General features: G+C 70.1%; 57 protein-coding genes (2 of these 57 running past the window's edge). 23 read left to right on the forward strand and 34 right to left on the reverse strand.

Features of this window, described 5'->3' with window-relative positions; genetic code table 11:
• Positions 1-842, reverse strand: the 5' portion of a protein-coding gene (locus BCF44_RS26670) for an ArsR/SmtB family transcription factor (RefSeq protein WP_170217764.1). Its footprint begins 133 nt before the window's first position; only the first 842 of its 975 coding nucleotides appear in the window; its start codon is at positions 840-842; its stop codon lies off the left edge, out of view.
• 179 nt (positions 843-1021) lie between these two features.
• Here BCF44_RS26670 and BCF44_RS26675 point away from each other — a divergent pair, with 179 nt between their 5' ends.
• The 11 genes from BCF44_RS26675 (at position 1022) to BCF44_RS26725 (ending at position 12311) form a co-directional block, all read left to right on the forward strand.
• Positions 1022-1522 (forward strand): hypothetical protein, encoded by a 501-nt coding sequence (locus BCF44_RS26675; protein WP_147328644.1) that lies wholly within the window; start codon positions 1022-1024, stop codon positions 1520-1522.
• Between the two features lies 1 nt (position 1523).
• Positions 1524-1916, forward strand: coding sequence for a hypothetical protein (locus BCF44_RS26680; protein WP_116177127.1), 393 nt, complete (start codon positions 1524-1526; stop codon positions 1914-1916).
• Positions 1917-2067: 151 nt separating this feature from the next.
• Entirely contained in the window at positions 2068-3999 is a 1932-nt protein-coding gene (locus tag BCF44_RS26685) for a hypothetical protein (protein WP_116177128.1), read from the forward strand.
• Positions 4000-4313: 314 nt separating this feature from the next.
• The gene (locus BCF44_RS26690; RefSeq protein WP_147328645.1) at positions 4314-5021 is read left to right on the forward strand and encodes a tRNA-dependent cyclodipeptide synthase; all 708 of its coding nucleotides are present in this window, start codon (positions 4314-4316) and stop codon (positions 5019-5021) included.
• Positions 4975-6171 carry a cytochrome P450 gene (locus BCF44_RS26695; protein WP_116177130.1) on the forward strand — a complete coding sequence of 399 codons (1197 nt, stop codon included), beginning with the start codon at positions 4975-4977 and terminating at the stop codon, positions 6169-6171. Before BCF44_RS26690 ends, BCF44_RS26695 begins: the two co-directional genes overlap by 47 nt.
• Positions 6172-6179: 8 nt before the next feature.
• A complete protein-coding gene (locus BCF44_RS26700) occupies positions 6180-6911 on the forward strand; it encodes a class I SAM-dependent methyltransferase (protein ID WP_116177131.1) in 732 nt (243 codons plus the stop codon).
• Between the two features lie 66 nt (positions 6912-6977).
• Positions 6978-7790, forward strand: coding sequence for an SAM-dependent methyltransferase (locus BCF44_RS26705; protein ID WP_246015576.1), 813 nt, complete (start codon positions 6978-6980; stop codon positions 7788-7790).
• A gap of 14 nt (positions 7791-7804) precedes the next feature.
• Positions 7805-8383, forward strand: a complete 579-nt coding sequence (locus tag BCF44_RS26710) for an MmyB family transcriptional regulator (protein ID WP_116177133.1) — start codon at positions 7805-7807, stop codon at positions 8381-8383.
• A gap of 113 nt (positions 8384-8496) precedes the next feature.
• Complete coding sequence (locus BCF44_RS26715) at positions 8497-10488, forward strand: acetate--CoA ligase family protein (RefSeq protein ID WP_116177134.1); 1992 nt, start codon at positions 8497-8499, stop codon at positions 10486-10488.
• The gene (locus tag BCF44_RS26720) at positions 10485-11642 is read left to right on the forward strand and encodes an acyl-CoA dehydrogenase family protein (protein WP_116177135.1); all 1158 of its coding nucleotides are present in this window, start codon (positions 10485-10487) and stop codon (positions 11640-11642) included. Before BCF44_RS26715 ends, BCF44_RS26720 begins: the two co-directional genes overlap by 4 nt.
• 48 nt (positions 11643-11690) lie before the next feature.
• Positions 11691-12311, forward strand: a complete 621-nt coding sequence (locus BCF44_RS26725) for a TetR/AcrR family transcriptional regulator (protein ID WP_116177322.1) — start codon at positions 11691-11693, stop codon at positions 12309-12311.
• Here BCF44_RS26725 and BCF44_RS26730 read toward each other — a convergent pair.
• Genes BCF44_RS26730 through BCF44_RS26755 form a run of 6 tightly spaced genes read right to left on the reverse strand, consistent with a single transcriptional unit; the run spans position 12257 to position 15809 of the window.
• Complete coding sequence (locus BCF44_RS26730; RefSeq protein ID WP_116177136.1) at positions 12257-12592, reverse strand: hypothetical protein; 336 nt, start codon at positions 12590-12592, stop codon at positions 12257-12259. The two genes, BCF44_RS26725 and BCF44_RS26730, sit on opposite strands and share 55 nt — an antisense overlap.
• A gap of 10 nt (positions 12593-12602) precedes the next feature.
• On the reverse strand, positions 12603-13814 hold the full coding sequence (locus tag BCF44_RS26735) for an MFS transporter (protein ID WP_170217765.1): 1212 nt from the start codon (positions 13812-13814) through the stop codon (positions 12603-12605).
• Positions 13815-13848: 34 nt separating this feature from the next.
• Positions 13849-14661 carry a helix-turn-helix domain-containing protein gene (locus BCF44_RS26740; RefSeq protein ID WP_116177138.1) on the reverse strand — a complete coding sequence of 271 codons (813 nt, stop codon included), beginning with the start codon at positions 14659-14661 and terminating at the stop codon, positions 13849-13851.
• Positions 14600-15049: an SRPBCC family protein gene (locus tag BCF44_RS26745; RefSeq protein ID WP_116177139.1), complete on the reverse strand. Its 450-nt coding sequence runs from the start codon at positions 15047-15049 to the stop codon at positions 14600-14602. The genes BCF44_RS26740 and BCF44_RS26745 overlap by 62 nt, the downstream gene beginning before the upstream one ends.
• Positions 15046-15387 (reverse strand): ArsR/SmtB family transcription factor, encoded by a 342-nt coding sequence (locus BCF44_RS26750; protein ID WP_116177140.1) that lies wholly within the window; start codon positions 15385-15387, stop codon positions 15046-15048. Before BCF44_RS26750 ends, BCF44_RS26745 begins: the two co-directional genes overlap by 4 nt.
• Positions 15384-15809, reverse strand: coding sequence for an SRPBCC domain-containing protein (locus BCF44_RS26755; protein WP_116177141.1), 426 nt, complete (start codon positions 15807-15809; stop codon positions 15384-15386). Before BCF44_RS26755 ends, BCF44_RS26750 begins: the two co-directional genes overlap by 4 nt.
• A 123-nt stretch (positions 15810-15932) precedes the next feature.
• Between BCF44_RS26755 and BCF44_RS26760 the strand changes: the two genes are divergently transcribed.
• Entirely contained in the window at positions 15933-16529 is a 597-nt protein-coding gene (locus tag BCF44_RS26760; protein WP_116177142.1) for a TIGR03086 family metal-binding protein, read from the forward strand.
• Here BCF44_RS26760 and BCF44_RS26765 read toward each other — a convergent pair.
• From BCF44_RS26765 to BCF44_RS26775, 3 genes are all read right to left on the reverse strand, one after another.
• Entirely contained in the window at positions 16526-17395 is an 870-nt protein-coding gene (locus BCF44_RS26765) for a CHRD domain-containing protein (protein ID WP_116177143.1), read from the reverse strand. The genes BCF44_RS26760 and BCF44_RS26765 overlap by 4 nt on opposite strands.
• Positions 17396-17500: 105 nt before the next feature.
• Positions 17501-18124: a response regulator transcription factor gene (locus BCF44_RS26770; protein WP_116177323.1), complete on the reverse strand. Its 624-nt coding sequence runs from the start codon at positions 18122-18124 to the stop codon at positions 17501-17503.
• The gene (locus BCF44_RS26775; RefSeq protein ID WP_116177144.1) at positions 18121-19266 is read right to left on the reverse strand and encodes a sensor histidine kinase; all 1146 of its coding nucleotides are present in this window, start codon (positions 19264-19266) and stop codon (positions 18121-18123) included. Before BCF44_RS26775 ends, BCF44_RS26770 begins: the two co-directional genes overlap by 4 nt.
• A gap of 184 nt (positions 19267-19450) precedes the next feature.
• Here BCF44_RS26775 and BCF44_RS26780 point away from each other — a divergent pair, with 184 nt between their 5' ends.
• The 6 genes from BCF44_RS26780 to BCF44_RS26805 all read left to right on the forward strand — a co-directional run bounded on the left by BCF44_RS26780 (position 19451) and on the right by BCF44_RS26805 (position 29691).
• On the forward strand, positions 19451-20689 hold the full coding sequence (locus tag BCF44_RS26780) for a chymotrypsin family serine protease (protein ID WP_147328646.1): 1239 nt from the start codon (positions 19451-19453) through the stop codon (positions 20687-20689).
• A 532-nt stretch (positions 20690-21221) separates the two neighbouring features.
• Positions 21222-22364, forward strand: a complete 1143-nt coding sequence (locus BCF44_RS26785; protein WP_116177146.1) for an HNH endonuclease signature motif containing protein — start codon at positions 21222-21224, stop codon at positions 22362-22364.
• Between the two features lie 1028 nt (positions 22365-23392).
• Positions 23393-24823 carry a phosphatidylinositol-specific phospholipase C domain-containing protein gene (locus BCF44_RS26790; protein ID WP_116177147.1) on the forward strand — a complete coding sequence of 477 codons (1431 nt, stop codon included), beginning with the start codon at positions 23393-23395 and terminating at the stop codon, positions 24821-24823.
• 182 nt (positions 24824-25005) lie between these two features.
• Positions 25006-26478 (forward strand): carbohydrate binding domain-containing protein, encoded by a 1473-nt coding sequence (locus BCF44_RS26795; RefSeq protein WP_116177148.1) that lies wholly within the window; start codon positions 25006-25008, stop codon positions 26476-26478.
• Between the two features lie 18 nt (positions 26479-26496).
• On the forward strand, positions 26497-27726 hold the full coding sequence (locus BCF44_RS26800; RefSeq protein ID WP_116177149.1) for a chitinase: 1230 nt from the start codon (positions 26497-26499) through the stop codon (positions 27724-27726).
• 924 nt (positions 27727-28650) lie between these two features.
• Entirely contained in the window at positions 28651-29691 is a 1041-nt protein-coding gene (locus tag BCF44_RS26805) for a lysylphosphatidylglycerol synthase transmembrane domain-containing protein (RefSeq protein ID WP_116177150.1), read from the forward strand.
• A gap of 21 nt (positions 29692-29712) precedes the next feature.
• Here the strand turns inward: BCF44_RS26805 and BCF44_RS26810 are convergent, their stop codons facing one another.
• Positions 29713-30456 (reverse strand): PIG-L deacetylase family protein, encoded by a 744-nt coding sequence (locus BCF44_RS26810; protein ID WP_116177151.1) that lies wholly within the window; start codon positions 30454-30456, stop codon positions 29713-29715.
• 19 nt (positions 30457-30475) lie between these two features.
• On the reverse strand, positions 30476-30778 hold the full coding sequence (locus BCF44_RS26815) for a hypothetical protein (protein WP_116177152.1): 303 nt from the start codon (positions 30776-30778) through the stop codon (positions 30476-30478).
• Positions 30779-30874: 96 nt separating this feature from the next.
• Between BCF44_RS26815 and BCF44_RS26820 the strand changes: the two genes are divergently transcribed.
• Positions 30875-31135 carry a hypothetical protein gene (locus BCF44_RS26820; RefSeq protein WP_116177153.1) on the forward strand — a complete coding sequence of 87 codons (261 nt, stop codon included), beginning with the start codon at positions 30875-30877 and terminating at the stop codon, positions 31133-31135.
• 3 nt (positions 31136-31138) lie between these two features.
• Here BCF44_RS26820 and BCF44_RS26825 read toward each other — a convergent pair whose 3' ends face one another.
• From BCF44_RS26825 to BCF44_RS26860, 8 genes are all read right to left on the reverse strand, one after another.
• Complete coding sequence (locus tag BCF44_RS26825) at positions 31139-32728, reverse strand: alkaline phosphatase family protein (RefSeq protein ID WP_170217766.1); 1590 nt, start codon at positions 32726-32728, stop codon at positions 31139-31141.
• An 87-nt stretch (positions 32729-32815) separates the two neighbouring features.
• A complete protein-coding gene (locus BCF44_RS26830) occupies positions 32816-35647 on the reverse strand; it encodes a non-ribosomal peptide synthetase (RefSeq protein WP_116177154.1) in 2832 nt (943 codons plus the stop codon).
• A gap of 9 nt (positions 35648-35656) precedes the next feature.
• Positions 35657-36430, reverse strand: a complete 774-nt coding sequence (locus BCF44_RS26835) for an ABC transporter permease (RefSeq protein WP_116177155.1) — start codon at positions 36428-36430, stop codon at positions 35657-35659.
• On the reverse strand, positions 36427-37428 hold the full coding sequence (locus tag BCF44_RS26840) for an ABC transporter ATP-binding protein (protein ID WP_246015579.1): 1002 nt from the start codon (positions 37426-37428) through the stop codon (positions 36427-36429). The genes BCF44_RS26835 and BCF44_RS26840 overlap by 4 nt, the downstream gene beginning before the upstream one ends.
• Entirely contained in the window at positions 37425-38636 is a 1212-nt protein-coding gene (locus BCF44_RS26845) for a DegT/DnrJ/EryC1/StrS family aminotransferase (protein WP_116177157.1), read from the reverse strand. Before BCF44_RS26845 ends, BCF44_RS26840 begins: the two co-directional genes overlap by 4 nt.
• Positions 38633-39736, reverse strand: a complete 1104-nt coding sequence (locus BCF44_RS26850) for a nucleotide disphospho-sugar-binding domain-containing protein (RefSeq protein ID WP_116177158.1) — start codon at positions 39734-39736, stop codon at positions 38633-38635. Before BCF44_RS26850 ends, BCF44_RS26845 begins: the two co-directional genes overlap by 4 nt.
• A 13-nt stretch (positions 39737-39749) precedes the next feature.
• Positions 39750-40907 carry a cytochrome P450 gene (locus BCF44_RS26855; RefSeq protein ID WP_116177159.1) on the reverse strand — a complete coding sequence of 386 codons (1158 nt, stop codon included), beginning with the start codon at positions 40905-40907 and terminating at the stop codon, positions 39750-39752.
• Entirely contained in the window at positions 40904-41803 is a 900-nt protein-coding gene (locus BCF44_RS26860) for a glycosyltransferase family 2 protein (protein WP_170217767.1), read from the reverse strand. Before BCF44_RS26860 ends, BCF44_RS26855 begins: the two co-directional genes overlap by 4 nt.
• Positions 41804-41987: 184 nt before the next feature.
• Here BCF44_RS26860 and BCF44_RS55680 point away from each other — a divergent pair, with 184 nt between their 5' ends.
• On the forward strand, positions 41988-42152 hold the full coding sequence (locus tag BCF44_RS55680) for a hypothetical protein (protein ID WP_170217768.1): 165 nt from the start codon (positions 41988-41990) through the stop codon (positions 42150-42152).
• 40 nt (positions 42153-42192) lie between these two features.
• The gene (locus tag BCF44_RS26865; RefSeq protein WP_116177161.1) at positions 42193-43335 is read left to right on the forward strand and encodes a nucleotide disphospho-sugar-binding domain-containing protein; all 1143 of its coding nucleotides are present in this window, start codon (positions 42193-42195) and stop codon (positions 43333-43335) included.
• 35 nt (positions 43336-43370) lie between these two features.
• Here the strand turns inward: BCF44_RS26865 and BCF44_RS26870 are convergent, their stop codons facing one another.
• The 5 genes from BCF44_RS26870 to BCF44_RS26890 are packed head-to-tail and all read right to left on the reverse strand — an operon-like array spanning position 43371 to position 47004.
• Positions 43371-44474 (reverse strand): class I SAM-dependent methyltransferase, encoded by a 1104-nt coding sequence (locus BCF44_RS26870; protein ID WP_116177162.1) that lies wholly within the window; start codon positions 44472-44474, stop codon positions 43371-43373.
• Complete coding sequence (locus BCF44_RS26875; protein WP_116177163.1) at positions 44447-45643, reverse strand: nucleotide disphospho-sugar-binding domain-containing protein; 1197 nt, start codon at positions 45641-45643, stop codon at positions 44447-44449. Before BCF44_RS26875 ends, BCF44_RS26870 begins: the two co-directional genes overlap by 28 nt.
• 4 nt (positions 45644-45647) lie before the next feature.
• Positions 45648-45947: an antibiotic biosynthesis monooxygenase family protein gene (locus BCF44_RS26880; RefSeq protein WP_116177164.1), complete on the reverse strand. Its 300-nt coding sequence runs from the start codon at positions 45945-45947 to the stop codon at positions 45648-45650.
• Positions 45944-46258, reverse strand: coding sequence for an antibiotic biosynthesis monooxygenase family protein (locus BCF44_RS26885; RefSeq protein ID WP_116177165.1), 315 nt, complete (start codon positions 46256-46258; stop codon positions 45944-45946). Before BCF44_RS26885 ends, BCF44_RS26880 begins: the two co-directional genes overlap by 4 nt.
• Positions 46259-46260: 2 nt before the next feature.
• The gene (locus BCF44_RS26890) at positions 46261-47004 is read right to left on the reverse strand and encodes an SDR family NAD(P)-dependent oxidoreductase (protein ID WP_116177166.1); all 744 of its coding nucleotides are present in this window, start codon (positions 47002-47004) and stop codon (positions 46261-46263) included.
• Between the two features lie 134 nt (positions 47005-47138).
• On the opposite strand from BCF44_RS26890, the gene BCF44_RS26895 reads away from it, so the two are divergent.
• Positions 47139-50138: an AMP-binding protein gene (locus BCF44_RS26895; protein ID WP_116177167.1), complete on the forward strand. Its 3000-nt coding sequence runs from the start codon at positions 47139-47141 to the stop codon at positions 50136-50138.
• A complete protein-coding gene (locus BCF44_RS26900) occupies positions 50135-50755 on the forward strand; it encodes a dTDP-4-dehydrorhamnose 3,5-epimerase family protein (protein WP_116177168.1) in 621 nt (206 codons plus the stop codon). The genes BCF44_RS26895 and BCF44_RS26900 overlap by 4 nt, the downstream gene beginning before the upstream one ends.
• Here BCF44_RS26900 and BCF44_RS26905 read toward each other — a convergent pair.
• The 9 genes from BCF44_RS26905 to BCF44_RS26945 form a co-directional block, all read right to left on the reverse strand.
• Positions 50752-51729, reverse strand: a complete 978-nt coding sequence (locus tag BCF44_RS26905) for a MerR family transcriptional regulator (protein WP_116177325.1) — start codon at positions 51727-51729, stop codon at positions 50752-50754. The two genes, BCF44_RS26900 and BCF44_RS26905, sit on opposite strands and share 4 nt — an antisense overlap.
• Positions 51730-51763: 34 nt before the next feature.
• Entirely contained in the window at positions 51764-52210 is a 447-nt protein-coding gene (locus BCF44_RS26910) for an anthrone oxygenase family protein (protein ID WP_116177169.1), read from the reverse strand.
• Entirely contained in the window at positions 52207-52659 is a 453-nt protein-coding gene (locus tag BCF44_RS26915; RefSeq protein WP_116177170.1) for an SRPBCC family protein, read from the reverse strand. Before BCF44_RS26915 ends, BCF44_RS26910 begins: the two co-directional genes overlap by 4 nt.
• Positions 52660-52661: 2 nt before the next feature.
• Positions 52662-52931 carry an acyl carrier protein gene (locus tag BCF44_RS26920; RefSeq protein ID WP_246015580.1) on the reverse strand — a complete coding sequence of 90 codons (270 nt, stop codon included), beginning with the start codon at positions 52929-52931 and terminating at the stop codon, positions 52662-52664.
• A 26-nt stretch (positions 52932-52957) separates the two neighbouring features.
• On the reverse strand, positions 52958-54181 hold the full coding sequence (locus BCF44_RS26925; protein ID WP_116177171.1) for a ketosynthase chain-length factor: 1224 nt from the start codon (positions 54179-54181) through the stop codon (positions 52958-52960).
• Entirely contained in the window at positions 54181-55437 is a 1257-nt protein-coding gene (locus tag BCF44_RS26930) for a beta-ketoacyl-[acyl-carrier-protein] synthase family protein (RefSeq protein ID WP_116177172.1), read from the reverse strand. The genes BCF44_RS26925 and BCF44_RS26930 overlap by 1 nt, the downstream gene beginning before the upstream one ends.
• Positions 55434-55856, reverse strand: a complete 423-nt coding sequence (locus BCF44_RS26935; protein ID WP_116177173.1) for a cupin domain-containing protein — start codon at positions 55854-55856, stop codon at positions 55434-55436. The genes BCF44_RS26930 and BCF44_RS26935 overlap by 4 nt, the downstream gene beginning before the upstream one ends.
• Entirely contained in the window at positions 55853-56155 is a 303-nt protein-coding gene (locus tag BCF44_RS26940; RefSeq protein WP_246015581.1) for a TcmI family type II polyketide cyclase, read from the reverse strand. Before BCF44_RS26940 ends, BCF44_RS26935 begins: the two co-directional genes overlap by 4 nt.
• Positions 56156-56234: 79 nt before the next feature.
• Positions 56235-56279, reverse strand: partial view of an NAD(P)-dependent oxidoreductase gene (locus tag BCF44_RS26945; protein ID WP_116177175.1) — the 3' portion only. 831 nt of this gene lie beyond the right edge of the window; only the last 45 of its 876 coding nucleotides appear in the window; its start codon lies off the right edge, out of view — the gene reads right to left on this strand; the stop codon is at positions 56235-56237.

Raw genomic sequence — 56279 nt, forward strand, 5'->3', positions numbered from 1 at the left:
GTGCCCAGCCGGCGCGCCAGTTCGGTGGTGGTGGCGCCGTCCTCGACGGCGTCCATCACGGCGGCGCGGGTCGCGCCCATCAGGGCGTCCAGCGACCCGCGCTTGCTGGTGGACAGCTGGGTCCACCGGCTGTGCAGATCGACCGGGTACACCAGCACCGGCGCCAGTTCGGGGTCGGCCAGGGCGTCGAGAGTGTGCCGGCTGAAGTGGGCCGGCACCAGCCGCAGCCCGCGGCCGTTCAGGTAGAGGTCCCGGTCGAGGGCGAAATGCACAGTCAGCACCGGCGCCTCCCACTGCACCTGCGGGCCGAAGCTCCGGAACAGGCCCTCGACACCGTCGGAGAGCATCGCCCTGGCCCGGATCGAGCGGTCGGTGTCGGCGTTGCCCCGCATGATCTCCTGGTACGGCGCGATGGCGTCCTCGTGCAGCATCCGCACCTCGGCGCACAGTTGCTCGAGGTACGTGACATCGCCGTCGGCGAGCGGCCGGATCCAGTCCGGGACGCGGGACGTCCGCGCGAGGTGGAGGACCTCCCGCCGCAGCCGCCGCCGGGGTGTCGACGCGAGCGCCTCCAGCCCGGCCTCGAAGCCGTCCCGTCCCTCGTCCGGCGTGAGGAAGTCCGGGATGTAGTGGCGCAGCGGCGTCAGCACCGACAGCAGCCGCAGGCTCGGGCCGAGCCGGCGACGGGCCCGCACCTCGCGCAGCCACTGGCGGTGCTCCAGGGCGATGTCCGCCTCCCGCAGCCGGAATCCGCTGAGCAGGATCTCCCACATGGGATCCGGGCCGGCGGCCACGCTCGTGCGCGCCAGGTCCTCGGCCGTGAAATGGATTCGCAGCGCCACTCGATCCTCCGAACGGACCATTCCCGCCCCGCCATGCCGGGCGGCATCCTAACCCCGCCGCGACCTGCGGGTTTGCGGTTCCGCGCAAAGGCTGGCGGGCTATTCGGTCCCGGCCTTAGCGTTTTGCCCATCGGGGGTAGAAACCCGCCTTTCCGGGCAAATCATCCTTTGGGGAATCCATGAGAACTCATCTTGTCCTGGGCATGACGGCGCTGCTGCTGGGGGCGCTCGCGCCGATCGCGTCGGCGGCCACCGAGCACCCGAACGGCTGCCCGCCCGACAACACGTACTCGGTGTCCAACGCGGTCGGGGCGTTCGTGCCGGACGCGGCGAAGAAGGTCTACGGCCAGTCCGGTGTGACGCTGTCGATCAACGCGGCGGCCGGCACCACCTGGACCGGCACCGTCGGCGGTTCGGCGTCCGGCGACATCGACGCCATCATCGCCTCGGCCCAGGCGACCGTCAGCAGCAGCATCAGCTGGAGCAAGACGACCACGGTGACGCTCGGCGGCAGCTGGACCGTCCCAAGCAGCCAGAAGACCGGTTGGCTGGCGCTGGGTTCGCAGGGCTACAGCATGCACTGGCAGGTGGCCGGCTACACCGGCGGCTGCGTGTACAAGGTGCTCCGCTCCGGCTCGGCGGCGCTGCCTGCGCTCACGCCGATGCTCGCCCACTCCTGACATGCGGACGCGAGTGACAGCGGTCGTCGGAGCCGCGCTGCTCCTGGCCGCGTGCGGCGCGACTCCCCCGCCTCCCGGGCCGCCATCGCTGCCGGACCCGACGCCCGCCGGCGCGCACGTGGTGTTCGAGTACTCCGGCGTCGGCGCGAAGCAGGTGGACCTCACCAACCGGGTCGCCAACGCGAAAACCGTGTCGGTGCACTGGTTCTGCCTCGGCGACGACCTGGAGCTGGCGTCCGGCGAAACCACGCTGGTCGGCTCCGGCTGCGCGCGGTCGTCGGACGGGCTGACGGAATACGGCGGCGACATCCCGCTGTCGCTCGCGTCCACGATGGCGTGGCTGGTCAAGACCGGTCCCGACACCGTGTGGCGGCTGGCCGTGACCACCACCTGACCGACCGCGGCAGGTGCGGACCCCGGTCCGCGCCTGCCGCCCCTGAGCCTGCCCCAAGGTGCATGGTCGCCGCAGTGGATCACGGGTAGTTTCCGACTGATCCACTGTGCTCACTGAGGGGCGTTTCTCCTTGCGACACCTACGAAGTGCCGTGATCTTCGTCGCGGCGGCCGCGCTGCTGGCGGCGTGTTCCGGCGGCCAGCAACAGAATCAGGCGGCGCCGGCGCAGCCGTCCGCGTACGATCTCGTGCTCCAGCAGGTGAAGCCGGACGGCACGGTGGACAAGGCGACCGCGCTCGCCGCGTTCTCGCTGGCGGTCGCGCCGCTGCCGGACGTGCCGACGCCGCCCGGCCCGAAGGCCCAGCCCGTGTCCGGATCCCTTGCGGTGTCGTGGGTCATGGTGCACTGGGCGGAGCTGACGGCGGCTCAGCAGGACGCGGTGCGGCACGCGCTCACCGACGGTGTCAACCCGGCCGCCGCGATCACCGGGCCCGGCACGCCGGACCCGAACATCGCCTGTGTGAAGGCGGATTCGCCGGACGCCGGGCCGTGGCGGCAGCAGCTGGACTCGGCCATCTCGGACATAGCGTCACATCTGGGCCGGACCATGAAGATGCACGTCTTCCTCACGGTGAACACCAAGCAACTGGAGGACCACGACAACGGCACGCCGGCGCTGATGTACACGTGGGCGTGCAAGGCGAACAAGACCGCCAACGGCCAGAACCCGGACGGCTGCACGATCCACGTCAACCCGGCGGCCAACGACGCGCAGTTCAGCGACCACGACCGGAAGTCGTTCCTCATCCACGAGGCGATGCACTGCTTCCTGTACGACAAGTTCGGCGCCGCCTACGACGACATCGCGCCGTGGCTGGTGGAGGGCATCCCGATCTGGGTCCAGACCGCGCTGAACGGCGCCGACCCGGTGGCCACCAAGTGGTGGGGCGCCTATCTCGACCTGAACAAGACCTCGCTGTACAAGCGGAGCTACGACGCCCTGGGCTTCTACGCGCAGCTGGCGGACTCCGGCGTCGACGTCTGGAGCAAGATCGACCCGATGGTCGCCGCCGGCATCAGCGGCGGCAACGCCGCGGCGTGGCAGGCGTCCGGCGCGGGTGACGACTTCGTCGGCGTCTGGGGGCCGGGCCACGCGAAGGGCCGGCATCCCGGAAAGCCCTGGGACATCACGGGTTACGGCGTGCCGGACACCAAGCCCGCGGCGGCCCACGTCGACCTGGCGAACGGCCAGACCGCGAAGGCGGCGGCCCCGGTGACGGGCGTGGACCTGGTCGAACTGAACATCCAGTCCGATGTGGTCGGCTTCGCCGGGGACGCGGCGACGAGGGGCATGTTCGGGGCCGCGGACGGCCACGACCACCAGTTCGCGGACCTCGACGGCGCCGAGTTCTGCGCCAAGCAGGGCGGCTGCACCTGCCCCGAGGGCAGCCCGGGGGCCGGCACGCAGCTGCCGCCGATCGCCGCCGGCACCGGCTATCTGGGCATCAGCGGCGGCGCCAAGGCCACCGCCGTCTCGGTCACCGGGATGAGCCTGGACGACTTCTGCAAGCGGCCGGCGAAGGGCTGCCTGGTCGGCACGTGGACCAGCGTGGCGTTCGACATCGCGGCCGGCGCCGGCCTGACCGAGCACGGCGGCGCGGGCGTGAAGCTCACCATCGACGCCAAGGGCGCCGTCGCGGTCGACTTCAACCCGATGCAGCCGATCGTCGGGCACGTGCAGGACATGACCGTCGACATCGTGTTCGGCGGCGTCAGCACCGGGCACATCACGCTGCCGCCGCCGAACGTGACAACCGGCAACTGGGGCGACGCGCACGGTGAATTCGGCAACGTCACCGTCACGGCCGGCGCCACCAGCCCGATCCAGTTCACCCTGTTCGACCACAAGCCGGTGTCGGACGTGCTGGCGCTGGGCGAAGGGCTGGCGTCCGGGCTCGGCGGCGGCATCTCCAGCCAGCCGCTGCTCGGCCCCGGCGGGTTCAAGTGCTCCCCGACGCAGCTGGTGATCACGCCGCCGCCGGGCAGCTCCGTGCAGGGCACCTGGACGCTGAGTCGCTCCTGAGGTTCACCCGAAAGGTTCGAGTATTCGCGGTATGACCAGGTGGTGAGGTCGGCCGGGACACCCTCGGGCGCCCCGGCCGACCCACGCAGACGAGCTTCACCCATCCCTCGACCGGGTTGCGCATCACCCGTACGGCCGACCCCCCATCGCGCGGCGTGATTGTTCATTCACACGAACTAGCCCTGTTCGCCGTGGACGAACGCGACATAGACTTGTGCCGAATTTTGCAGATGTGGCTGTGCAAAGTGCGCGCTTGTCCGTCTCGTCGAGTCCGTCGGCAACTTGCCGCACGGGTGTGAGGGAGGGGCTTCATCGTGTTCACGTTCACGCGGTTATCGCCCGCCACGAGCCGGGACCATGTTCTCGTCGGCCTGAGTCCGATGAACGGCCGGTACACGCCGGAATACATCCGGAAGCTGATTTACTGGCTGCAACCGCGTTTCAGATCCATCGACGTGATCCTCCCCGGATTCGAGGCCGCGTACACACTCGTGGCCGCCGGGCAACCGCCGACGCAGGCCGTGCGGCGCGCCCGCCGGGCCTGCCGCCAGGTGCGCAATCCAGCCGTCCAAGCCCTGGCCGACCTGGGCGTTCCCGACGCCGCGCGGCATGTGACGAGCTGGACTAGACTGCACGCGAACGCCACCTATCGGGCCGCGCTGATCCATTCGCGCCGGGCCTATCTCACCGATTCACGCATTCGCCGCGCCTGCCGGGACATGACCGGCGAAGTCGTGCGCAACGCCGCCGCCGGCGGCCGCGAGATCGACGCCGCAGATATCGACATCGCGGTACGCTACGTGATTGCCGAAATTCCGCTGTTCATCCACGGTCCGAGCCTGTTCGGCGCGACCGAGAGCGTATTCGTGTACCACCGTCCCACTCCACTCGTCACCGCGATCGCGAGCGGTGACTGCATTCTCACCGCGGAACCCGGACAGTCCTGGGCAGTTGTCACCGAGGAGGAGAACAATCATGGGCGAACCGGAACTTCCGCTGCGCTACCCGTTCCCTCTCGGTGACACCGGCGCGCTGCCGCCGCTCACCCGATGGGCTCAGCGGAACAAGCCGGTGTGCCCGGTGCGGCTGCCCAGCGGGATCACCGCCTGGATGCTGACCCGCAAGGACGATGTCGCGCAGGTGTTGGCGGACAACCGGTTCAGCCGCGACCTCGCCGAGCGCGGCTCGCCCCGCATGGTCGGCGAGGACCTCACCTCCGTCGACGACGCGATCTTCAACCTGGACCCGCCGCAGCACGGGCGCGTGCGGCAGGTGCTCAGCGGTTGGTTCACGCGCCGCGCCGTGCAGCGGCACCGGCCGCTGATCGCCCGGCACGCCGACCGGCTGCTGGACGTGATGGCCGACGGTCCCAATCCCACCGACCTGGTCGAGTCGTACTCCGCGACGCTGCCGCTGGACGCCATGGGCGAACTGATGGGCGTGCCGGCGGAGCTGGCGCGGGAGTGCCGCCAGACGTACCCGATGAGCCTGGACCTGTCGTCGACGCCGGACGCCGTGCAGAAGGAGACCGACGCCGCCAAGCGGTTCATCGCCAAGCTGATCGCCGCGCACCGCGCCGATCCGGCGCCGGACTCCCCCGTGCATGAGCTCCTCGCGGCGGCCTCGGCCGGCGTGATCACCGAGTCGGAGATGTTCGGCACGGTGTTCCTGGTCTTCGTCACGTCGTTCGACCCGCTGGTCGCGCCGCTGACCACCGGTCCGATGATCCTCATGTTGCACCGCAAGCAACTCGCCGAATGCCTGGCCGATCCGCAGTTGTGGCCCAAGGCCGTCGAGGAGATCCTGCGCTACTTCCACAACGGCGGCCTGGGTTTCCCGCGCATCGCCCGCGAGGACGTCGAGGTGCACGGCACGATGATCCGCCGCGGCGACGCCGTCGTGGTGCCGATGCAGGCCGTCACCTGGGATCCCCGGCACTACCGCAATCCCGAGCGGTTCAACATCCACCGCGCCACCGACGGCTCGGCCACGTTCGGCGCGGGCCCGCACTACTGCCTCGGCTCGCAGCTGGCGCGGGTGGTGTTGCAGGAGGCGATCTCCGCGCTGTTCCACCGCTTCCCGACGCTGGACCTGGCCGTCAGCGAGCGGGAGCTGCCGTGGGACCCGAACCGGATGTTCACCCGCCCGATCCAGCTGCCGGTCACGTGGTGAGGACGGCCATGACGACGAGCGAGTTCGATCACTTGGCATACCTGTACGAGCGCAGCTTCGACGTGTGGCCGTACCGGCGGGACGTGGAACAGCACTCGGTGCGGGTGGCGCTCGGCGACGTGACCGGGTCGGCGGCGCTGGATCTCGGCTGCGGCGCCGGCTCCTACACCCGGTGGCTCGCCGGCCTCGGCGCGCGGCCGGTGGTCGGGGTGGACGCCGCCGCCGGCATGATCGAGCACGCCCGCCGGCGCGAGGCCGCGGACCCCTCCGGCGCGACCTTCGTCCGCCAGGACGCGGGGCGGCCGGTTTCCGGTGACTTCGATGTCGTGCTCGCCGTGCACCTGCTGCCGTACGCCGAAACCGTCGCCGCGCTCACCGCCATGTGCGCCACCGCCCGGTCGGCCCTGGCGGGAACGGGAAAGAGGTTCGTCACCGTGACCATCAATCCCGATTTCGCCACCGAACCGGGCTACTACCGGCGTTACGGATTCGACTTGATAGCCCCTTCGGATGAACTTCGTGACGGAGATCCGGTCCGACTGCGCTCCGAGTTCCTGGGCGGCCGCATCGACGTCACGCCGCGCTTCTGGACGCGCTCCACGCAGGAGCTGGCCTTGCGCGCGGCCGGCTTCCGACGGGTCGAGTGGTGGGATCCCGTGTGCTCGCCGACCGCCGATGTGGGCCACTTCGGCGATTATCTCCGCAAACCGCCGACCCTCGTTGTCACCGCGACCGCGTGAGGCTGTACTAGTATTCCCGCGGCGATTCGGGCGTCCGCACAAACTGTGGGCTACGGGAGGTCATTCGTGCACGATTCAGCGTGGATGCCGACCGGGCTCGATCCGGACGTGCCCAGTGCGGCCCGTGTCTACGACTACTTCCTCGGCGGCCATCACAACCTCGCCGTCGACCGGGCGTTCGCGCACCGGGCCGCGCAGGCGCTGCCCGACCTGCCGCTGATCCTGCGCACGTCGCGGCACTTCCTGCGGCGGGCCGTGCACTTCCTGCTGGACGTCGGCGTCACGCAGTTCCTCGACCTGGGTTCCGGCATTCCCAGCGCCGGCAACGTGCACGAGATCGCCCAGTCGGTGACCGGCGACTCGCGGGTCGTCTACGTGGACCGGGATGCCGTCGCCATCGCGCACGCCGGCCTGATGCTGGAGGGCGACGATCACGCCGTCGCCCTGCGGGCCGACATGCGGCGACCGTGGGACGTGCTGCACAGCGACGCCGTCACCAAGATGCTGGACCTGTCCCAGCCGGTGGCTGTGCTGCTGTCGGCCGTGCTGCACTTCGTGCCCGACGACGCCGAGGCCCAGTCCATCGTGGCCGGTTACCGCGGCGCCCTCGCCCCCGGCAGCTACATCGTGATCTCCCAGGGCACCAAGGAACCCGCCGGGCGGCGTGGCGACGACGTGATCCGCCTGTACGAGGAGACCGACAGTCCTTTCACCGCGCGCGACCGGGCGCAGTTCACCGCGCTGTTCAAGGGCCTGGAACTGGTCGAGCCCGGCGTCGTGTACGTGCCCCAGTGGCGGCCCGAGACGCCCGAGGACGTCGACGACCATCCCGAGCGCAGCTGCGCGTTCGGGGCGATCGGCCGCAAGCCGATGTTCTGAGTACCATCGCCGGGATGACGTCCCCGGACAACGAGTTCCTGCGGTCGGACCGCGCCGGTCTCGAGCCGTCCAGCGCCGGCCTGTCCGTGCATCCCGCGCTGCGGCAGCTCCTCGACGCCTTCCCCCGTGCGGCCGCGTTCGTGCTGGGTCCCGCGCTCGACGTCCTGGCCGCCAACCGTATCGCCGACGCCCTGCTGGCCCCCTTCGGCGACGAGCGGAGCCTGCCGCGGATCCTGTTCACCCACCCGGCGGCGCGGGCCGTGTTCGTCGAGTGGCCCTTCGTCGTCAGCGCCACCGTGCACGCCCTCCGCCTCAACGCCGACCGCTTCCCGTCCGAGCCGACCATCGCCGCCGTCGTGGCCGAGCTTTCCGCCGGCTCCGCCGAGTTCCGCTCGCTGTGGGCGGATGCACCGGCTTCCGGTCTTGGCCGCCCGTACAAGGTTTTCGCGCACCCGCGGGTGGGGCGAGTGGAGCTCACGTACCAGACCTTCGGCGTGGAGGACGCTCCCGGCCAGCAGCTGCTGGTGGGCACCGCCGAGAGCCTCGCCAGCCAGGACGCCATCGACCAGCTGGCCGCCCTGGCCCGCGCCTAGCTCCGTCGTCCGGGACGGAACCCGTCGGGAGGACCCCCGTTGACAACCCGCCCGACCCCGCCCAGGATAACTGATTGGTCAGCCAGTTATCTATCGGAGCGGAGCGCCGCGGCATGGACCTCACCCCCTTCCGGGACCCCGCCTCGGTGGCGGTGGTCGGCGCGTCGGACAACCGGTCCAAGTGGGGCTACTGGCTGGCCGCGGGCGCCCTGACGGGGGCGCATCGCCGCCGCGTCGACCTGGTCAACCGCAACGGCGGCACGGTCTGCGGCCAGCCCTGCGCCACCAGCCTGCGAGCCCTCGAAACACCTCCCGAGCTGGTCGCGCTGTGCGTGCCGGCCGAACACGTGCCACGAGTCGTCGACGAAGGCCTCGAACTCGGCGTCAAGGGATTCCTGGGCATCACGGCCGGCGTCGCGAACGAGCCAGAGCTCGCCCGGCGGATCAGAGAAGCCGGCGCACGCCTCATCGGCACGAACAGCCTCGGCCTCGTCGACACGGCGACCGACCTCCGCCTCGCCTGGGGCACCTTCACCCCAGGCCCACTGGCGATCCTCTCCCAGAGCGGCCAGGTCGGCTCCGAGCTGGCGCTGCTCGGCGCGCGCCACGGCCTGGGCATCTCCCGGTTCATCTCCCTCGGCAACGCCAGCGACGTGACGGCCAACGAACTGGCCGATGACCTGAAAGATCATGCGTCCGTTGGCGTCGTCGCGCTGTACCTGGAGAACTTCACCGACGGCCCGGCGCTGCTGGACACGTTGCGGGCGCTGCGCGAGGCCGGCAAGCCGACCCTCCTGCTCACCGTCGGCGGCAGCGCCGCGAGCAGCCGCCTCGCCCGATCGCACACCGGATCCCTCACGTCGAACCTGGACGTCGTCGACGCCGCCTGCCGCGCCGCCGGTGTCGCCCGCGTCAGCACCCCGGCCGAGCTGATCGACGTCGCGCGGGCGGTCCTGACCACCAAGCCCCCACGCGGCAATCGGGTGGCGATCATCGGCGACAGCGGCGGCCAATGCGGCATCGCGGCGGACGTGGCGCACGCCAACACCCTTGCGGTGCCACACTTCTCCCACGACATCGGCGTTACCCTGCCGGCCGGCGCGGCGATCGACAACCCCATCGACCTCGCCGGCGCCGGCGAGCAGGACATCGCCAACTACGCCCGGATCGTCGAGGCAACACTGCGTTCCGACGACATCGACGCGGCCGTGCTCACCGGCTACTTCGGCCGCTACGGCATGGACATCCCGACCCTCGGTGACCTCGAAGTCGCCACCGCGCAACGAATCGGCGACGCCGCCCGGTCCAAACCGGTGATCGTGCACTCGATGGGCCCGGACAGCGCCACCGCCCACGCGCTGTGGGCCGCCGGCGTGCCGACCTACGACCGCATCGAGGCAGCCCTCTCCGCACTGAAGGGCCTCGCCACGTTCACAAGGTCCACCGAACCACCACTCCCCTACCAGGCACACCCTATCGGCACCCTTTCCGACGGCTACTGGGCCACCCGCCAGCTGCTGACAGAAGTCCCCTTCCCCAAGGGATTCCTCGTCCGCAGCCGCGAGGACCTCACCACAGACCTCACCCCTCCCTACGTCCTCAAGGCCAACTGGCTGGAGCACAAGAGCGACGCCGGCGGCGTCCGAATGGGACTGTCCACATTGGCCGATGCCTACGACGAGATGGTCGCCAGGCTCGGCCCCGGCGAGTACGTCGTCGAGGAGCAGGACACGCGCCCGGACACCGTCGAGATCCTCATCGGCATCCGCCGCGACCCGGACTTCGGCCCGCTGGTCGTGGTCGGCGCCGGCGGCACCGAAACCGAGCTGCACCAGGACATCGCCACCGAACTGGCACCGGTCTCCCCCGCCACGGCGAGGAACATGCTCGAACGCCTGCGCTGCGCGAAGTTGCTGCACGGCTGGCGCGGCCGCCCGCCCGTGGACATCGACGGCCTGGCCGAGCTGGTGCACCGCGTGTCGGTGCTGGTCGCCGCCTCGCCGCTGGTCGGCGAGCTGGAGCTGAACCCCGTCCGGGTCGGTCCCGACGGCCCCATCGCCGTCGACGCCCTCATCATCCCCACCGCACGTCAGGAGCGCGCATGACCATCCATTTCCCGGCCTGGCCCCTGACCGACGAGCAGCAGCAGATCATCAAGCTGTGCCGGGACTTCGCCGCGCGGGAGATCCGCCCGCGGGCGCGCGAGGTCGACGAGGCGGACGTGGTGACGCCGGTGGACCTGTTCGCCAAGGCGGCCGAGGTCGGCATCACGGACTTCATGCTGCCCGAGGAGTACGGCGGAGGCGGCTTCACCGACGTCTTCACGCAGTGCCTGGTGCAGGAGGAGCTGTGCTGGGGCGACCCGGGCATCGGCAACCTGGTGTGCTCCAACGGGTTCTTCGCCGACCCGATCCTGGTGCTGGGCACCGAGGAGCAGAAGCGCCGCTGGCTCACGCCACTGGCCGGCCCGAATGCCCCGATGACGGCGCTGGCCACCACCGAGCCGGACGCCGGCTCGGACGCCGCGTCCATGATCACCAGCGCCCGCCGGGTCGAGGGCGGCTACGTGCTCAGCGGCCAGAAGGCGTGGATCTCCAACGCCGGCACGGCGCAGTACTACGTGGTGTTCGCGAAGACCGACACGAGCCTGCGTAGTGCCGGGGTGTCGGCGTTCCTGCTGCAAAAGGAAACGCCGGGCCTGCGGTTCGGCGAGCCGATGCGCAAGATGGGGCAACGGGCCATCGTCTGCCGCGAGATCTTCTTCGACGACGTGTTCGTGCCGGAGCACGACCGGCTCGGCGAGGAGGGCCGCGGCTTCCACGGCCTGATGGGCACCTTCGACATCTCACGGGTGGTGCTCGGCGCGGCGGCGGTCGGCGCGGCGCGCGCCGCGTACGAGTTCGCGCACGACTACGCCAAGACCCGTCGGCAGTTCGGCAAGCCGATCATCGAGCACCAGGCGGTCGCGTTCCGGCTGGCCGACATGGCCACCCGCATCGAGTCCGCACGATTGCTGGTGCACCACGCGGCCCGCCGGATCGACGCCGGCCACCGGGTCACCGGCCTGGCCGCGATGGCCAAGCTGACCGCCTCCGAGACGGCCATGTTCGTCACCTGGGCGGCCGTGCAGACGCTAGGCGGCTGGGGCTACTCGCGGGAGTACCCGGTGGAGCAGTGGATGCGGGACGTGAAGCTGGAGGAGATCGAGGAGGGCACGTCCGACATCATGCGTCTGGTGATCTCCCGCAACCTCGGCTGACGGGCCAGTTATCTATACTCAGGGTCACACCCGCGGGGAGGAGTGACCGTGCCGCGTCCCAGCGTCGAGGCCGAACGCAAGGCGCAGATCCTGAGCGCGACCTGCGCGGTGATCGCCGAGTCCGGCATCCACGACCTGCGGCTGACCGACGTCGCGAAGCGAGCGGGCGTCAGCTCCGGGATCATCCACTACTACTTCGCCAGCAAGCAGGCGCTGCTGCACGCGGCGTTCGAGCACAACTTCCGACACTCGCTCGAGCGCCGCGCCGCCGTGCTCGCCAGCGGCGGCGACCCGCTGGAGCTGCTGGTGCAGCTGGTGGAGTCGTACGCGCCGTTGGACCCCGAGAGCGTCGCGGCGTGGCGCGTGTGGGCGGAACTGTGGGTGCACGGCCTGCGTGAGCCGGAGCTCCAGGAGCTCAACGAGAGCATCTACGGCGACTGGCGGCACACCGTCGTCGCCCTGGTCCGGGACGCGCAGGACCAGGGGCTGATCGAGGACGGGGATCCCGTGCTGGTGGCCAACACCGTCGTCGCGATGATCGACGGGTTGGCCATCCAGGTGCTGCTCGGGTCGCGGAACATGACGGTGGAGCGGATGCGCGCCACCTGCCGGGCCTACCTCGCCGGGCTGGCTCCGGACCGGCGGAAGAACGCCGGCGTCACGGCCTGACCGACCAGCAGCGCGCCGACGCCGATGACGAAGATGCCGCCGATCTGCCGGTGCGGCGGGAACGGCAGCGTCCACGAGGTGGCGCTGTTGGCCGGATCCCAGTCGTTGCGCAGGCTCCACATGCCGGCCCCGAACAGCACCAGCCCGCCGATCGCCGGCAGCACCGCCCGCCACGACCGCCGGTGCACTCGGGCCGCCGTGATGCCGGTCAGTCCGTAGTAGAGGGCGATCATCAGTCCGCACGAGGAGACGGCGTCGCCGATCACCTGTCCGTTGCTCACTACACCCTGATCAGGCACGCGATGCGCCGCTGGTGACCGGTGTCCGCGCAGTGGGCCGGGCGAGTCCGCGCCACCCCGTCGCGGCCGCGAGGATCATCGCGATGCCGGCGACCCCGAACCCGAGCCGCGCGTCGGTCACACCGCCGACCCACCCGATGAACGGGCCCGTGACCACCGAGAATCCCGGCAGCGCCATGCCCCACACGGCCATCACCCTGCCCCGCATGCCCGGGTCGGATTCCAGCTGCACCAGCGTGTTCGCCAGCGAAATGAACCAGATCGAGGCGCACCCCGTCACCGCGACACCCACGAACGCCAGCGTCACCGTTGGGGCGTAAGCGGTTGCCAGGATCGCCACGCCCGTCGCGACGGCCAGCACCGCCACGCGGAGGCCGCTCGGCCGGCTCGGACCGGCCGCCGCCAACAGCACGCCGGGAAGCGAGCCGATGCCGAAAGTTGCCATCATCAGGCCGAAACCCGTGCCGTCGAGGTGGAAGATGGCCGTGGTGAAGGGCGTCAGCGGCACGTTGAGGGAGAAAAGCATGCCCGAGGCCGCCGCCAGCAGCACGCAGACCCGGATCGTCGGATTCCGCCAGACGTAACGGAGTCCGCCGATCTTCTGGGTGTGCGGATGGGTGACGGTCTTCGTCTTGTGCCGCAGCACCACGATCAGCGGCGGCAGGAACGACGCCGCGTTCAGCGCGCAACACGCCCAGACGCCCCACAGCCCGAGCGCCGCGCCGCCGATCGCCGGGCCGAGGATCCGCGAGCCGTTCACCACGATCTCGTTCAACGCCACCGCGTTGCTCACCCGGTCGGCTCCGACCAGGTCGATCACGTACACCTGCCGCGCCGACGCGTCGGCCGCGCTCACCGTGCCCGAAATCGCCGCGATCGCGTACAGCATCCACATCTGCTCGGCGCCGGTGGCGGTGAGTACGGCGAGCAGCCCGGACAGCGTCGCCAGGAGGGTCTGCGTGACGAGCAGGACCCGCCGCGGCCCGATCCGGTCCACCAGCGCGCCGGCGTAGGAGCCGAACAGGAACAGCGGCACGAAGGTGCAGGTCGTCATCCAGCCGACGGCGATGCCGCTGTCGGTGAGCCGGTACACCAGCACCGACACCGCGACGCCCTGCGTCATGGTGCCCGAGGCGGACAGCACCGAGCTGAAGAACCACTGCCGGAAAACCGGTTCCCGCAACGACTGGAAGCGGCCGCCCATGCATCCCCCCTTGTGGTGTCCCCAGCACGCTATCTCAGTACCGCAAGGCATATTGCGTGGGCGATTCACCGAACATCTTGGTGAAATCCCGCACGAAATGCGCCTGATCGGCGTACCCCAGCTCGGCGGCCAGGCCCGCCCAGTCGATCACCGCGCCCTTGGCCAACCGCTCGGTGACCTCGTGCAACCGGTAGCGCCGGATCACCCATTTCGGATTGATGCCCACGTATTCGGCGAACAGCCGCTGCAATTGACGGATGGTCGTGGACCGCATCGTCACCAACTCGTCCACCCGGGTGATCTCCGGCTTGGCGGCGATCAGAGCCACGATGTCGGCGGCCTCCTCGGCCCGGGGATCGGGCTCGGCGGGCAGGTGGCGTCTGAGCACGTCCTCGACGGTGTCCACGCTGAGAACATCCGGGGCGAAGACGTCCGCGCCGAAGATGTCGGCCGCAGGGACGACGCGATCGGTGATCGTGGCGACCGAGCCTTTCAGGAACGGACGGAAGCCGCCGGGGCGGAACGCCACGCCCAACACCTTCCGGTCACCCTCCAGCACGCGGATCCCGTACGAGCTGGCCACGCCAGTGACGACGGCCGTTCCGTCGTCGGCGACGGTCAGGTTCACCCGCGGGTACGGCACGATCTTCTGCCGGTACGGCTCCGCGTAGGACCAGCTGACCACCCAGTAGTGGTCGACGTAGGCGGCGAGGTCCGGGGACGGCTGCGGGAAGTCGTGGGTCTGGAACCGCCGCCACGCGCCGCGCAGCTCCCGCTCGTCCCGCTCAGCCGCGGCGGGCGAGGTCTTCCTTGCTGCCGTTGGGCATTCCCCGTCCGACTTCGACATACCGGCGCAGGCTCTCCATGAAGTGGTTCCAACCGCTGGTGCAGTCGGTGATGCAGTCCAGCTCCTCCGTCAGACCATGATGACGGAACCGCAGCTCCGACGCGCCGCCGTCGAGCGGGACGATGTCGAACGTCGGCCGCGTGCCGACCCAGTCGGTGAGGAACGGGCAGTCGGTCACGGTCCACCGCACCGAGGTCGGGCGGTCGGCCCGGTCGACCCGCATCACGCACGGCTGCGGCTGGTTGAAGCTGAACGCCAGCTCGCCGCCGGCCTCGCCGGATCCGGTCGCCGTGGTCCACCACGCCGTCAGGCCGTCGGTGGTGGTGAGGGCGTCGAACACCACGTCCGGCCCGGCCTGGACCGTGATCGTCTTCTGGTAGTCGGTCATCGTCCCGATTCCTTTCGCTGCTGTTGGATCGTCTCCGCGATCGTCTTGATGCGCCGCAGCCGGGCGTCCCAGGCCGCGCCGACCATCGCCAACTGCTCCACGGCCCGGGCGAACTGCGCCTCGTTGACGACGTAGCGCACCTCGCGGCCGTCCTTGTGCGACACCACCAGCTCGGCACGCTCCAGCACGCCGAGGTGCTTGGCCACGGCCTGCCGCGTGACCGGCAGCCGGTCGCTCAGGCTGGTCGCGGTGCCAGTGCCGGCGGCCAGCAGGTGGTCCATCAGGTGGCGGCGGGTCGGGTCGCCGAGGGCCGCCCACAGCTCGTCGTCGACGGTCATGACCGCGCCGCGTACGTCCGCAGCTCGGCGAGGTGCTTGTCCCAGCCGATGCTGTGCGAGCGGTAGTTCTCCTCCAGCACCGCCGCCTCCCAGCCGACCTCGCGGAAGCCCTCCTCGGTCAGCCGCAGCGTGGTGCCGCCGGCGGCCGGCGACAGTTCGAACGTCACCAGGAACGAGTTCGCCGGGGTCGGCGCCTCGCCCTCGGGCTGGCACCAGCGGAACACGAACCGTTTGGGGGCGACGGCCTCCACGACCTGGACCCGCACGACCGTCCCCGAGCCGCGCCAGGACATCGTGCCGTCGTCGAACCGCGCGTCCACGCCCCACCAGACGGCCAGGTGCTCCGGCTGCGTGATGACCTCGAAGACCACCTCCGGCGTGGCCTCGATGTGGATCTCCCGCTCGACGGTCCCGCGTTCCATGCCCGCTCCTCGCATCCGCAACCGATGGTTGCACTTTAGGCTCACAGGGGTCGAATGCGCAACCATCGGTTGCGTGTCGCGTTTGTTCAATACCGCCGAGCCGGCGGACGGTTGACTACGTCCATGCTGATCGAACGCGCTGCCGCACCGCTGCTGGACCTGATCCCCTCGCTCGCGGGGCACCCGGACGACCCCACGCCGTGCACCGAGTACACCGTCCGCCAACTGGTCAACCACCTGCTGATCTGGGGGCCGACGCTGGCCGGCGCGGGGAGCAAGCAGGACGTGCGGCCGCCGGCGGAGGGCACCGATCTCACCGCCGGCGACTGGGCCGCGGCGCTGGCCGAGTCGGTCAACGCCACCGTGAAGGCCTGGGGCGACCCGGCGGCCTGGGAGGGGTCGACCAGGATGGGGAGCGAGATGGAGATGCCGGCCGACCTGGTCGGGGGGATGATCGCCGGCGAACTCGTGGTGCACGGCTGGGACCTCGCCCGTGCGGCCGGCCGGGACCTGACCGTGGACACCGACGTCGCGGAGTACGTGGAGGTCGAGCTGGCCAAGACGGCGGAGCTGGGCCGGCAGATGGGCATGTTCGGCCCGGAGGTCGCCGTGCCGGCCGACGCCCCGGCGCTGCACCGCGTGCTGGCGCTGACCGGCCGCGATCCGCACTGGCACCGTGCGCCGGGGGCGGCGTCCCCGACACACGGCCTGCACGTCTAGATCACGATCACCAGCTGGCCTCGGGCGACGCCGGCCGGGAACGCGGCGGTGTGCATGTTGAAGTAGTACGCCGACGGGTTCTGCCGGACCTGGGTCAGCAGGGCGGGATCGGCGGTTACCGAGCCGGCGACGCCGGTGAGGGTCGCGGGCAACCCGGCCTGGGTGGCCGTGGCGAAGAAGGGCACGACGACCGGGCCGGGGGCGCCGGCGACCCCGGAGTGGATGTGCGCCGCGAACGGCGAGGCGATGCCCTGCCAGTGCAGTGCGAAGCCGACCGTGTTCGCGCCGACGTCGAACAGGCCGATGGCCACGCCGGTCGGCGAGCCCGGCGTCGGCACCTCGTTGGAACCACGGGCCAGGGCGGCGAGGTTGGGGTGGGCCATGAACTGTTGCATGTCAACGGAATGGTGCAGCTTGGCCAGCTGACCCCGCGCCGCGCCGGCCGGGAACAACGGGGTGTGGATGTTGACGTAGAAGCCGGCCGGGTTGGCGGCGATCGCGTCCAGCGTGGCGGCGTCGGACGTGGTGCAACCGGTCAGCGCGGAGATGCTCGCCGGCACCATGCCGGCGTAGAAGGGAATCTTCACCGGCCCGGCGGCGCCCGTGGCGCCGGCGTGGATGTGCGACGCGGTGGGCGTGGTCAGGTGCGACCAGCGCTCCGCGAAGCACACGGTGGTGCCGGTGACGCTGACGATCGCCGAGGCCTGGTCGGCCGGATCGGCGGCCGGGACCTCGTTGGCGCCGGCCAGCGTGGCGGCGTAGAAGACGGTCTGGGGTTGGGACTGTTCCGCTGCGGCCACTCCGCCGGTGGTGAGCGTGATACCGACGGCCAGGGCCAGCATGCTCGGCAGTGCACGTCTGAACATGGGACCTTGTCCTCCATGCGCGGCGACCGGATGTCGCCGACAGGACCGCCACGGATGCCGGGAACCGTTGGTTCACAAGGATCTTCGTTGACAATTGACGAGTACCTAGGTGACAGGCAGCAGTCCGCGGCCGATGGCGACGGTGACCGCGGCGGTGCGGTCCGACACCTCAAGCTTGTCGAAGATCCTGACCAGGTGGCTCTTCACGGTGGTCTCGCTGATGAACAGCGCCCGCCCGATGTCCGGATTGGACAGTCCACGTGCTACACAGCGAAGGACGTCGAGTTCGCGCGCGGTCAGGGGAACCGGTTCGGGTCGTCGCATGCGGTTGACCAGCCGGGACGCGACGGTCGGCGACAGCACGGTTTCGCCGCGGGCCGTAGCGCGGACGCCGGCGACGAGCACGTCGCGCGGGCTGTCCTTGAGCAGGTAGCCAACCGCGCCGGCGGCCACCGCGGCGAGGACGTCGGCGTCGTTGTCGTAGGTGGTGAGCATGAGAACCTTGGCGTCGGTGGTGGCGACGATGCGTTTCGTCGCCTCCGCACCGCCGAGGTCGGGCATCCGCACGTCCATCAGCACGACATCCGGCGCGAGATCGCCGGCCACCGCTACGGCATCGGCGCCGCTGCCACAGTCGCCGACCACCTCCAGGTCGGGCTCGGCGGCCAGCAGCGCGCGAACCCCTTCCCGCACAACGGGATGGTCGTCGACGATCAGCACGGTGATCAACACGGCAGCTCGACCACGACGGCGGTACCCTCTCCCGGTTCGCTGGTGACGGTGCAGCGGCCGCCGGCCTCACGGGCTCGCCGCCGTATCCCGTCGAGGCCGAAACCTCCTTCGGCATTGCGGAATCCCCGACCGTCGTCACATACGGAGACCTCCACCCGGTCGTCGTCCAGCCGCAGGCACACCCGGACCTTCGACGCCTCGGCGTGCTTGCGCACGTTGGCAAGGCACTCCTGCACCGCACGCAGCAGCACCACCTGCGCCGCCGTTGGCAGCGAACGGGGATCTCCTGCGACCTCGAATTCCGTTGCCACCGCGGCTTCCCGGCCGAATCGGGTCACCACCTCGCGTAGCGCATCGGCCAGCGAGGCGGCGGCCAGGTCCGGCGGCGTCATCGTGGCCACCAGGCAGCGCGCCTCGGCCAGGTTCCGGCGAGCGGTGACACGCGCCTGCGACAGTCGCAGCCGAGCCTGTGGGGCGTCGGTGTCGAGGTCCACGTCGGCCGCGTCGAGCAGCAGCAGGATGCTGGTGAACCCCTGGGCGAGGGTGTCGTGGATCTCGCCGGCCAGCCGCTCCCGTTCCACCAGCGCACCCCGTTCGCGGTTGGCCGCGGCCAGTTCGGCGCGGGTGGCGAGCAGCTCGGCGACGGTCGCGGCCTGGGTGCGGTTGCGGTCCAGGACCGTGCGTATCCAGGTGGCGATGGCCAGTGCGAGGATCATCCCACCGAGGGCGGCCGCCAGCGACGCGACGACCGAGTTCTCGTTCAGGCCGAGGTGCCAGACGAAGATCAGAGACACCATGGTCATCGTCAGGGTGGTCGCGGCCATGGCTTGACGGGCCGGCAACAGCGTCCAGACGTGCGGGTACAGCAGGAGAAGCATGATGGCGCCCAGCGGGGACGCGGTGAACATCAGCACCGTCAGCGGGACGGCGCCGACCAGGTAGCGCACCGCCGCGCCGGTTTCCCTGGTGCGCAACGCTTCCCGGCCAGTTCGCCGGTACCACCAGTGCAGGGTCGCCAGCACGGCGATCGACGCGAACGGCCCCGCCGTGTCGATCGGCGCCGCTATCAGCATGGCCGTCCCCGTCAGCACGGTGAGCGCGTGCTGCACCTGGTCCCACATGGCGCGTCCGGCCGCCACTCGACCTCCCCAAGCGATCGATGCCCAGTATCGACCGGCTCATGGGTCTCGACATCGTCCGACCGGACCGGGTGCGACCGTCCAGTCGGCCGGCACCCGCGACCGTCCGGCCGATGGTGCCGGCGTTGCCGTTGGCGCGGCGAGGATTCGGATGGTGAAAGCCCTTTCCTCATCGGAGGTGTCCATGCAGCGAAGACTTCGATGGCTCGCGGCCGTGGCGGTTGCCGCCGCGGCAGTGGCCGTTCCCGTGCAGGCGGCCGCGGCCGGCACGCCGTACTCGGCGCTGCTGAGCCGGCTGAGCCCGTCCGATCAACAGCTGATGCGACAACAGGTTCCCCTCGCCGACGCCGGCTCCGCCGTCGACTCCGCGCTGCGCGGGGATCGGGCGCATTACGCCGGCGTGTCGATCTCGCCAGAGAACCGGCAGGTCGTCCTCTACTGGCACGGGGCGGCGACCCCGGCCATGACGACGGCTGTGCAGCGGGCGAAGAGGGAGCTGGGCGGAGACGGCGAGCTGGTCGTCCGCGCCGCCCGGTACTCGCAGGCACAGCTCGACGCCGAGGCGAACCGTCTTGTCGGCGGGCGGGTCGACGGCGGCACCGTCGTCGTGGCGGCCGCGCGGCCGGACGCCAGCGGCCTCGATCTGACGGTGACGCGGGAGGGCACCGCCAGTTCGCCGGTCGTCAGCGCGGTGGACACGTCGGTGGTCTGGGGCTCCGCGCCGGTGCCCGATTTCGGCCGGTTCAACGACACCGCCCCGTACAACGGCGGGGCGGCGATCGTCAACGCGTCCGAGGGGTTGGAGTGCTCGTCCGGGTTCACGGTGGCGAACCCGTTCGGGCAGCGGTTTCTGCTGACCGCCGGACACTGCGGCGTGGTCGGCGCCCAGTGGCAGACGGCCGGTGGTCAGGCGATCGGCACCACTCCGTTGACGGTGCCGCAGCGTGACGTGGAGCTGGTGTCGACGTCGTCGGCCGAACCGGACATCTACAACGGTGGGCCGGATCCGTCCGGGCAGGGGCTCGGGGAGTCTTTGCTGGGCATCTCCGGCGCCCGGCGGACGCTGGCCGGGGAGATGATCTGCCAGCTCGGGGCGTTCTCCGGGCCGCGGTGCAACATCCAGATCCTCAGCCATGCCACCGTCAACATCAACGGCGTGAACATCCAGGAGATCAAGGCCCGGACGCGGGACGGGTCGGAGGGTATCGGGCAGGGCGACAGCGGCGGTCCCGTCATCACGCTGGGACCACCCGGATTCGTGATCGCGCTGGGGATCAATTCGGCGGAGGACCTCAGTCACGGGGTGGCGTGCGTGGGCGTGCCGATTGCTGGGCGGCTGTGCAGCACCCAGATGTTCTTCAACGACATCGCGGACATTCAGCCGGCGACGGGGACGGCGGTGGTGATCGCGCCGACGTCGTAGCGGGGTTGGGGGCTGGGGTTGGGGGCCGAGTGGGGGTGGCCTTGCGCTGGTGGGAGGCTTCTGTTGACTGCCATAGCCAGTCACTCCCACCGGTCACCTTTGCCGACCAGTTTCGGGTGACCGCCGTAGCCGGTCACTCCCGCCGGTTATGGTGGTCCTGGGGTGCTGGTTCGGGGCGGTGCCTCCGTGGAGGTTGTCCGGGGGCGTCGTGAGGGCGTCTTCCCGTTGTCTCGACTGGCGGCCAGATGTTCCGGGTTTCACTTTGGCGCCTTGACGGAATTCTCGTCGTTGCCTACGCGGGGATTTTGTGTGGAGCCTCTGGACGACGGCTTTGAGGGGCATCTCCGGGGCAGGCTACGCCTGCCCCTCACGCCGACAAGCTTAAGCCATCGTCCCCCTCCACACAAAATCCCCACTCAAGCCGTTCGTTGCCGGTCGCGTTGTTCACGGCGGTCGCCGGCGATTATGCATGAAACTCGATTCACCCGTTGGTGATTCGAGTTGGATCTTGTAGGCGAGTATTCTTAGAGGTATGAAACTCACCCGAGAGTTGGAGAGAGCGGAGCCCAGCGGGGCCATGCTCGATCTCCTCGCGGGGCTCGATCTGGACGCCCTTTCCGCCGACGAACGGGTCACCGTCACCATTCTCGCCCGCAAGATCAAGGCCTTCGCCGACTACGTGGAGTTGACTGTTCTGCGGGGTGTCGAGGACACCGCCGAGCTGGCCATGGCCATCACCGAACCCGAGCAGACCGTGGCCCGCCGCAAGGAGTTGACCCAGGACCTGCAGACCCTGCCCCGCCTGATGAACCAGTTGCGGCAGGGGCGCCTGGACCTGCGCCGGCTCGAAGCGGTCCGCGATCGGGTCCGCAACCTGCCGTCCGTGGCACTCATCGCCGAGGTCGAAGACACCCTGCTCGACATCGCCCCAGGACTCACCCACTCCCAGTTGAGCCGGCGGACCACCGCCCTGGTCGCGCAAGCCGACCCCACCGGCTACGAACAACGCCACCAGAAAGCCAAGTCCGACCGTCGCGTGGAGATCCGGCCACTCCCGGACGGCATGGCCCACCTCACCGCCGTGCTGCCCGCCGTCGACGCCCGCATGATCCACGACCTGCTCTGCGCCGACGCCAAAGACCTCCCGAAGGACGATCGCACCACCGACCAGAAACGCGCCGATGCCTTCCTGGACCGGTTCCTGGGCAACGTTGGGAAGCGCGATGTCCAGGTCCACGTCACCATCTCGATGGAGACCCTGATGGGGTTGACCGAAGACCCCGCCCTACTCGACGGCTACGGCCCCATCTCAGCGGACACGGCTCGCGAACTCGCCATGGACGGCATCTGGCGGGCGATCCTGCTCGACGAACACGACCACGCCGACACCATCGGCAAACACACCTACCGCCCCGGCCGCCGCCTCAAAGAACTCGTCGGCGTCCGCGCCGGCAGTGTGTGCTCCGCACCGGGCTGCACCCGACCCATCCAAGAAGGCGACCACGTCACCCCCTGGCCAAAAGGCCACACCACACTCCCCAACCTCAAAGGCCTCTGCACCCGCCACCACCACCTCAAACACGACACCCACAAAGCCACCGTCGACAACGACGGCACCCTGCACTGGACCACCCCACACGGCCGCACCTACACCACCACACCCCACAACTACTGACCGGCCCGGCGGCCCAAAGCCCCACACACCAGCAAGCCGCCCCCATCGCCCCACCAGACCTCCGCCCCACCGGGCCACAGACCCACACACACCGGCCAGCCACCCCCATCGGGGCCGCCGCCCCCTCGGACCAGCCCTATCGCCCCACCGGGGGCCACCACCCCGCCCGACCTCCGCCCAGCCGGACCCCACCCAGCCGGGCTCCAGCCCGCCGGATCTCCGCGCCACCCAACCTCCGCCCAGCCGGACCCGGCCCGCCGGACCACCGCACCACCGCCCCGCCGGACCACCGCGCCACCGCGCCACCGCCCCGCCAAGCCACCGGCCAGCCACCCCACCGCCAAACCGGGCCACCCCCCACGACCCCATTCCCACCACCCAACCACCCCAATACCACCCCCACATTCCTTGACAATTCCACAGCGAACCGAAAATTCGCCAGCACACCACCGGAAACTACCGCCTCGGGTCGATTTTGTGTGGAGGTGGACGATGGCCTAAGCTTTCCGCGCGAGGGGCAGGCGTAGCCTGCCCCGGAAAGGCTCCTCGAAGGCCATCGTCCAGAGGCTCCACACCAAATCGACCCGAACCACGCCACCCTAAAAAGGGCCACACCCTCCCCCAGAACCACCCAGAACCCCAGCATCACAAAAACACCGCCACCCTCACCACAAACGCCCAGAAAAACACCACCCAGCCGCCCCCAAATAAACCGCAAATCCAATGCCGCCACCACACTCAAACCCTCGAACCACACCGCCAACAACGCGCCCCCGGCCCAAAGACCCGTACCCGCCGCCCACACCACCACACGCCGGCCTCGCTCGAACCGAAGACAGCAGCCGAGCTGGGGCCTGAGCTCCCCGACCACCCTCCCGTCGTCCGTCACGGACATCGCCGACCCGCTGGACCGCCTCCGCGGACGCCCGAATGTCCAGAACTGACAACTCGCGCCGTTTTCCTTGACACCACGGGTGATCCAGTCCACGGTTCGGGTCGTTTGTGGACCGAACCCGTGGAGGAAGACCATGCGGCATACCGCCGTGGCCGTGCTGTCCACGTCCCTGCTCCTGCTGACGACGCTCACGACGCTGGCAACCACCGCCGGCACCGCTTCCGCGCAGCCGACCACCTCGTCGGACGCCTTCAACAGCCTCACCGTCGAGAGCCACCCCGACTGGATGGCCGGCCTGCCCGCCCAGACCGGCATAAACGCCCTCACCATCCCCGGCACGCACGACACGATGGCCATCCACGGCGGCTGGGCGCCGTGGGCGTACGAGGCCCAGGAGGATCACGGCGACAGCGGCGCCACGCTCGACGCCCAGCTCAACGCCGGCGTGCGGGCGATCGACATCCGGGTGCGGGTGGTGAACAACGACACCGCCTTCGCCATCCACCACACGGACGTCTACCAGAACGCCAACTTCGACGACGTCCTGACGCACGCCCGCAACTTCCTGTCCGCGCACCCGGGCGAGACCGTGCTGATGGACCTGCACGGCGAATGCGACGGCGACTCCACCGAGGGCGGCAGTGGCAGCAGCTCGGTCGGGCACTGCGCCGACGACCCGTCCAACATCACCCAGGCCGACCGCACCCGGATCTTCGACGGCTACGTTTCCCGCTACCCCGGCCTGTTCTACGCACCCACGGTGACCGGCAACAGCACCGCCGACATGCCGACCCTCGGCCAGGCCCGCGGGCACATCGTGCTGACGACGTTCACCGGCCCGCGCGGCGGAATCTACGGCGGCTACGGCCTGACCCAGCTGACGACCGGGGACTACAACCAGTACGTCGAGAACGACTGGACGCAGTGCAACACCGACTCCAAGTGGGGCGAGGCGCAGGCCAACATGGTCAAGGCCAACGCCTCGAACGCGATGTACACGACCTACCTCTCCGCGAACTGCACGCCGCTCGGGGCGGGCCCGGCCGACGTCGCCGGCGCGGTGAACCCGCGCGCCGTCGACTTCCTCAACAGTGGTGCCACGAACCACGTCGGCGTGGTGCTGACGGACTTCCCCGGCCACGCCCTGATCGCGGCCCTGATCCGCCAGCAGTCCTACCAGCAGGTCGTGGCGGTGCCGTCCGGGCTCGCGGGCAAGTGCCTTGACGACTACAACTCCTCCACCACGCCCGGCGCGACCGTGGATCTGTGGGACTGCAACGGAACCGGCGCACAGCAGTGGACCGTGATGCCGGACCGCACGCTGCGCACCGCCGGCCTCTGCCTGGACGTCACCGGCGGCGCGACCGCCAACGGCACGCACGTCGAACTCTGGACGTGCAACGGGGCCGCCAACCAGAAGTGGACCGGCGGCGCGAACGGCTCGCTGGTGAGCGTGGCCTCCGGCAAGTGCCTCGACGACCCCGGCGCCTCCACCGACAACGGCTCGCAGCTGATCATCTGGGACTGCAACGGCGGCGCCAACCAGCGGTGGACCCTGCCCTAGAAAGTCCACTATGGATAGTGACGATTCGGTCAATCCGCTGAGCTACCACGCAATACCAGGGCGGACCACCGCGACCGGTGGTCCGCCCGCGCAGGGCGTTCACAGTTGACAGCCCTTGACGGCGGTCGGTGGTCTAGTCCACTTTCGGGGTGGTACTCCACCGCCGCCGTTGGAGGGAACACATGCCGTCCCTGTCACGCACCCGCCTCGGCATCGCGGCGGCCCTCGCGGCCGCGATGACCGCCCTGCTCACCGCCGCCCTGCTGACCACCGCCGCGCCGAATGCCACCGCGGCCACCAACCTCGTCGCCGATCCCGGCTTCGAATCCGGCCTCACCGGCTGGACCTGCGACGCCGGCACCGCGACCGTGGTGTCCTCGCCGGTGCACGCCGGCACGAAGGCGCTCTCCGGCACGCCGTCCAGCGCCGCCGACGCCCAGTGCACGCAGACGATCAGCGTCGCTCCGAACAGCGCGTACACCCTGACCGCGTTCGTCCAGGGCTCCTACGTCTACCTGGGCGCCACCGGAACCGGCGTCAACGCCAGCACCTGGACCGCGTCCGCGCCGTCGTACCAACAACTCAGCACCACCTTCACCACCGGCGCGTCGACCACGAGCGTCACGGTGTTCGTGCACGGCTGGTACGGCCAACCCGCCTACTACGCCGACGACGTCAGCCTCACCGGCCCGGCCGGCACGCCGCCGACGAGCACCACCGACACCACCACGACGACCACCACGGTCACGCCGCCGCCGAACACCGGCTGGACCCACCCGGTCTACCTGATGCCGCTGGACAACAACCCGCCGTCGATCAGCGCCATCGTCGCCGGCTCGGGCGAGAAGGAGTTCAACCTCGCCTTCGTGCTGGACTCTGGCGGCTGCACGCCGGCGTGGGACGGCAGCAGCACCCAGCTCGTCAGCAACGACACCGCGGTGGCCGGGCAGATCAACGCCATTCGCGCGGCCGGCGGCGACGCGGCCGTCTCCTTCGGCGGCTACAACGGCACCGAGCTCGGCACCACCTGCGGCAGCGCGGCCGCACTGGCCGCCGCCTACCAGCAAGTGATCACCAAGTACCAGCTCAAGCACGTCGACTTCGACTACGAGAACGGCGCTCTGGACGCCAACACCGCCGTCCGCTTCGGGGCCATCGCCACCCTGGAGCGCAACAATCCGAACCTGGTGGTGTCGCTGACGATTCCGATGACCACCGTCGGCTTCCCGGGCAGCGGCACGGACGAGATCCGCGCCGCGGTCGCCGCCGGCGCGCGGCTGGACATCGTCAACATCATGGACTTCGACACCGGCCTCACCAGCGGCACCGAGGTGGCGCAGACCGAGAACATCGCCACCACAGCGGCCTCGCAGCTGGCCTCCATCTACGGCTGGAGCACCGCCACCGCGTGGGCGCACCTGGGCCTCCAGCTGATGAACGGGCACAGCGACCAGCCCAGCGAGCTGTTCACCCAGGACACCTTCACCCAGCTGCTGTCCTTCGCGCAGGCGAACCATCCCGCCTGGTTCTCCTACTGGTCGGTCAACCGGGACTTCCAGTGCCCGGCGGGCGTGCCCGAGAACTGGGCGCCCGGCACCTGCAGCAACATCACGCAGGCCGCCTACGACTTCACCAAGATCATCGTTCGGTACTGACACCCCTGCGAGGCAACGATGAAACTCTTACGTCCCAAGGCGGCCTGGCCGGCGGCGGCTGCCGGGCTGTTGCTCACCGTCGGTTTGGTCGGCTATGCCGGCGCAGCCAACAACACCGTCGCCACACCGGCGGCAACGGGCTTCGGCGTCGCGCCGTACGTGGACATGACCAACAACCAGGAGCCGATGCTGAACGCCGCGATCAGCGGCGCCGGCCTCAAGGCGTTCACCGCCGCGTTCGTGATCGGCAGCGGCTGCACCCCGATCTGGGGTGACACGCTGCCCGTCAGCAACGACCCCACGGTGAACGGTGAGATCAGCGCGGCGGTGTCGTCCGGCGCGCAGGCGATCGTGTCCTTCGGCGGCGCCGGCGGCGTCGAGCTGGCGCAGTCCTGCACCAACACCAGCTCGCTCACCGCGGCGTACCAGTCGGTGATAAACACCCTGCACGTCAACCACATCGACTTCGACGTGGAGGGTGCGTCGATCGCCGACCCGACCTCGATCAACAACCGCTTCGCGGCGATCAAGAACCTGGAGAGCGCCAACCCCGGGCTCGTGGTGTCGGTGACGATTCCGGTGCTGCCCAACGGTCCCGACAACAACGGGCAGACCTTCCTCCAGTCCGCCAAGAACGACGGCGCGCGCATCGACCTGATCAACATCATGACCATGGACTACTACGGCTCCTGGGACAGCAACCCGCAGATGGGGTCGTACGCCACCCAGGCCGCCACCGCCACGCTGAACGTCGCCCGCGGCCTCTGGCCGTCGGACACCTACGGCAACATCGGCATCACGCCGATGATCGGCCAGAACGACGACGCCGCCGAGGTGTTCAGCGAGAACGACGCGCACACCGTGGTGAACTTCGCCAATGCCAACGGGATCGGCCGGCTCGCGTTCTGGTCGGTCGACCGCGACCAGCCGTGCGGCGGCGGCGTGAGCGGCCTGCCGTCGTGCACCAACATCAGTCAGTCCAAACTGGACTTCAGCAAGATCTTCGACGGCTTCAACGGCGGGGGCGGCACCACGCCGCCGACCACCACCACGACAACGACGACCACCACGACCACCCCGCCGACGGGGTGCAACGGGATCGCCGCGTGGAACGCGAACACCTCCTACGTGCCGGGCAACGTCGTCTCCTACAACGGGCACAAGTGGACCGCGACCTACTGGTCGACCGGCGTGACGCCGGGGTCGGCGATCGCCTGGAACATCTGGCAGGACAACGGCGCCTGCTGAGCACGTCTTGCAACTCGGGACTCAACTGAAATTACGATTTCAGTTGAGTCCCGACTGCGAGATCAGCACAGGCAGCATCCCAATCTTGGCGAGATCACCTCAAGCATTCGCCACGGATCCGACGTCCCGGTTATTGATCCGGGGCCACAACGAATCGCGAGGTCAAAGAATTACCGACCTGACGCACTAACACCATGCAGCGGTCTGATACCTCACCCCCGACAGTTGTGTCACAGCCCGCATGCACACCCGAACGTCGTTGGTCGTTCGTTGGGCGTCGGTATAGTTCCGCCCTCCCGCCTGAATGGTACGCCTGTCGCACTGTATCCAGGTCTTGCCTCCGTCACCGGAGATTTCGAGCCACACGACGTCGCCGTCGTGCGCACTGGTCAGACGTGCCCATGCGTGCTGCACACCACTGATGTCCCCCTGACGGAGTTCCAGCGTCCTCCCCTCCACGACCGCGGACTGGACGTTCGACTTGTTGACCGCATTAACAGGATCAACCATTCCCGCACACGACACCTGAACGGACATGTTCCTCCTCGTTCCTTCACGCAGTTGTGAACGCCTCTCCAAGGAAAACCACGGCCTGGTCGCAACAGTGCAGTCGTCCGGCCAGTCGCGTCCCACCCAAAGGCGCGAACCGGTTCCTTCGCCCTTTACGCCAACGGTCAACCCTCGCCAGTGTCGCGCCCTCCATGGGCCGTCCGGAAGGGGCCATGGAGCTGCCACTCACTCATTCCGAACGCGCCGACTCACATGAACGTCATCGGAACCATTTCAGCGACCAACGCGATCGCCCCCGGTACCCGCTTCGTCGCCCCGTCCGGCGCGGTCGGAGAGACGCTGGCCACATCGCCGACCTTCCGGAAATTCGTTCACGGACGGTGCCGTTGACCTGGGTGGACGAGGGAGGCGGCGATGGCGGCTATCGAGTGGACTCACGAACACCGGCCGTTCGTCTTCCCGTGGCGTGCGGTGCTGCACTGGGCCGTCGTCGGGGCCGCGCTGGGGTGGGTGGCGTGGCGGATCCCCGGTATGGTCGCCCAGTTCACCGACACCGGCGTGCACGTCGACCACGTGCAGTGGGGTTGGCTGCTGGTGGCGGTGCTGAGCGGCGCCGGGGCGCTCGCGGCGTACGGAGAGCTGCACCGGCAGCTGCTGGTCGTCGGCGGCGTCGACGTGCCGGCGAGCACGGTTCAGGGCATCAACTTCGCGCAGAACGCGGTCTCGACGACGGTGCCGGTGGTCGGCGGCGCGGGGTCGCTGGGTTACGGCATCACCCAGCTGCGCAGGCGCGGCGTGAACGGGCCGGTCGCGGCCTGGTCGGTGCTGATGGCCGGCCTGATCACCACCGTCACGCTGATCGTCATCGGCTCACTGGGGCTGGCCATTGCCGGCGAGATCCCGTCCGGCGTGGCGGTCCCCATCGCGTTGATCGTCGGTCTCGGCACCGCCGGGTCGTGGCAGCTGCTCACGCATCCGGCAGTGCTCCGGCGCGGGGTCCACGCGGTGCTGCGGATCGCTCCTCGTAAGTGGGCGAACCGCGCCGAGTCGTCGGCGCTGGCGCTGTCCGAGAACGTGGCTTCGCTGCGCCCCAGCGGGCGGCAATGGCTGGCCCTGGTCGCAGTGGCCCTGTTGAGCTGGGTCCTGGACTTCGTGACGCTGGTCGCCAGCGTCCTCAGCGTGGACGTCGACATCCCGTGGGCCGCGCTGGTCGTCGGCTTCCTGATCGTGCAGGGCAGCATCGCCCTCCAGATCCTGCCCGGCGGCGCGGGCCTCGCCGAGACGGGCCTGCTCGGCGTGCTGCTCAGCGCCGGCATCGCCGCCGCCCCGGCCGGCGCGATCGTCCTCTTCTACCGCGCCATCACCTGGCTGGGCCTGGCCGTCATCGGCTGGGTCGTCTACGCCCTGCTCCCCCACCTGCGCCGCCGCGACGAGCTCCAGCCGGCACTCGTCTGACGCCCGCCGGTCGTCCCTGCGTCAGCTCTCCTCGATGAACCACTCGTAACCGAACAGCAGCCCGAACACGCCGCTGGGCACGCGCACCAGCACCCGCATGATCGCGGACATCCGCCCGCTGCCGTAGACCTGCGACCGGTGCATGGCCAGCGCGGCCTGCTTCTGCGCGGCGAACTGCCGCACGGGGATCCGGTGGGTGATGGCCGACGACGGGCTGTACGCGGTGGCCAGGTCCTCGGGGTCGTAGCGGAAGGGCAGCCGGAGCTTGCGGATCACCGTGCTCACCCGCACCACGAGATCGCGCGGCATCGTCGCCTCCAGCACCCGGACCCCGCCGGCCAGCTCGGCCGCCCGCTTGCCGACGACGTGCACCTTGATGTGGTCGCGGTGCCGGTAGCCGCCATTGACGTCGTAGCTGAGCAGGAGGTCGGCGTTCTCCTCCCGGAGCAGCTCGGCCAGCCGTCCGGCCGCCTCCTCGACGTCGGCGCGGGCGAAGCGCTGGCGGTCCGGCGGGTCGGGGTAGAGCACCGGCCCGTGCCCGCTGTCGGCGTAGCCGAGGTGCTCGACCCGGTGCGCGCCCAGCACCTGGGCGCTCGCGCGCAGTTCGGCCATCCGCCGTGGCTGGCCCTCGTCGGCGGCGACCATCGAGTCCGTCGCGACGACGATCACCACGCGGTGTCCCTCGGCCGCCGCGCGGGCCAGCGTGCCGCCGGTCAGCAGGGCCTCGTCGTCGGGATGCGCGTGGAACGCCACCAGGGTCGCCATCGCGCCAGTCTGCCAGGCGTCACCATTCGGGCTCGGGCAACTCGTCCTCGAAGTCGCACGCCGCCACCGCCGGCACGCCGGCGGCCCACATCTGCCGCAACAGCGCCGTCACCAGGCCGACGATCGCCTGTTGGCCCTCCTGCCCGTCGGCGTACACGTCGACGAGGGTCGGCCAGTTGGGGAAGTCGTCGCCGAGCCGCTCGAGGCGCCGGTTGTTGTGGTGCGGCTCCACCGCCACGCCCGGCGCGGACGGCAGATCCGCCACCGCCGGCACCGGTCCCCGGAGATAGACCTGGCAGTACTCGTACCCCCAATGCCCCATCCGCACAGTCTAGATTCGACACCCGGCGGGTTTGGGCCGCGGTCGTAGAATCGACTCACCAGCGCTGCGCGTCTCAACCATGAGAGGTGGGGCAGCATGTTCTCGGAGCGAGTCGTCGAAAGGTATCGGTTCACCTGCGCCCGGTGCGGCGAGCACTCGGACGACGTCTTCCAGGTGACGCACGTGACCGACGCCGAAGGGGATCTGTTCTCCTACTACAGCCACGGCGGATTCCCCTGTGAGGCGCCGGTGGCAGCCGAGAACCTGTGTTCCGGCTGCCACTGCGGCCCCGTTCACGTGGAGATGCTCTCCAGCGCGCCCTGGCGCCCGGCCGAGGGCATCGTGCCCGGCGGCTGACCGCTAGCGCAGGCCCGGCAGGACCTGCGTGTGCTCGGCCCGGACCGCCCGCAACGCGTTGGGGTCGAGGCAAAGCAGCGCCAGGATGCTCGGCGCGATCTGGGTGGTTTCGACGCTCGCGTCCACCGTGCGGTGTCCGTGCACGCCCGCCCCGGAGACCACCAGCGCGACGTCGCGGTCGTCGGGCGCGGCCCCGCCGTGCTCGGCGATCTTCGACTTCTTGCCGGTGTAGACCACGCCGTACTGGGCGACGCCCATCAGGTCCGGCACCCGCGGGTCATTGGCGGCCGTGTGGAAGTACGACTGTCCGGTGTGGACCTCGGCCAGGCCGGACGCGGTGAACGGCTTGGCGGCGCCGGTGATCCCGTTGCCGGTGCCGTTCTGCGCGAGCAGGTAGTCCTTGGCGAACTGGAACGCGGCGGCGGAGCGGTCGTTGAGCCACAACAGCATCGCGTCGTCGTCGGTGGAGAACGCCACGAGGTCGCCGCTGCCGGGGTGGGCCGCCTTCCACGCCGCGTTCAGGCCGTCCAGGATCGGGCCGTCGGCGATGCGGGTCAGCGCGTTCGGGTCGGTCGGCGACTGGCCGTGCTTGGCCGAGAGGATCACCGTGGTCCGGTCGGCGAGGTGCTGCTTGGCCAGTTCCGTTGTCAGGGAACCGATCTCGGAATTCACGGAGTCCAGTGCGCTGGACAGCAGCGGGCCGGGCGTGCCGTCCGCGTTGTAGCCGCCGGCCGGCAGCTTCTGCGCGGTGGACACCGTCTGGAAGTTCATGCCGAAGACCGCCGGCGTGCCGACCCTGGTCGTGCCGGAGTGGTCGTAGCCGTCGATCTCGTTGCGCACGGCCAGCACCTTGTAGTGGTCGTACTGGCGGGTCGCGGTGTTGTCGGTGGTCCAGTCGCCGGCGCCGAAGTTCGAGTTGATCTCCGGCGTGAACAGGTCCTGCACGCCGTCGCCGGACGGGCCGTCCAGGATGTCGTAGGCGGCATGCTTGTCCGACCACGCGGTGCGCAGGCCGGCCGAGCGGGCCACCTCGAAGACGGTGTTGACCTTGAGGTACTGGTTGGGCAGCACCGGCTTGCAGGTCGCCGGGTCGACCGGCAGCTTCGACGCCTGGATCAGCGTCTGCGGCGTGCCGGTCATGCCGAGGATCGAGTTCGGCAGGCCGGCGAGGCCCTGGCCGGCGTCCAGCGCCGTCTTGTCCTTGTCCAGGTCCTCGGTGAGGTCGACCTCCGCGCCGGGCGTGGCGCCCTTGCACTCGGTGGTGCCGGCCGGCAGCAACGCGTGGTTGAACGTGTCGTCGTAGTAGATGCCCGTGGTGGCGGGATTTCCGCCCGTGAGCTGGCCGACCATACCCGGGAACGAATCGGACGGAACCGGCGTTTTCGCATGGCTGTAGTCGATTCCGCCGTGCACCAGCCGCGCCAGCGCCGAGGCCGGGTGCTGGCGGACGTACCAGGCCAGGTCGGTCGCGTGCAGGCCGTCCACCGAGATCAGCAGCACGTGGTGGTCCGGCGCCGCCGCCGAGGCCGGCCCCACCGCCGTCGCGCCCAGCAGTCCCGCCATCGAGGCGGCCAGTAACACCGTTCTCCGCATTCGCCCACTCCCGTCACCGGTTCCTCTACAGAGCCGTAGAAGTAGTAGGCGATGCGGATGAACGGCGCGTGAACCTGAGCTCAAGGGTCAGTCCTCGACAAGCCCCAGTCGCGCGGCGAGGTCGTCGATGAGCTCCGCCGGCAGGAGATCGGTACGGATGCCGATGCGGAGTTCATGATTGGGGACGACCTCGATGAGCAGGGGGCAGGCCATCTCCAGCGCGCCAACGTCGTCGATGGGCTCGGTGGCGCAGCCGGTGAGGCGCAGCGGGGTGCGGTCGTCGTCCTGGACGAGTAGGACCGGCAGGGTGCCGAGCACGGGGGCCAGGCCCGGAGTGGTCATGGCGACCTCGGTGAAGGCTAGGTCCTGGGCGGCGAGGGCGTCGGCGACGGTCCGGGCCTCGGATCCCGGCTGGAGGCGCAGGCAGAGGGGGTTGGCGCGGTAGGTGATGGCGGCGTCGAGCACGGGGTTGCCGCGGACGGAGACGGGGGCGAGTAGGGCGACGTCCTTGACGAACGACCGCAGGGCGTCAGCGACGGCGGCGACCAGCTCGGGGAAGGTGCCGGCGGCGAGGGGAGGAAAGCTGTGGAGCAGGGCGGGGCCGACGGAATGACCGGCGGGGATGTCGAGGCACGCGGGGAGGTCGGAGAGCTGGGAACGCCAGTAGCGGCGCTGGGCGGCGAGGTCGGTGGCGCCGAGGTGGCTGCGATGCGCGGCGGAGACCTCGGCGAGAGTGGGCGCGGGAACGGTCCATACGGGAGCGACGCCGCGAACCCGTGACGCGTACGCGGTGGCGAGGTCGTTGAGCAGCAACGAGCGGGAGTGGCCGTCGTAAGCGATGTGGTGCACGGCGATGCCGAAGGCGGTGCGAGATCCGTCGGAAACGGTCAAAGCACGCCAGACGCGGCCGGCGGCCAGCGACAGGGGCTCGTGCAGGTGCTTGGTGAGGCTGAGGACGGCGGCCTCGGCGTCGGGGGTAGCGGGCAGGGTGGCGAACTCGACGCAGCCGGGATCGCCGACGGTCACGGACGTGCGCTGGTAGCGGGCATGCAGGGTCTGATGCCGAAGGTGCACGTCGTTCAGCGCCGTCTCCAGGGCCTCGACATCGAGCGGACCGTCAACCCACCAGGTGAGCATGAGAATGTCGTTGCTGTCGACGTACGTGGCCTGGCCGGCGGTGAGCGGGAAGCGGTTGGAACGCGAGACGACGACGGGCCGGCGAGCGGCGGAGTCGATCCACGCGGCGAGGTCGGCGACGCGAGGGGTGCGGTAGAGCTGCGAGAGCGGCAAGGTGACGCCGGTGGCGGTGACCAGGCGCGTACAGATCCGCGCCAGCTCGAGGGAATTGGCGCCGAGCAGGGCGAGCGAGGTGTCGGCGGAGATGTCCGGGATGCCCAGGACTTGGGCGCAGGTGGAGGCGACCAGGGACCGAGTGTTGTCGGTGACGATCTCCACGGCGATCCGCGACGGGCCGCCGGCGAGCGCCTTGCGGTCGACCTTGCCGTTGCGGGTCAAGGGAATCGCGTCGAGGCGCTCGATCTGGCGCGGTATCAGGTAAGCGGGGAGGCGCGAGGCCAGCGAGGACCTCAACGCCGACGGGGACACCTCGACAGCGACAAAGCTGAGCCGGAGATCGGTGTAAGCGCCGTCGGGTCCCTTGATCGGCACGACGACGGCCTGCCGGATCCCGGGCACCTGCTCGGCGACACGCTCGATCTCGCCAGGCTCGATCCGGTGCCCACGCACCTTGACCTGCAGGTCGTTGCGCGCCACGTAGTGCAGCACGCCGTCGGCGGTGACGTAGCCGAGATCGCCGGTGCGGTACACCAGCTGCGGGCCGCCGGCCGTCTCCAAGGTGACGAACTGGCGGGCGGTCAGCTCGGGATCGTCGAGGTAGCCGAGGGCGAGGCCGTCGCCGGACAGGCACAGTTCACCGACCTGGCCCGGCGCACACGGCCGCGTGCCATCGAAGACGTGCACGTCGCTGTCGGTCACCGGCACACCGATCGGGACATCAGCCCTGGTGTCCTCAATGGACACCCGGCGGTAGGAGACGATGCCGGCCGATTCCACGGGGCCGTAGGCGTTGGTCAGGGTCATCGTCGGAAAGCGCTCCAGCAGGCGCCGGCAGTGCGCGTCGGAAGCCTTCTCCCCCACGATGAACGCGTACCGAATGCCCTCGAACGCGTCCACCCCCTCGTCCACCAACAGGTTGAACACGGCGGTCGGCAGGCACAGCGTGTTCAACCCGTGCGCGGAGACCAGATCTCGCACCAGGGACGGCAGCAGCACGTCGTCGACGAAGACCGAGGTTCCGCCGGACAGCAAGGCGCTCCACAGGTCCAGCAGCGAGCCGTCCCAGTGGGTCGGCATGGTCTGGGTCTGCACCGCGCCCGGGCCGAAGTCGCCGAACGCGCAGTCGTCGTACAACCGCACGGTGCCGCGATGCGCCACCACAACGCCCTTCGGCTCGCCGGTGGAGCCGGACGTGAAGAAGATGTGCGCCGGGTCGTCCCTGGACACGGCGACCGGCGGCACCGAGCGGCCCGAAGAAGCGCCAGGCGTCCAGGACGGAACGTCCCAACCGTCCAAAGGAGACACGACGAGACGCGCGTGCAGCCGTCGAACCAGGGACGCCGAGCGCTCGCGCGGCCAGCGCGGATCGATGCCGGCGTACACCGCGCCCCGCATCATGATCGCCAGTAGTGCGGCGACCATCTCGGGATCACGTTTCATCACAACGGCGACGTGTTCGCCGGGCCCGACACCGCGCGCGGCTAGCTCCGCGGCGTAGTCCTCGGACAGCGCGGCCAGCTCACGGTAGGTGAGCCGGCGGTCGCCGTGCACGATGGCGGTGGCGTCGGGCCACCGCCGCGCGCAGTCGGCGAACAGGCCATGCACGGTGTCGGCGCGTCTCATCAGGTCACCTCACTGCGATCGTAAGTACGAACGGAAAGCCCGGGTCGCCACCCAGAGGGCGAAACCCAGCAACACCGACAACATCCCGAGATACAGGCCGATCTGACCCCAGTCCGGCGAGGCCCCCAGGGCCTCCCGGGCGGCCTCTACCGACCAGTTCAGCGGATTCACCTTCGACACGGCCTGGATCCAGCCCGGGGCGAGGTTCAGCTGCATGTACGCGGAGGAGGTGAAGGTCAACGGCAGCACCAGGAACTGCACGGCGACCACCAGTACATTGATCTTCCGCACGATCACCGCCAGCGCATTGGACAACGCCCCGATCAGGCAGCTCAGCAGCGCCACCGACACCAGCATCACCAGATACCCCGGCACGCCGCCGGCGAAGGACACGCCCTTCACCCACGCCAGGCAGAGGATCAGGATGCTCTGTGCCAGCACGACAACCGCCTGCTGCGCCAGCGGTCCGAGCAGGATCGCCAACCGCTGCATGGGCGAGGCCAGCAGCCGGTCCAGCAGCCCGTTGTCGATGTCGATGATCGTGTACATGCCGTTCCAGCCGCCGGCGTAGAGCCCGGTCATGGCCAGCACGCCGGGCGTCAGGAACGCCAGGTACATGCCGCCGGTGAAGCCCGGGATCCGGCTGACCGCGCTGAACAGCGAGCCGAAGATCAGCAGCCACACGATCGGCTGCACCAGCGAGATGATCGTGGTCCACGGCGAGCGGACCACGCCCCGGATGTGCCTGGCCGAGCTGAGCCAGACCGCACTGGCCAGAGTCACGAGGCCTCTCCTTCCGCGTTGCCGCGCCGGAAGGCGCGTCCGGTGTGCCGCAGGTACACGTCGTCCAGCGACGGACGGTTGACGGTCGCCGACACGACGCCGTCTACAGTGGACAGCAGCCGAGGCAGGGCCCGGGCGCCGTCGGCGGTTCGCAGGTGCACCACCGCGTCCTCGGCCTGCACGTCCCAGACGTCCTCGTCGGCCAGCTGGGCAGCCGCTCGAACGGCCGCCTCCGCGCTGTCGAGTCCGATGTGGACGGCGTCGCCGCGCAGCTCGCCCTTGAGCTCGGCCGGCGTGCCGCTGGCCACCACCCGGCCGCGGTCGACGATCGCCAGCTGGTTCGCCAGCAGGTCGGCCTCCTCCAGGTAGTGCGTGGTGAGCAGCACCGTAAGGCCGTCCTCACGGGTCAGCGTGCGGATCTCGTCCCACAGGCCGATCCGCGCCTCCGGGTCCAGCCCGGTCGTCGGCTCGTCCAGGAACAGCACCCGCGGCCGGTGCACCAGCCCCATCGCCAGGTCCAGCCGGCGGCGCTGGCCGCCGGAGTAGTTGTACGGCGTGAGCTTCGCCTTCTCCCCCAGCCCGAACCGCTCCACCTGCTCGTCGACCCGGGTACGCAGCTCGCGGCCGCGCAGCCCGTGGATACGGGCCATCATCGCCAGGTTCTCGATGCCGGTGGCCATCTGGTCCACGGCGGTGCGCTGGGCCACCACGCCGATCGCCCGCCGCACCTCGCTCGCCTCGGCCAGCACGTCGAAGCCGGCCACCCGAGCGGTTCCCGAATCCGGAATGGACAGTGTGGTGAGGATCTTGACGGTGGTGGACTTGCCGGCGCCGTTCGGGCCGAGCAGGCCGAACACCTTGCCCGGCTCGGCGGCGAAGCTCAGGCCGTCCAGCGCCCGCACGTCCCTGCCGTACGTCTTGACCAGCCCGGCCACCTCGATGGCGGGCCGCGCGGCGGCGGTGTCCCGCACCGCAACCGCCGCTTCTGCTTGCGTCACAACGCCTCCACTCCAGCTCTCACCTGATCCGACATGGACGCGGCGACCTCGGCCGCATGGCTGACGACGAACCGGACCACCTGGCACAGCACGGCGATGTCCCGCGGCGTCGTCGCGGTTCCGCTCGGCAGCACGACCAGGCGTTCGGCGAGCTCCTCGGTGCCCGGCATCGGGGCGTGCACGCGGTCGCGGTATGCCGCGGTCCGGTGGCAGCCCGGCGTGAAATACCGGCGCCCCATGATGTTCTCCGCGCGCAACGCATCCGTCAGCACGTCCCGGCTCACGCCGGCGATCGCGACGTCCACGTCCAGCACGACGTACTGGTAGTTGTTGCGCTCGCGGTGGTCGAAGTCCAGCACCCGAAGCCCGGGAACGCCGGCCAGCTCCGCCTGGTACGCCTCATGGTTCTCACGGTTGCGGGCCACGAACGCCGGCATCGCGGCCAGCGACGCCAGCCCCATCGCGGCGGCGACCTCGCTCATCTTCGCGTTGGTGCCGGGCTCGGCCACCTCCGACTCGGAGACGATGCCGAAGTTCGACAGCGAGCGGGCCCGCTCGGCGAGCGAGTCGTCGTTGGTGACGAGCGCCCCTCCCTCGAACGAGTTGACGACCTTGGTGGCATGGAAGGAGAACACCTCCGCGTCGCCGAAGCCGCCGATCATCCGGCCGCCGGCGCTGCACCCGAAGGCGTGCGCCGAGTCGTAGAGCAGCTTCAGGCCGTGGGCTGCGGCGAACTCGGCGAGGCGGTCCACATTGCACGGCCGGCCCCACAGGTGCACCGCCATGATGCCACTGGCCCGCCGGGTCAACACGCTGCCCAACCGGTCGACGTCGATGTTGCCGGACGGGTCCACATCACAGAACACCGGCGTCAATCCCAGCCAGTGCACGGAATGCGGCGTGGCCGGGAAGGTGAACGACGGCACGATCACCTCGCCGGTCAGCCCGGCGGCGCGGATCGCCAGCTGGAGCGCGGCGGTCGCGTTGCAGGTGGCGACGCAGTGCTCCACCTCGACCAGCTCGGCGACCTGGCGCTCGAACTCGCGGGCCACCGGGCCCCGGTTGCTCAGGTAGCGGCGGTCGAGAATGTCGTTGACGGACTTGAGGAAACGCTTGCGGTCGCCGATGTTCGGCACGCCGATGTGCACGGGCGCCGGGAACGCCGGTCTGCCGCCGAACAGCGCGAGATCGTCCAGACGGAGCTTCACGCGACCCCCTCAAGCATGCCGACCACGGCGGCCGGTTCCGGCTGCGCCAGCAACTCGTCCCGCATCCAGGCCGCCGCCTCGCGGTACTTCGGCTCCGTGAGGAGATCCGCCAGTGCGGTCTTCAGCTCCTCCGACGACGGTTCGGCGACGTCGAGGTTGATGCCGACGCCGGTGTCGTGGATCCGGCCGGCGGTGCGGTACTGCTCCCCCATCTGCGGCAACATCAGCTGCGGCACGCCGGCGCGGGCGGCAGTCAGCGTCCCACCGAGCCCGCCTTGGCTGATGAACAGGTCGGAACGCGGCACGACCTCGCTCAGCGGCAGCCACGCCGCGACGATCGACCCTTCGGGCAGCCTGGGCTTGGCCGCCAGCTGCCCGACGGCGACCACGAGTTCGACGTCGAACTCCCCCACCACGGCGGCGACCGATTCCAGCACCTGCTTGGCGCGCGGGTTGTGGATCGACCCCAGCGTCAGCACGACCCGCTTGCGGCTCAACGGCTCGTAACACCAGCGCGGGGCCGGCCGGGACCCGGTGAACGGGACGTAAGCGACGGGCGTCGTCGGGGTGGCGTCGAGCAGCTGAAGGCTCGGCGGCACCGGGTCCAGCTCCATCAGCGGCGGCGCCGGCGAGATGTGAAAGCGCTCATACAACGGCCTGAGCTGCTCAGATGCCACCTCGGCGACAGCCGAGGGCAGGTGTAGCACGCATCGCACGGACACCGCCGGCACGCCGGTGAGCGCGGCGACGAAGGGCCCGGTGTAGTCCAGGCTCTCGTGCAGCACCAGGTCCGGACGCCAGTCCCGGGCCAGCGCGGCCAGGTCGTCGGCGGCATGGGCCGCCGCCAGCGACCAGCCGCGACCGGCGGCGAGGACCAGCTTCTCCTCACGGCCGGCGTCCGGCGCGGGCTGCGGCCACTCCCCCGGCAGCAGTTCCCGCCCGACGGCGACGCCGGCCAGCCCGGTCTCCTTCACCACCGAGCAGAACGTCGGCGCGACCGCGACCAGCACCTCGTGGCCGGCGGCGCGCAGCGCCCAGCCGTAGGGCACGAGCTGGTAGAAGTGCCCGTGCGCGGCGTTGGAGGTGATCAGTACCCGCACGCGAATGCCCCCTTCATGTCCACCGCACCGGAACGCGGGCCGGGCCACGGAAGCCGGGCGCGGACCGCCACGGCACGTCGTGCTCGGCGAGTTCCAGGCGGGGGAACCGCGCCAGCACCATCGGCAGCGCCACGCGCGCCTCCAGCCGGGCCAGGCCGGCGCCGAGGCAGAAGTGCGCGCCGAAGCCGAAACCCAGGTGCGGATTGGGATCCCTGGTGATGTCGAAGGTGTCCGGGTCCTCGAACACCGCCGGGTCGCGGTTGGCCGCGCCGATCAGGAGGTTCACCAGCCGGCCCTCGCGCAGCACGCGACCGCCGATCGTGACGTCCACGCGCGGCACGCGGCCCACGTTCTGCAGCGGGCTCTCGTACCGGAACACCTCTTCCACCGCGCCGTCGATCAGACTCGGATCGGCGCGGAGCGCGGCGAGCTGCGAGGGATGCCGCAGCAGCGTGAGGATCCCGCTGGCCAACAGGTCGGTGGACGTCTCGTGGCCGGCGGTGACCATGAAGAGCACGTTCGCCGCCAGCTCGTCGAAGCTCAGCGTCTCGTCGCCCATCTCCAGCAGCGAGCTGATCAGGTCGTCCCGCGGCTCGCGCCGACGGTCCGAACACAGCTGGGAGACCAGGTCCCGCATGTCCGCCATCTGCTGTTCCCACACCACGGCCGTCGCCGGCTCGATCGTGCCGGCCGACATGATCCGCACCAGTGTGTCGGACCAGGCCAGGAGCTTGTCCACATGGGACCACTCGATGCCGAGCAGGTTCGAGATCACTCTGGCCGGCAAGGGGTACGCGAGTTCGCGAACGACATCGCCCTCGCCGCCGACCTCGTCGAGCAGCTCGGCGGTGAACCGCTCGATGGTGTCCCGCTGGCCGTCGATCTGCTTGCCCACCAGTCGCTTCGCCAGCACGCGGCGCAGCCGCCGATGCCCGTCGCCCTCCTGGAACGCCAGGATCGACCGCAGCGTCCGGGCGAGCGCGCCGTCTGCCAGCTCGGCCGGCAGCACGCGGCGCAGGTCGTTCAGCTTGTCCACCACCAGGTCCGGGTGGTTGAGGGCCTCCCGGACCTCGGCGTGCGACACCAGGTTCGGGCCCGGATTCGGGAGCTTGCGCAGCTGGGCGTACAGCGGATACGGATTGGCCGCCAGCTGCGTGAGGACGCCGGTCATGACGTGACGGCGTCGAGGTTCCACTCGCCGCGGCGCACCATCATGAACACCTGGGCGGCCATGCCGTGCTCCTCGACCTTCGCGGCGAGATCGACCGGCTGGCGGTTCGACGAGGTCGTGTCCTTGGGGTGCCACAGGTGCAGCGCCCACAGCTCGGGCCGGGCCAGCACGTACACGCCGGCCTGCTCCATCCGCACGCCCAGCGCGAAGTCGTGCTCGCCGTAGCCGTGCAGCTCCTCGTCGAAGCCGCCGAGCTGCCAGAACGTGCCCACGGGCCACACCGAGTTCGGCGGGATCACCCAGTACGGGCGGACCGCGACCGGCTCCTCCGGGTCGACCGGCGCGACGCCGCCGAACAGGCTGAACCGGATCTCCGGGCCGACCAGCGTGCCCTCGTCCTGGTCGGGCATCGGCACCGGGGCCTCGCTGTCCAGGATCAGCGCCGAGTCACGCAGCTCCGCGATCCGGCCGGCGTCGACCTCGGCGCGCACCTCGTCGTGCTCCAGCCGCGGCAGCCAGTGCACCGGCCCGAGCAGCACCGAGTCCGGGTGGCTGCGGGTCAGCTCGCTGATCATGGCGAAGGCCTCGGGCTGGAGCACCAGGTCGCTGTCCAGCATCACCATCGAGGTCACGCCGGCGGGCAGGTTGGCGGCGCCGATGTTGCGCGCCCGTCCGATCCGGATGCCCTGGTGCGGGCCGGCCTTCACCACGCGCAGCCGGTCCTGCCAGAACGGCGACGACGCCGCCTGCTCCAGCAGCTGGTCCGTGCCGTCCGTGCAGCCGTCGTCCACGACCACCAGCACGAAATCGTCGTCGGTCTGTTTCTCCAGGCTGGCAAGGAGAATCTCCAGGTTCGCCCGGCGGTTGTAGACGGGGACCACGGCACCGAGAGTCATGGCGGTATCGACCTTTCTGCTCGCCGGACTTGTGGCCGAAATGCTGCTGGCCGCCTCTCGCAAGCCGCTGGACGCCGACTGGGACATGACAACCGTCATGCGGGGGTCCGGAAGCTCGACACTGCCGGCCGGGCCGCCGCGGATCCTAGGGTCGTTGCCGACAAGGAGCTTCCGAGGAGGAACCATGAACGCGGTCGGCAAGACCATCTCCACCGTCATCTACCTGATCGCGCTGCTGATCACCTACCTGGTGGCCAAGGACGCGCTGCCCGTGGTGGCCATCGTCGGCGTGGTCCTGTTCTTCGCCGTGCACCTGACGCTGCGCTCCCGCCAGGGTTCGAAGCGCTGAGTTCCAGCGGGCTTCGACCGGCGGGCCGGACAGTGGGCGCATGCGACTGCTGTTCACCACGCTGATCTCGCCGGGCCACCTGCGCCCGATGGTGCCGCTGGCCTGGGCGTTGCGGGCCGACGGGCACGACGTGGTCGTCACCTGCCCGCCCAACATGGTCCAGTGGCCGCAGGCCGCCGGCCTGTCCGCGCGGCCGGTCGGCGAGGCGCTCGACCCCGTCGGGCAGGTCCGGGACCGGCGCGAGCCCGGCGCCCGGACCGGCGGCCGGGTCGACGAGGACAAGTACTTCCGCATCGGCCGCGGCGTCTCCCGCTGGGCCTCGGCGTACGTGCACGGCCTGCTGGAGTTCGCCCGCGACTGGCGGCCGGACGCCGTCGTGCACGAGCCGATGGAGCTCACCGGCCGGTTGGCGGCCGCCGCGCTGGGCGTCCCGATCATCCGACACCGTTGGGGCATCGAGACGTTCGACGCCTACGACCGTGGCGCGGCGGAGGGTCTGGCGGACACGTGCGCACGGCTGGGCGTGACCGTCGAGGAACTGCTGCCGTACCGGATCGTGGATCCGTGCCCGCCGAGCCTACAGGATGCCGGCGTGTCACCGGGGATGCCGATGCGGTACGTGCCGGACAACGGGGCTGCCGTGGTGCCGGACTGGGTTCTGCGCCGGCCGGCACGGCCCCGGGTGTTGGTCACGCTGGGCACGATGACCGTCGCGGTCGCCGGCGCCAGCCTGCTGGACCGGGTCGTCGAGGCGCTGCGCGGACTGGACGTGGAGATCGTCGTCGCCATGCGGGAAGAGGACCGGGACCAGCTCGGCACCGGCGAGGTGCGGGTCTCGTCGCTGCCGCTGAGCCTGTACGCCGACACCTGTGATCTCGTTATCCACCACGGTGGTTCGGGTAGCACGATGTCCACTGTGGTGGCGGGCAAGTCGCATCTGGTGCTGCCGCAGCTGATCGACGGCTACGACCACGCCGACGCGCTGCACCGGATCGGCGCCGGCATCAGCATCGAGGATCCGGATGAGCAGCGGGACGTGGAGCTGCTTCGCGAGTCCGTGACGGCTCTGTTGAACGAGCCCGGATATGGGAAGACCGCTTGGGGGTTGGCCGAGGAGAACGCTGCCCGGCCGTCGCCGCGAGCGGTGGCCGGCGAATTGGTCGACGCGATAAAGAGGTACTGACGGAAAAGGGGCCGCCCTGGGGGCGGCCCCTTTCGCTATGCGATGGGTTTTCCGGCGACGAAGCCCGGCAGGCTGCCCTCGTCGTTGACGGCCTTCTGCACGAAGACCAGGTTGTGGAAGAAGGACATGCCGGCGATCTGCTTCTCGAAGCCGGTGGACGTGAAGTCGTCGGGGTCGAACTCGCTGTGGTTCAAGCCGTCCAGCAGCGACTTGAAATACCCCATGGAGGTATCCACATCGGACAGTCGCGATGCGCTGCCGCCGAAGGACTCCCAGTACGAGGTCTGCGTGTCCTCGACGACGTAGATGCCGCCGGGGGCCAGGCGAGGAAAGAGGTGCTGGAAGGAGGCGATGACGTGGTCGCAGCGGTGGCTGCCGTCATCGATGACGATGTCGGGGGCGCCGGTCTCGGCGATGAGGGCGTCCAGAAACGCCTTGTCGCTCTGGTCGCCGCGACGGGTGGTGCGGCGCTGGCCGTCGAGCGGGCTCTTGTCGACGATGTCGACGCCGAACACCAGGCCCCGGTGGAAGTAACGCTGCCACGCCTTCAGCGAGCCGCCGCCGGAGGTGGGTGAGCCGTAGCCGCCGATGCCGAGCTCCAGCACGGTCAACGGCAGGTCCCGCAGCGGCTCGAAGAACCGGGCGTAGTGGCCGGTGTAGTGGTGGAAGCCCCACTTGTCGGAGCCGAAGCGCAGGATCAGCTCGGTCAGGTCGACGGGCGCGGCGGTGCTGCCGGCCAGCAGGCGGTGCAGGAAGTGCGCGACCTGACCGAAGCGGCCGGCGGAGTCACGGCCCACCGCGGGGCTGTCGGGCCAGCGGATGCTGCGCGTGCAGTTCGTACGGGCAGCGGCCGGCCCGAAGACGCCCCGCAGCAGATCCCACAGCTCCTGCCGGACGGTGACCTCGCAGTCGGTGCGCCCGGGGGCGAAGCCGGCGGCGGTGATCGTCCAGCACTGGTCGTCCAGCTCGAACAGGACGGTGGCGGTGGTGTCGACGCCGCCGAAGTCGGCCCGCTCCAGCAGCTCCCGCAGCAGCACGGGCACGACGGCATCCGGCCCGATCTCCTTGACGGCGATCTCCGCGTCGGCCACTCCGCCGCCGGCGGCGACGATCAGCCTGCGCAGGCACTCGTTGTCCACGTCCGTTCCCCTTCTCGATAGCTCGACACCCACTTCGGCACATTTTCCGCGACCTCGGCGACGGTCGGCGCGGACCGCATCTCCCGGCGCAGCCGGTCGGCCGCCTCGCGGTAGCCGGTGTTTGCCGACAGGTCCTGGACCGCGGCCTCGATCCGTTCGGGTGAGCAGTCGCGGATTGGCACTCGCAGGCCCGCGCCGGCGGCCTCGACTCGCGCGGCCGTCACGAAGCTGTCGCCGACGTACGGCACGACGAGCTGCGGCACGCCATGGGCGACACAGGTCATGGTGGTGCCGGCACCGCCGTGGTGGGCGACGAGGTCGGCGTCGGCGATCAGGTCCTCCAAGGGGTACGACGCCAGCGCGACGGCGCCCTCGGGCACGTACCCCAGCTCGGCACGCTGCTCGGCGAGGACCGCGATGACGACCTGCATCCCCATGCCGAGCAGCACGTCCATCAGGCCCCGTACCACGTCCATGCCGCCGAGAGCCCCGGCGATGGTGCCCATCGTCAGCACCACGCGGGGCCGCCCGGGCACGAACGGGATGCGTGGTGGCACCCGGCCGCCACCGCCGTAGCTCACGTAACGAACATGTTCGCCCGGCGGGACCGACGGGTCCTGGAGCGACGGTGGGCAGGGGTCCACCACGAAGTCCGAGTCCACACCCTTGTATCTGATATTGTATGCCAAATACAGCTGTCGCAATGCCGGCACAGCCGCCTCGATCACCGCCCGGCCGACGTCCACGCCCCATCGGTGACACACCGACGGCACGTCCAGGGCGCTGGCCACCAGCGGCCCCGCCACGGCGGTCGGCTCGTGCACGACCAGATCCGGCCGCCACTGCCGACAAGCCGCGAGCAACTCACCGGCCATGGCACCGGCGTGCTGGATGAACCGGCCGCCGGTCTGCGCCATCCGGGCCCGGGCGGCGTCGCCGGTGGTGCCGGCGACCGCGGTCGCGCCGCTGCGGGGAATCGGCCCCAGGTCGAGGTCCTCCCCCAGCGGCCACGCCACCAAGCCGCTCTCCCGCACGGCGTCGGCCAGCCGCGGCGGCACCGCGACCCGGACCTCATGCCCGGCGGCCCGCAGCGCCCACGCGAACGGCACCATGCAGTAGTAGTGCGAACTGGCCGCGTTCGCGGTCACCAGCACCCGCAACGGATCCACCGCCTCAGTAGGACGCGACGACTTCGTAGATGCCGTAGTGCCGGCCGTTGCCGCGATCCTGATACGGGCGCAGCGGCGAGGTCTTGCTCTGGTGCGACGGCCCCTGCTCCCACGCCTGGAACGCGGCGATGTCCTGCCACTCGCTGAGCACCGCGAACGAATCGCCCTCCAGCACCGAGTGCAGCAGCTCGTTGCCCAACATGCCCGGCGTGGCCGACAGCTCGGTGCTGATCTGGTGGTAGGCCTGACGCACCTCGCCGCCCTCCGGCGACTTCAGAAACAGGATCACGCGCACCTTGTTCACGCCGCCACCGCCGGCAGGTGGTGCACGACGGTCATGGTCGCCATCGAGCCGCCGGACCGGTAGGGGTGCAGCTTCTGCCGGTGCGCCACGTGCCCGTCGCTGTGCTCGAACTCGCGGAAGCCGGGCTCGTCGGTCCAGTCACTGATGATGTAGTAGACGCCGTCCTCCTCGGTGCTGCGCTGGAGCCACTGGCCGCGGTTGGCCGGGTGGTCGGTGACCGAGGTGCCGACCTCCAGCCACACCCGCTCGAAGTCCGGCCCAGCGCCCGGGTGCGTCTCGATCCGAAGCATCACGCGGAAAGTGGTGGTCATGCTCAGATGCCCCCGTCCACCGTGACGATCTCGCCGGTCATGTACTTGGACAGGTCGCTGGCCAGGAACAGCACGACGCCGGCGACGTCGTCGGTCTGGCCGAGGCGGCCCAGCGCCGTGAGGTTGCTGTACTTCTCGCGCATCGCGGCCAGCACCTTCGGGTCGGTCACGGCCTCGGTCTCGATCACGCCCGGCGCGACCAGGTTGACCCGGATCTGCTTGGGGCCCAGCTCCTTGGCCAGCGACCGGTTGAGCCCCTCCATGCCGGCCTTGCTGGCGATGTAGTGCGTGCGCAGCGGCAGGCCGACGCGGGCCAGCTTGGAGCCGATGTTGATGATCGAGCCGCCGGCCGGGATCAGCGGGATCGCCCGCTGCGACACCAGGAACGGCGCGGTGAGGTTGGTGTCCAGCACCCGCCGCCACTCGGCCTCGGTCAGCTCCTGGAACGGGATGTGCGAGATGGTGCCGGCGTTGTTCACCAGCACGTCGACGGTGTCGGCGAACTCGGCGTACTCGGCGAACATCTGCTCCACGGCGGCCGAGTCCGACACGTCGGCCTGGATCAGCGTGGACTTGCCGCCGATCTCCTTGAGCTCGCGCTCCAGCTGGTCGACGGCCTCGCTGCGGGTGCGGTAGACGGCCGCGACGTTGGCGCCGGCGGTGGCCAGCGCGTGCACGATCCCGCGGCCGATGCCCCGGCTGCCGCCGGTCACCAGTACGTTCTTGCCTTCCAGTCCCAGGCTCATCGTCTCTCCTTGCGTTGGGCTGTCCGCACCGCAGCCTGGCGAGCCCGTCTCGCAGTCCGATCGACGACACGTAGACGGGCCGGGCTCCACCGGGCGACCAGCCGATTGCCAGTCGTGGCACGGACCATCCAGCCGTGACATCGAAACTGTCCGGGCCCCGGGTGGCCTGCACCGACGGACAACGGGTGGAGGCGCTGGTGCTCGGGCACGCCGCCGCCCGGCCCGCCGCGACGGCGCTGCTGACGGCCACGGGCGAGGTCAGCTACGCCGAACTGGCCGCCACGTCGGCGACGATCGCCGGTGGCCTGGCCGCTGCGGGCGTGCGACCCGGAGGCACCGTCGCCGTTCGGTTGCCGCGCGGATTGCCGATGGTCGCGACGATGCTGGCGGTGCTGCGCTGCGGTGCGGCCTACAGCGGGATTCCGCTGGAGTGGCCGCAGGCTCGCGCCGCCGAGGTGGTTCGGTTGGCGGACGTCTCTTTGTGTGTCACGGATTCGGCATTCGATCCCGGGTGCCGAGTGGCCACAGTGGACTCGCTGACGGGCGAGCCGCCGGCGGTAGGTGGCAGCGTCGATGATCCGTGCTGCGTGTTCATGACGTCCGGGAGCTCGGGACGTCCCAAGGCGGCCGTAGCGCCGCACAAGGCGCTGACCCGCATGGTCGGCGACCCGGCGCACGCCTTCGACCGGCAGACCGTGACGTTGCAGGCGGCACCGTCCAGTTGGGACGTTTTCGCGCTGGAACTGTGGCTCCCGCTCATGTCCGGCGGCGCTTGCCTGCTGTTCGAGGGTGCCCATCTCACCGCACAGGACATCCGCATGGCGTGCGATCGAGGCGTGAACACGCTCGCGCCGCCGGCCGCGCTGTTCAACGGCGTGGTGGAGGACGACCTCGACTGCCTGGCGAAGATCCGGACCATCGTCTCCGGCGGCGAACGCGCGTCGGCGATCCACATGTCGTCCGCGCTGGAACGCTTTCCCGACCTGCGGCTGGTGCACGCGTACGGTCCGGTCGAGACGGCGATCGCCGCCACCGCGCATGTCGTCGAGCCCGGTCCCCGCGCCGCCGGTTCGGACGTGCCGATCGGTAGGCCGGTCGCCAACACCACCGTCTACCTGCTCGACGAGCACCTGAACCTCGTGCCCGACGGCGAGGTCGGCCAACTGGCGACCGCCGGCGACGGGCTGGCGCTGGAGTACGTCGGCAACCCGGCGGCCACCGCCGAGAAGTTCCGGGTCGTCGACGGCGAACGCGTGTACCTGACCGGCGATCTGGCCCGGGTCGTGGACGGCGAACTCGTGTTCGTCGGCCGGGCCGACCGGCAGATCAAGATCCGGGGAAACCGGGTCGAGCCGGCCGAGGTGGAGCGGGTGATCGAGGCGCTGCCGGGCGTCACCGCCGCGGCCGTCCTGCCGTTGCCGCCGGATTCACCCACCGTGCAGTGGCTTGCCGCCTGCTACACCGCCTTCGCCGACGCGCCGGACGTCCGTGCCGCGGTGCGGGCCGCCCTGCCGGCGGCGTTCGTGCCGGACATCGTCCGCCGGATGGACGAGCTTCCGTTGACGGACAACGGCAAGGTGGACCAGAGGGCACTGGCCGAGCGGCTGCGGGACTTCTGGGACCGCACCGGCGACACCACGGTCGAGGCAGATGGCCCGCTGCGGGCGGTGATCGAGGAATCCCTTGCGCTGCTGGGCATCGCGCCCACACCGGAGCGGGACCTGTTCGACATCGGCGCCACCTCGATGACGGCGATCCGGCTCGTGAACCGGCTGGCCAAACGCCTCGGCAAGCAGCTGCCGCCGGCCGACGTGATTCGGCTGCGCACGCCCCGGGCGGTCGCGGACGCGCTGGCGACCGCCCCACCGGTGCCGACGGCGACGCATCCCACCGCCGCGTCGACCTGGCCCGGGCCGATCAAGCCGGCGCGGCAACAACTTCAGCACTGGTTCCACGACCGGATCGCCCCCGGCTCCGCCGAGGCGCTCACCCCGCTGCTGCTCCGCCTGCACGGGCCGCTCAACCGCGCCCGGCTCCAGGCCGCCGTGCGCGCGGTGGTCGCCCGGCACGAGGCGCTCCGCACCTACTTCCCGGTCGAGCGCGGCCGCTCGCAGTGTGACATCGCACCGCCGGAGGACCTGTCGGCACTGCTGGACGTCACGTCCACAATGGATGTCGACAAGGCCATGGCCACCGCCAGGGAATTTCTGTCCCGGCGGTTCCACCTGGATCGCGAGATCCCGGCGCGCACGCTGCTGATCCCCCTGGCCGACGACGACCACCTGCTCGCCTGCTCCTTCCACCACGTCGGCTTCGACGGCTGGTCGGTGCAGGTGTTCCTGTCCGATCTCGCGGTGGCGTACGAGAATTCGGGTGCGCTGGCGCCCCCGACCAGTTTCATCGAGACCGCCCGGCGACAGGACGCCTCCGTGTCGCCGGGTGAGCAGCAAGAGGCGATCGCGTACTGGGCGAACCGGCTCCGGGGCATCGAACCGTTGCCGCTGCCCAAGGTCGCGAAGTCCACCGCCGGCGCGACGCGGCAGCTGGAGATCCCGCTCCCCACGGAGCTCACCGACGCCGCCGAGACCGCCGCCGCAACTGTGGGCGCCACCGCGACCGCGGTGTTCATGGCCGCCTACGCCGGCGCGCTGATGGCCGAACTCGACGTGCCGGCGACAGCTCTGGCGGTGCCGGTGGCGGGACGACGTACCGCCGACGCCGACGACGTGATCGGCTGTTTCGCGGAGAGCCAGCTTTTCGGCTTCACCGCCGTAGATCGTCTGGTGAGCGCGGCCGCCGACCAGCTCGGGACGGCGCTGTCCCGGCCGACGGTGTCGCAGGAGGACCTGTTCCGGAAGCTGCGCTCGCCGCTGACGGGCTGGCTGGGCTTCAGCCAGGCGCGGTTCTCCGTGCAGGACGCGGGGTTGTCCGAGCGCGGGCTGCCCGGCATGCGGGTGGAGCGGCTGCTGCTGGACGAGGACCGCTCCACCGTCGCCATGACGATGGAGCTGTGGCCGTGCCGCCGCACCGGGACCTTCCGCTACCGCACCGACGTGGTGTCCGACGAGCTGGCTGCCCGGTTGGTGGCCCGCTGGCACGCCGAGATCGACCGGATCCGATTGGAGTTGCGATGAAGGTTCGCGAGCTGGCGGTCGCCGGCGCACTCGAGTTCACCCCGACCGTGCTGCCCGACCACCGCGGCGCGTTCTTCGAGATCCTGCGCCAGGAGTGGTGGGAGGAGGCGCTCGGCCGGCGCCTGCCGGTGGCCCAGGTCAATTCCACCGTCAATCACAAGAACGTGGTGCGGGGCGTACACTTCACCGGCCTGGTCGGGCAGGCGAAGTACGTGTGCTGCCTGGCCGGCACGATGATCGACGTCATCGTCGACACCCGCCCCGGCTCCCCCACCTTCGGCCGGCACGACACGGTCCGGTTGGACACCGAGCACTACCGGATCGTCTACCTGCCCGAGGGCGTCGGCCACGGCATCGCCTCTCTGGAGGACCAGACCACCGCGTTCTACCTGTGCTCGGCGACGTACGACGCGGGCAACGAGTTCGGCGTGCACCCGCTCGACCCCGACCTCGGCATCGACTGGCGCGGGATGCTCGGCGGCGCCGAGCCGATCCTGTCGGAACGGGACAGCACGGCGCCGTCGTTCGCGTCGGTGCGGGATTCGGGACGGATGCCGCGGTACGAGGACTGCCTGGAGGTGTACCGGACCGTCGGCCGTCTCCAAGCGACGGTCTAACGCCGCAGGGCGGCGGCCATCCACTTCTGGACGGCCGCCGCCTTCTCCGGATCCGGCCTGGGTGTGCCGTTGATCGTCGCCACCAGGGTGAGGTACCTGACCGACAGCGGCAGCCCGGTCATCTTGGCCCGCACCTCCACCATCTTGCTCGGGTCGTAGTCGACCATGCTGCGTCGCATCTTCTCGACGTCGTGCTCCCCGGTCATGGCGGCGATCATCTCGGCCCGGGCGGCGGCCGTGCGTTCGGCGATGTCCCGCGCCTGCGGGGAGTCCGCGGGCACGCCGGCCTGCTGCGCCGCCCGTGCCTCCAGGTAGAGGGTCCGCTGCCGCTCGGCCCGCGCCACCATCTCCGGCGTGGCCATCAGACGGCCCTTCTCGTTGTTGAAGGCGCGGTGGTAGTAGTCCCGCATCGCGGTCCGGAAGTCCTCGTCCCGCACCAGGTCGGCGAGCTCGATCCACGCCTCGAGCTGCTCGGTGGACGGCTCGTCGGGAAGGTGCGGCCGCTGGTTGCGCAGCCGCTCGACATAGCCGGGATCGATGTCCAGGCCCTCGGTGACGAAATCCCAGAACTCGGTGATGAGCCGGTCCCGGTCGTCGTCGGACATCGACACGAGCTTGTGCATGAGGCTCACCTGTTCTGTTGTGGTGTGTTGACGGACGATGGTCCGGAGCACGGCCCGCCGCGCGCCGAACTGCCGCAGCTGCTGCTCGACGAGTTCGAGATGGGCGGCGGCGAGTTCGGCGAGTGTCTTCTTCGACGACAGCACGTCCCGGATGTCGTCCAGGCCGGCGCCGAGCTCGCGCAGCGTGCGCACGACCTCCAGCCGGGCGATGGCGTGGACGTCGTAGCGGCGGAAACCGCCGTCGGTGTGCTCGGTCGGCGTGACGACGCCGGCGTCCGCGTAGAACCTGATGGCGCTCACGCTGAGGCCGGTGCGGCGGGCCACGTCCCCGATGGGATAGAGCTCGTTCACACCGGCCACTATGCGGTCTCAAGCGGGTTGAGAGTCAAGCGATCATCGTCGCCACGGCGACGACGTTGCACAGCAGGGCGGCCACCGCGCAGGCGGTGCGGGCGTCGTTGGACCGCTTCCACCTGGTGCGCGGGTCGTCGAAGTCTCCGGGCAGGTCGTCCGGGTCCAGGGACCGCACCCACTTGTTGATCGGCACGTTCCGGGTCAGCGAGATGATCACCGTGACCAGCGCGAACGCCGCCGCCAGCGCGGTGACCACGCCGCCGGTGACGAAGGTCAGCACCACGTCGCCGAGCACCGTCAGCAACAGACAGGCCGGCATGAACGGGTCGTACCGGGTGGCGAAGAAGGCGTGCGCGTGCACGTATCGGGACGGAGGCAGCGCCAGCAGCAGCGGGACGCCACCGAGCACGGTGCCCATGAGCACCCCGGCGGCGAGCCCGTTGGCCACCAGCACCACCGCGACCAGCGCCGCGGTCATCCCGCCACACCAGCCTCGATCTGCTCCTTGATCCGCGCCATCTGCACCTTCGTGTTGGCGTTCATCCGCTCGGCCATCGCCTCGGACGTGATCGGCGCGGTCGGCTTCATCTCGAAGTCCTGCACCCACCGCATCTCGGTGCCGCCGTCCACCTCGCGATAGGCCCAGTGGATCATCATGTACGTGAAGTTGCCCGGCTCGACCCGGTGCGAGTGCACGACGTGCCGCGCCGGATCGGGCGTGCGGTCGGAGACCCAGCTCCACGACACGCCGTTGGCGTCCGGGTGCATGGTCAGCCGGAACCGGACGGCGTCGCCGCGGTGCTCGATCACCTCGGCCTTGGCGTACTCGCTGAACAGCGTCGGCCACGAGTCGATGTCGTTCGTCTTCTCCCACACCACGGCCAGCGGCGCGGCGATGACGACGGTGTTGTCGGTGTGCCCGGCCACGGTCAGACCCCCACGGCCAGCGAGTTCACGTGGTCGATGGCGTCCTGCGGGGTCTCCAGGTCGAACACGACGTTCTCGTCGATGACCACGCCGTAGCGCCGCTGCACCTCCGACATCATCTCCAGCACCGCCAGCGAGTCGTAGCCCAGCTCCGCGAAGGGCACGGCGGCGATCTCGCCGTCCAGGTCGACGCCCTCCGCACTGCCGGCCGAACCGCGCATGATCGTCCTGAGCTCACCGATGCCGAACCCGGCCATTGTCGCTCCCTTCATCGTCGCCATCTTCATCGTCGCCATCTTCATCGTCTCTGGGCCGCGCCGAGCACGACCGCGGCGTTGAAACCGCCATAACCCCTGGCCACCACCAGCGCCCGGCGCAACGGGAGCTCGCGGGGCTGGTCGCCGACCAGGTCGATCCGGTGCCTCGGGTCGACGTCCTCGACGCCGACCGTCGGCGGTATCACGCCGTCCCGCAGCGCCAGCAGCGCGGTGGCGACGTCGAGCGAGCTGCCGCCGCCGTAGAGGCGGCCGGTCAGCGTCTTGGGCGCGGTGACCGACACCCCGTGCGGGCCGAACACCGCAGCCAGGGCGGCACTTTCGGCCAGGTCGGCGTCCGGCCGGCCGGCGGCGTCGGCGAACACCACGTCGATGTCCTGCGGCGCGACGCGGGCGTCGGCCAGCGCCTTCTCGATCGCCCGCTTGAGCGCAGGCGGACGGCCGGAACCCGGGACGGGGTCGAAGGTCGCCGCGTGGCCGAGCAGTTCGCCGTAGACCTGGGCTCCTCGGGCTGCCGCCGATTCGCCGCGTTCGGCGATGAGGATCGCGCCGCCCTCGCCGGGGACGTGCCCGTTGGCGTTGCGGTCGAACGGGAGATAGGCCCTCAAGGGATCGTCCACAGTGGAAAGCAGGCCGGAGCTCATCTGCGCCACCAGTCCGTACGGGCAGAGCGAGGCGTCGGTGCCGCCGGTGACGACGACCTGGCTGGTCTCGCTCAGCGCCCGCCGCGCCTGGGCGATCGCGTCCAGGCCGCCGGCCTGTTCGGACACCACGACGCCGCAGGGTCCGCGCATGCCGTGCCGGATGGAGATCTGGCCGGTGGTGGCCGCGTAGAACCACGCCACCGACTGGTAGACGCCGACGTGGTCGCTGCCCTTGCTCCACAGCCGTTCGATCTCGCGCTGGCCGAACTCGGTGCCGCCGGAGGAGCTGGCAGTGATCACCGCCAGCTCGTATTCGTCCATTTCGGACGGTGTGACGCCGGCGTCGGCCAGCGCCAGGTCGGCGGCCACCAGGCCCATGTGCGTCCAGTGGTCGGTCTGCACCGAGATCCGGCTGGACAGGTGGTCGCCGACCGCGAAGTCCGACACCTCGCCGCCCACCTTGACCGGGTAGCCGTCGGTGTCGAAGCGGGAGATCCGGTCCAGGCCGGACTTGCCGGCCAGCACCGCCTCCCAGTGCGCCTCGGTGCCGAGCCCGGTCGGAGCCACCACGCCGATACCCGTGAACACGGTCCTGTCGCTCATCAGCTCACTCCTGCCAGCACCATCGCGCTCTGGAAACCGCCGAAGCCGCTGCCGACCGTCAGCACGGCGTCAAGCTTGCGTTCCCTGGCCTGCAACGGCACATAGTCCAGGTCGCATTGCGGGTCGGACACCTGGAGGTTGGCCGTCGGCGGCACCACGTCGTTGGTCAGCGCCAGCACGCAGGCCGCGATCTCGATGGACCCGATCGCGCCCAGCGAGTGCCCCACCATGGACTTGATGGAACTGACGGGAGTCCGGTACGCGTGCTCGCCGAGGCTGGCCTTGAACGCGGCGGTCTCGTGCCGGTCGTTCTGTTTGGTGCCGGAGCCGTGCGCGTTGATGTAGTCGATGTCGGTCGGGTTCAGCCGGGCCCGGTCCAGCGCGACCCGGATGGCCTCGGCCATCTCCCGGCCGTCCGGCTTGAGCCCGGTCATGTGGAAGGCGTTGCTGCGGCTGGCGAATCCGGCGATCTCGGCCAGGATCACCGCGCCACGCGCCCGTGCCCGCTCGTACTCCTCCAGCACGAACACCGCGGCGCCCTCACCCATCACGAAGCCGCGGCGGGTCAGGTCGAACGGGCGGGAGGCGTGCTCCGGATCGTCGTTGTCCGGGGAGGTCGCCTTGATCGCGTCGAAGCAGGCCATGGTGATCGGCGAGATCGGCGCGTCCGACGCGCCGGCCACCATCACCTCGGCACTGCCCTCGGCGATCAGACCGACGGCGTGCCCCACCGAGTCCAGCCCGGACGTGCAGCCGGTGGAGATCAGGTTCACCGGCCCCTCGGCGCCTACCTGGTAGGCCACTTCACACGCGATCGTGCTGGGCACCATGTGGCCGTACAGGAATTCCGGCGCGACCGCGTCGACCAGCCAGCGGCGGCCGGCGTCGGACAGCGCGACGTACTGCTCCTCCAGGCCGGTGGTGCAGCCGACGGCGCTGCCCATCGTGACGCCGACCTGCTCGGGCGGCAGCGCGTCCAGGTCGATGCCGCTGGAGTCGACGGCCTCGCGGGCGGCGGCCAGGGCGAGCAGCACGGCCCGGTCCAGCCGCTGCACCTGATCGGTGGTGAGGCCGTGCCGGGCGGGCCGGAAGTCGCACTCGGCGGCGATCTGCGAGCGCAGACCCTGGGGGTCGAACAGGCTGATCCGGCGGGTCGCGGTGCGCCCCTGCGTGATCATCTCCCAGAAGGCCGCGGCGCCGGCACGACCGGGCGCCATCACGCCGACGCCCGTCACCACCACGCGCCTGCGGGTCATGTGGTCCCGCCCACCTGCACGCCCGGTTCGGCCGGCCGCGGCGGCTCCTCGGTGTCCACGTGGCCCAGCTCCGGCCGCGGCGCGAGCGGCGCCAGCTGGAACACCGCGCGGGCCGGCTCGTCGCCGTTGTTCTCCAGCCGGTGCGCCACGTTCTTCGGCACCATCAGGGCGTCGTCCGGTCCAAGCTCGATCCGCTCGCCGTCCGGCCCGCCGAGCCGCATCTCCAGCCGCCCGGACACCACGTACAGGTACTCCTCGGAGTACGGGTGGTAGTGCTCGCTGACCCACTCGCCCGGGTTCAGCACCAGCGAGCCCATGAAGCCGGCGGTGCTGCCGCAGGTCTTGGGGCTCAGCATGACCCGGAGATCGCCGCCGCGCCTGGTGTTCGGCGCGACCTGGTCGTAGGCGACCTTGCTCATTCGGCACCCCCGGGGACCCAGCTGTAGAACGACTGCGCCATGGCGTCCTTCGGCTCTTTCCAGTTCGGGTCGTAGGGCCGGATGTGCGCGGCCAGCTTGGTGTTGATGTCCTGGTACAGCTCGGACTTGCGGGCCTGGTAGAGGTTCGGCGTGATGTCGTCGTCCGCCTCGACCAGGTGGAAGTACAGGTCGTGGAAGCGGAACAGGGTGCGTCGGGTGACGCCGATCCGGTGGGGCAGCTCGGTCTCGTCCGACTCGGCGAAGATGCGCGCGACGGCATCGGCCTCGGAGGGTTCCATTCGAGCCACGATCAGGGTACGAGCCACCGCACGTGCTCCTCTCGGTGAATTCCCAGTGGTGTCAGGGTGTTCGAGCGGGCTAGAACTGGCCTGGTAGATCGCTGGTCCGCACGTCGGCTACGAC

It is taken from the genome of Kutzneria buriramensis, assembly GCF_003387475.1.
GTDB classification, from domain to species: domain Bacteria; phylum Actinomycetota; class Actinomycetes; order Mycobacteriales; family Pseudonocardiaceae; genus Kutzneria; species Kutzneria buriramensis.

Bases quoted from the DNA above. Each gene is read 5' to 3' on its own strand.
- BCF44_RS26780 (WP_147328646.1), top strand. From the start codon at position 19,451: ATGCAGCGAAGACTTCGATGGCTCGCGGCCGTGGCGGTTGCCGCCGCG.
- BCF44_RS26795 (WP_116177148.1), top strand. From the start codon at position 25,006: ATGCCGTCCCTGTCACGCACCCGCCTCGGCATCGCGGCGGCCCTCGCG.
- BCF44_RS26700 (WP_116177131.1), top strand. From the start codon at position 6,180: ATGACGACGAGCGAGTTCGATCACTTGGCATACCTGTACGAGCGCAGC.
- BCF44_RS26735 (WP_170217765.1), bottom strand. From the start codon at position 13,814: ATGGGCGGCCGCTTCCAGTCGTTGCGGGAACCGGTTTTCCGGCAGTGG.
- BCF44_RS55680 (WP_170217768.1), top strand. From the start codon at position 41,988: ATGAACGCGGTCGGCAAGACCATCTCCACCGTCATCTACCTGATCGCG.
- BCF44_RS26935 (WP_116177173.1), bottom strand. From the start codon at position 55,856: ATGAGCAAGGTCGCCTACGACCAGGTCGCGCCGAACACCAGGCGCGGC.
- BCF44_RS26820 (WP_116177153.1), top strand. From the start codon at position 30,875: ATGTTCTCGGAGCGAGTCGTCGAAAGGTATCGGTTCACCTGCGCCCGG.
- BCF44_RS26740 (WP_116177138.1), bottom strand. From the start codon at position 14,661: ATGTCGAAGTCGGACGGGGAATGCCCAACGGCAGCAAGGAAGACCTCG.
- BCF44_RS26800 (WP_116177149.1), top strand. From the start codon at position 26,497: ATGAAACTCTTACGTCCCAAGGCGGCCTGGCCGGCGGCGGCTGCCGGG.
- BCF44_RS26710 (WP_116177133.1), top strand. From the start codon at position 7,805: ATGACGTCCCCGGACAACGAGTTCCTGCGGTCGGACCGCGCCGGTCTC.
- BCF44_RS26930 (WP_116177172.1), bottom strand. From the start codon at position 55,437: ATGACCCGCAGGCGCGTGGTGGTGACGGGCGTCGGCGTGATGGCGCCC.
- BCF44_RS26715 (WP_116177134.1), top strand. From the start codon at position 8,497: ATGGACCTCACCCCCTTCCGGGACCCCGCCTCGGTGGCGGTGGTCGGC.
- BCF44_RS26885 (WP_116177165.1), bottom strand. From the start codon at position 46,258: ATGACCACCACTTTCCGCGTGATGCTTCGGATCGAGACGCACCCGGGC.
- BCF44_RS26745 (WP_116177139.1), bottom strand. From the start codon at position 15,049: ATGACCGACTACCAGAAGACGATCACGGTCCAGGCCGGGCCGGACGTG.
- BCF44_RS26910 (WP_116177169.1), bottom strand. From the start codon at position 52,210: ATGACCGCGGCGCTGGTCGCGGTGGTGCTGGTGGCCAACGGGCTCGCC.
- BCF44_RS26865 (WP_116177161.1), top strand. From the start codon at position 42,193: ATGCGACTGCTGTTCACCACGCTGATCTCGCCGGGCCACCTGCGCCCG.
- BCF44_RS26830 (WP_116177154.1), bottom strand. From the start codon at position 35,647: ATGAGACGCGCCGACACCGTGCATGGCCTGTTCGCCGACTGCGCGCGG.
- BCF44_RS26675 (WP_147328644.1), top strand. From the start codon at position 1,022: ATGAGAACTCATCTTGTCCTGGGCATGACGGCGCTGCTGCTGGGGGCG.
- BCF44_RS26860 (WP_170217767.1), bottom strand. From the start codon at position 41,803: ATGACTCTCGGTGCCGTGGTCCCCGTCTACAACCGCCGGGCGAACCTG.
- BCF44_RS26695 (WP_116177130.1), top strand. From the start codon at position 4,975: ATGGGCGAACCGGAACTTCCGCTGCGCTACCCGTTCCCTCTCGGTGAC.
- BCF44_RS26785 (WP_116177146.1), top strand. From the start codon at position 21,222: ATGAAACTCACCCGAGAGTTGGAGAGAGCGGAGCCCAGCGGGGCCATG.
- BCF44_RS26940 (WP_246015581.1), bottom strand. From the start codon at position 56,155: ATGGAACCCTCCGAGGCCGATGCCGTCGCGCGCATCTTCGCCGAGTCG.
- BCF44_RS26815 (WP_116177152.1), bottom strand. From the start codon at position 30,778: ATGGGGCATTGGGGGTACGAGTACTGCCAGGTCTATCTCCGGGGACCG.
- BCF44_RS26720 (WP_116177135.1), top strand. From the start codon at position 10,485: ATGACCATCCATTTCCCGGCCTGGCCCCTGACCGACGAGCAGCAGCAG.
- BCF44_RS26890 (WP_116177166.1), bottom strand. From the start codon at position 47,004: ATGAGCCTGGGACTGGAAGGCAAGAACGTACTGGTGACCGGCGGCAGC.
- BCF44_RS26750 (WP_116177140.1), bottom strand. From the start codon at position 15,387: ATGACCGTCGACGACGAGCTGTGGGCGGCCCTCGGCGACCCGACCCGC.
- BCF44_RS26925 (WP_116177171.1), bottom strand. From the start codon at position 54,181: ATGAGCGACAGGACCGTGTTCACGGGTATCGGCGTGGTGGCTCCGACC.
- BCF44_RS26920 (WP_246015580.1), bottom strand. From the start codon at position 52,931: ATGAAGGGAGCGACAATGGCCGGGTTCGGCATCGGTGAGCTCAGGACG.
- BCF44_RS26755 (WP_116177141.1), bottom strand. From the start codon at position 15,809: ATGGAACGCGGGACCGTCGAGCGGGAGATCCACATCGAGGCCACGCCG.
- BCF44_RS26760 (WP_116177142.1), top strand. From the start codon at position 15,933: ATGCTGATCGAACGCGCTGCCGCACCGCTGCTGGACCTGATCCCCTCG.
- BCF44_RS26825 (WP_170217766.1), bottom strand. From the start codon at position 32,728: ATGCGGAGAACGGTGTTACTGGCCGCCTCGATGGCGGGACTGCTGGGC.
- BCF44_RS26680 (WP_116177127.1), top strand. From the start codon at position 1,524: ATGCGGACGCGAGTGACAGCGGTCGTCGGAGCCGCGCTGCTCCTGGCC.
- BCF44_RS26900 (WP_116177168.1), top strand. From the start codon at position 50,135: ATGAAGGTTCGCGAGCTGGCGGTCGCCGGCGCACTCGAGTTCACCCCG.
- BCF44_RS26810 (WP_116177151.1), bottom strand. From the start codon at position 30,456: ATGGCGACCCTGGTGGCGTTCCACGCGCATCCCGACGACGAGGCCCTG.
- BCF44_RS26805 (WP_116177150.1), top strand. From the start codon at position 28,651: ATGGCGGCTATCGAGTGGACTCACGAACACCGGCCGTTCGTCTTCCCG.
- BCF44_RS26790 (WP_116177147.1), top strand. From the start codon at position 23,393: ATGCGGCATACCGCCGTGGCCGTGCTGTCCACGTCCCTGCTCCTGCTG.
- BCF44_RS26765 (WP_116177143.1), bottom strand. From the start codon at position 17,395: ATGTTCAGACGTGCACTGCCGAGCATGCTGGCCCTGGCCGTCGGTATC.
- BCF44_RS26855 (WP_116177159.1), bottom strand. From the start codon at position 40,907: ATGACCGGCGTCCTCACGCAGCTGGCGGCCAATCCGTATCCGCTGTAC.